The sequence below is a fragment of the Pseudoleptotrichia sp. genome (genome assembly GCF_057270515.1).
The window spans coordinates 115,343-173,013 of the sequence record NZ_DBHIXS010000001.1; the positions used below are offsets into that span (position 1 = coordinate 115,343).

Annotated in this window: 54 protein-coding genes and 1 tRNA gene (2 of these 55 running past the window's edge); 16 read left to right on the forward strand and 39 right to left on the reverse strand. The window is 30.8% G+C overall.

Annotated features, from left to right (window positions below):
* The 3 genes in view from aroE to ACO5J6_RS00515 are tightly spaced (at most 37 nt apart) and all read right to left on the reverse strand, a layout consistent with a single transcriptional unit that may run on beyond the window.
* On the reverse strand, positions 1-683 hold the 5' portion of the coding sequence (gene aroE, locus ACO5J6_RS00505) for a shikimate dehydrogenase (protein WP_485641376.1). It extends 133 nt beyond the left edge of the window; only the first 683 of its 816 coding nucleotides appear in the window; its start codon is at positions 681-683; its stop codon lies off the left edge, out of view.
* Between the two features lie 37 nt (positions 684-720).
* Positions 721-1,464 (reverse strand): pseudouridine synthase, encoded by a 744-nt coding sequence (locus tag ACO5J6_RS00510; RefSeq protein ID WP_485641378.1) that lies wholly within the window; start codon positions 1,462-1,464, stop codon positions 721-723.
* A gap of 19 nt (positions 1,465-1,483) precedes the next feature.
* The gene (locus tag ACO5J6_RS00515) at positions 1,484-1,891 is read right to left on the reverse strand and encodes a chorismate mutase (RefSeq protein ID WP_485641380.1); all 408 of its coding nucleotides are present in this window, start codon (positions 1,889-1,891) and stop codon (positions 1,484-1,486) included.
* A 143-nt stretch (positions 1,892-2,034) separates the two neighbouring features.
* Between ACO5J6_RS00515 and ACO5J6_RS00520 the strand changes: the two genes are divergently transcribed.
* On the forward strand, positions 2,035-2,781 hold the full coding sequence (locus tag ACO5J6_RS00520; RefSeq protein ID WP_485641381.1) for a gamma-glutamyl-gamma-aminobutyrate hydrolase family protein: 747 nt from the start codon (positions 2,035-2,037) through the stop codon (positions 2,779-2,781).
* A 112-nt stretch (positions 2,782-2,893) separates the two neighbouring features.
* Here the strand turns inward: ACO5J6_RS00520 and ACO5J6_RS00525 are convergent, their stop codons facing one another.
* From ACO5J6_RS00525 to ACO5J6_RS00535, 3 genes are all read right to left on the reverse strand, one after another.
* Entirely contained in the window at positions 2,894-3,475 is a 582-nt protein-coding gene (locus ACO5J6_RS00525; protein WP_485641383.1) for a cob(I)yrinic acid a,c-diamide adenosyltransferase, read from the reverse strand.
* A 43-nt stretch (positions 3,476-3,518) separates the two neighbouring features.
* Positions 3,519-5,348 carry a PAS domain-containing protein gene (locus ACO5J6_RS00530; RefSeq protein ID WP_485641385.1) on the reverse strand — a complete coding sequence of 610 codons (1,830 nt, stop codon included), beginning with the start codon at positions 5,346-5,348 and terminating at the stop codon, positions 3,519-3,521.
* Between the two features lie 299 nt (positions 5,349-5,647).
* Positions 5,648-5,971, reverse strand: coding sequence for a winged helix-turn-helix transcriptional regulator (locus ACO5J6_RS00535; protein WP_485641650.1), 324 nt, complete (start codon positions 5,969-5,971; stop codon positions 5,648-5,650).
* Between the two features lie 277 nt (positions 5,972-6,248).
* On the opposite strand from ACO5J6_RS00535, the gene ACO5J6_RS00540 reads away from it, so the two are divergent.
* The 3 genes from ACO5J6_RS00540 (at position 6,249) to ACO5J6_RS00550 (ending at position 9,001) form a co-directional block, all read left to right on the forward strand.
* Positions 6,249-6,878: an NAD(P)-dependent oxidoreductase gene (locus ACO5J6_RS00540; RefSeq protein WP_485641387.1), complete on the forward strand. Its 630-nt coding sequence runs from the start codon at positions 6,249-6,251 to the stop codon at positions 6,876-6,878.
* A gap of 124 nt (positions 6,879-7,002) precedes the next feature.
* Complete coding sequence (locus ACO5J6_RS00545; protein WP_485641389.1) at positions 7,003-7,521, forward strand: NAD(P)H-dependent oxidoreductase; 519 nt, start codon at positions 7,003-7,005, stop codon at positions 7,519-7,521.
* A gap of 595 nt (positions 7,522-8,116) precedes the next feature.
* Positions 8,117-9,001, forward strand: coding sequence for an HD domain-containing protein (locus ACO5J6_RS00550; RefSeq protein WP_485641391.1), 885 nt, complete (start codon positions 8,117-8,119; stop codon positions 8,999-9,001).
* A gap of 631 nt (positions 9,002-9,632) precedes the next feature.
* Here ACO5J6_RS00550 and ACO5J6_RS00555 read toward each other — a convergent pair.
* From ACO5J6_RS00555 to ACO5J6_RS00585, 7 genes are all read right to left on the reverse strand, one after another.
* Positions 9,633-9,707: transfer RNA gene (locus ACO5J6_RS00555), tRNA-Cys, on the reverse strand.
* A gap of 57 nt (positions 9,708-9,764) precedes the next feature.
* A complete protein-coding gene (locus tag ACO5J6_RS00560) occupies positions 9,765-10,892 on the reverse strand; it encodes a Sapep family Mn(2+)-dependent dipeptidase (protein ID WP_485641392.1) in 1,128 nt (375 codons plus the stop codon).
* A 7-nt stretch (positions 10,893-10,899) separates the two neighbouring features.
* A complete protein-coding gene (locus ACO5J6_RS00565) occupies positions 10,900-11,856 on the reverse strand; it encodes a glycosylasparaginase (RefSeq protein ID WP_485641394.1) in 957 nt (318 codons plus the stop codon).
* A 17-nt stretch (positions 11,857-11,873) separates the two neighbouring features.
* Positions 11,874-12,395 (reverse strand): GrdB-related putative oxidoreductase, encoded by a 522-nt coding sequence (locus ACO5J6_RS00570; protein ID WP_485641395.1) that lies wholly within the window; start codon positions 12,393-12,395, stop codon positions 11,874-11,876.
* A 145-nt stretch (positions 12,396-12,540) separates the two neighbouring features.
* Complete coding sequence (locus ACO5J6_RS00575; RefSeq protein ID WP_485641397.1) at positions 12,541-13,893, reverse strand: PTS sugar transporter subunit IIC; 1,353 nt, start codon at positions 13,891-13,893, stop codon at positions 12,541-12,543.
* A gap of 1 nt (position 13,894) precedes the next feature.
* Positions 13,895-14,221 carry a PTS sugar transporter subunit IIB gene (locus ACO5J6_RS00580; protein WP_485641399.1) on the reverse strand — a complete coding sequence of 109 codons (327 nt, stop codon included), beginning with the start codon at positions 14,219-14,221 and terminating at the stop codon, positions 13,895-13,897.
* Positions 14,222-14,400: 179 nt separating this feature from the next.
* A complete protein-coding gene (locus tag ACO5J6_RS00585) occupies positions 14,401-15,297 on the reverse strand; it encodes a DUF7916 family protein (protein ID WP_485641401.1) in 897 nt (298 codons plus the stop codon).
* Positions 15,298-15,590: 293 nt separating this feature from the next.
* Here ACO5J6_RS00585 and ACO5J6_RS00590 point away from each other — a divergent pair, with 293 nt between their 5' ends.
* Positions 15,591-16,808 (forward strand): replication initiation protein, encoded by a 1,218-nt coding sequence (locus tag ACO5J6_RS00590; RefSeq protein WP_485641402.1) that lies wholly within the window; start codon positions 15,591-15,593, stop codon positions 16,806-16,808.
* 227 nt (positions 16,809-17,035) lie between these two features.
* Here the strand turns inward: ACO5J6_RS00590 and ACO5J6_RS00595 are convergent, their stop codons facing one another.
* From ACO5J6_RS00595 to ACO5J6_RS00620, 6 genes are all read right to left on the reverse strand, one after another.
* Positions 17,036-17,392, reverse strand: a complete 357-nt coding sequence (locus ACO5J6_RS00595) for a hypothetical protein (RefSeq protein ID WP_485641404.1) — start codon at positions 17,390-17,392, stop codon at positions 17,036-17,038.
* Positions 17,393-17,406: 14 nt separating this feature from the next.
* Positions 17,407-18,240, reverse strand: coding sequence for a hypothetical protein (locus tag ACO5J6_RS00600; protein WP_485641405.1), 834 nt, complete (start codon positions 18,238-18,240; stop codon positions 17,407-17,409).
* A gap of 191 nt (positions 18,241-18,431) precedes the next feature.
* Entirely contained in the window at positions 18,432-20,159 is a 1,728-nt protein-coding gene (locus tag ACO5J6_RS00605) for a glycoside hydrolase family 13 protein (RefSeq protein WP_485641406.1), read from the reverse strand.
* A gap of 251 nt (positions 20,160-20,410) precedes the next feature.
* A complete protein-coding gene (locus tag ACO5J6_RS00610; protein ID WP_485641407.1) occupies positions 20,411-21,733 on the reverse strand; it encodes a 6-phospho-alpha-glucosidase in 1,323 nt (440 codons plus the stop codon).
* Between the two features lie 66 nt (positions 21,734-21,799).
* Positions 21,800-23,377, reverse strand: coding sequence for an alpha-glucoside-specific PTS transporter subunit IIBC (locus ACO5J6_RS00615; protein WP_485641408.1), 1,578 nt, complete (start codon positions 23,375-23,377; stop codon positions 21,800-21,802).
* A 126-nt stretch (positions 23,378-23,503) separates the two neighbouring features.
* Positions 23,504-24,295, reverse strand: a complete 792-nt coding sequence (locus ACO5J6_RS00620) for an endonuclease/exonuclease/phosphatase family protein (protein ID WP_485641409.1) — start codon at positions 24,293-24,295, stop codon at positions 23,504-23,506.
* A gap of 275 nt (positions 24,296-24,570) precedes the next feature.
* Between ACO5J6_RS00620 and malQ the strand changes: the two genes are divergently transcribed.
* Positions 24,571-26,082: a 4-alpha-glucanotransferase gene (malQ, locus tag ACO5J6_RS00625; RefSeq protein WP_485641651.1), complete on the forward strand. Its 1,512-nt coding sequence runs from the start codon at positions 24,571-24,573 to the stop codon at positions 26,080-26,082.
* A gap of 227 nt (positions 26,083-26,309) precedes the next feature.
* A complete protein-coding gene (locus tag ACO5J6_RS00630) occupies positions 26,310-27,017 on the forward strand; it encodes a GntR family transcriptional regulator (RefSeq protein ID WP_485641410.1) in 708 nt (235 codons plus the stop codon).
* A 123-nt stretch (positions 27,018-27,140) separates the two neighbouring features.
* Here the strand turns inward: ACO5J6_RS00630 and ACO5J6_RS00635 are convergent, their stop codons facing one another.
* Both ACO5J6_RS00635 and ACO5J6_RS00640 read right to left on the reverse strand, forming a co-directional pair.
* Complete coding sequence (locus tag ACO5J6_RS00635) at positions 27,141-28,463, reverse strand: 6-phospho-alpha-glucosidase (RefSeq protein ID WP_485641411.1); 1,323 nt, start codon at positions 28,461-28,463, stop codon at positions 27,141-27,143.
* Between the two features lie 152 nt (positions 28,464-28,615).
* Positions 28,616-30,187, reverse strand: coding sequence for an alpha-glucoside-specific PTS transporter subunit IIBC (locus ACO5J6_RS00640; protein WP_485641412.1), 1,572 nt, complete (start codon positions 30,185-30,187; stop codon positions 28,616-28,618).
* 290 nt (positions 30,188-30,477) lie between these two features.
* Between ACO5J6_RS00640 and ACO5J6_RS00645 the strand changes: the two genes are divergently transcribed.
* The 7 genes from ACO5J6_RS00645 (at position 30,478) to ACO5J6_RS00675 (ending at position 36,979) form a co-directional block, all read left to right on the forward strand.
* Positions 30,478-31,704, forward strand: a complete 1,227-nt coding sequence (locus tag ACO5J6_RS00645; RefSeq protein ID WP_485641413.1) for a replication initiation protein — start codon at positions 30,478-30,480, stop codon at positions 31,702-31,704.
* Positions 31,685-32,371, forward strand: coding sequence for a response regulator transcription factor (locus ACO5J6_RS00650; protein WP_485641414.1), 687 nt, complete (start codon positions 31,685-31,687; stop codon positions 32,369-32,371). Before ACO5J6_RS00645 ends, ACO5J6_RS00650 begins: the two co-directional genes overlap by 20 nt.
* The gene (locus tag ACO5J6_RS00655) at positions 32,364-33,713 is read left to right on the forward strand and encodes a sensor histidine kinase (protein ID WP_485641415.1); all 1,350 of its coding nucleotides are present in this window, start codon (positions 32,364-32,366) and stop codon (positions 33,711-33,713) included. Before ACO5J6_RS00650 ends, ACO5J6_RS00655 begins: the two co-directional genes overlap by 8 nt.
* 139 nt (positions 33,714-33,852) lie before the next feature.
* Positions 33,853-34,173, forward strand: coding sequence for a PepSY domain-containing protein (locus tag ACO5J6_RS00660; RefSeq protein WP_485641416.1), 321 nt, complete (start codon positions 33,853-33,855; stop codon positions 34,171-34,173).
* Positions 34,174-34,200: 27 nt separating this feature from the next.
* Complete coding sequence (locus ACO5J6_RS00665) at positions 34,201-34,794, forward strand: PepSY domain-containing protein (protein ID WP_485641417.1); 594 nt, start codon at positions 34,201-34,203, stop codon at positions 34,792-34,794.
* A 31-nt stretch (positions 34,795-34,825) separates the two neighbouring features.
* Positions 34,826-35,455, forward strand: a complete 630-nt coding sequence (locus ACO5J6_RS00670) for a PepSY domain-containing protein (protein ID WP_485641418.1) — start codon at positions 34,826-34,828, stop codon at positions 35,453-35,455.
* A gap of 369 nt (positions 35,456-35,824) precedes the next feature.
* The gene (locus ACO5J6_RS00675) at positions 35,825-36,979 is read left to right on the forward strand and encodes an ISL3 family transposase (RefSeq protein ID WP_485641419.1); all 1,155 of its coding nucleotides are present in this window, start codon (positions 35,825-35,827) and stop codon (positions 36,977-36,979) included.
* Between the two features lie 108 nt (positions 36,980-37,087).
* Here ACO5J6_RS00675 and ACO5J6_RS00680 read toward each other — a convergent pair whose 3' ends face one another.
* Both ACO5J6_RS00680 and ACO5J6_RS00685 read right to left on the reverse strand, forming a co-directional pair.
* Complete coding sequence (locus ACO5J6_RS00680) at positions 37,088-37,762, reverse strand: hypothetical protein (protein ID WP_485641420.1); 675 nt, start codon at positions 37,760-37,762, stop codon at positions 37,088-37,090.
* 20 nt (positions 37,763-37,782) lie between these two features.
* On the reverse strand, positions 37,783-38,391 hold the full coding sequence (locus tag ACO5J6_RS00685; RefSeq protein WP_485641421.1) for a hypothetical protein: 609 nt from the start codon (positions 38,389-38,391) through the stop codon (positions 37,783-37,785).
* A 284-nt stretch (positions 38,392-38,675) separates the two neighbouring features.
* Here ACO5J6_RS00685 and ACO5J6_RS00690 point away from each other — a divergent pair, with 284 nt between their 5' ends.
* Entirely contained in the window at positions 38,676-39,269 is a 594-nt protein-coding gene (locus tag ACO5J6_RS00690) for a hypothetical protein (protein WP_485641422.1), read from the forward strand.
* Between the two features lie 948 nt (positions 39,270-40,217).
* Here the strand turns inward: ACO5J6_RS00690 and ACO5J6_RS00695 are convergent.
* A complete protein-coding gene (locus ACO5J6_RS00695; RefSeq protein ID WP_485641423.1) occupies positions 40,218-40,835 on the reverse strand; it encodes a hypothetical protein in 618 nt (205 codons plus the stop codon).
* 154 nt (positions 40,836-40,989) lie between these two features.
* Positions 40,990-41,589: a CPBP family intramembrane glutamic endopeptidase gene (locus ACO5J6_RS00700; protein WP_485641424.1), complete on the reverse strand. Its 600-nt coding sequence runs from the start codon at positions 41,587-41,589 to the stop codon at positions 40,990-40,992.
* Between the two features lie 308 nt (positions 41,590-41,897).
* On the opposite strand from ACO5J6_RS00700, the gene ACO5J6_RS00705 reads away from it, so the two are divergent.
* Positions 41,898-42,188, forward strand: a complete 291-nt coding sequence (locus ACO5J6_RS00705) for a ubiquinol-cytochrome C reductase (RefSeq protein WP_485641425.1) — start codon at positions 41,898-41,900, stop codon at positions 42,186-42,188.
* Between the two features lie 644 nt (positions 42,189-42,832).
* On the opposite strand, the gene ACO5J6_RS00710 is transcribed toward ACO5J6_RS00705, so the two are convergent.
* The 14 genes from ACO5J6_RS00710 to ACO5J6_RS00775 form a co-directional block, all read right to left on the reverse strand.
* Positions 42,833-43,882 (reverse strand): SIMPL domain-containing protein, encoded by a 1,050-nt coding sequence (locus ACO5J6_RS00710; protein ID WP_485641426.1) that lies wholly within the window; start codon positions 43,880-43,882, stop codon positions 42,833-42,835.
* A gap of 23 nt (positions 43,883-43,905) precedes the next feature.
* Positions 43,906-45,036 (reverse strand): SIMPL domain-containing protein, encoded by a 1,131-nt coding sequence (locus tag ACO5J6_RS00715; RefSeq protein ID WP_485641427.1) that lies wholly within the window; start codon positions 45,034-45,036, stop codon positions 43,906-43,908.
* Positions 45,037-45,273: 237 nt separating this feature from the next.
* Positions 45,274-46,491 carry a phosphopentomutase gene (locus ACO5J6_RS00720; protein WP_485641428.1) on the reverse strand — a complete coding sequence of 406 codons (1,218 nt, stop codon included), beginning with the start codon at positions 46,489-46,491 and terminating at the stop codon, positions 45,274-45,276.
* Positions 46,492-46,673: 182 nt separating this feature from the next.
* Positions 46,674-47,837: a YhfX family PLP-dependent enzyme gene (locus ACO5J6_RS00725; RefSeq protein WP_485641429.1), complete on the reverse strand. Its 1,164-nt coding sequence runs from the start codon at positions 47,835-47,837 to the stop codon at positions 46,674-46,676.
* Positions 47,838-47,843: 6 nt separating this feature from the next.
* Entirely contained in the window at positions 47,844-48,965 is a 1,122-nt protein-coding gene (locus ACO5J6_RS00730) for an aminotransferase class V-fold PLP-dependent enzyme (RefSeq protein ID WP_485641430.1), read from the reverse strand.
* A 16-nt stretch (positions 48,966-48,981) separates the two neighbouring features.
* A complete protein-coding gene (locus ACO5J6_RS00735; protein WP_485641431.1) occupies positions 48,982-49,854 on the reverse strand; it encodes a phosphotriesterase family protein in 873 nt (290 codons plus the stop codon).
* A 68-nt stretch (positions 49,855-49,922) separates the two neighbouring features.
* Entirely contained in the window at positions 49,923-51,254 is a 1,332-nt protein-coding gene (locus tag ACO5J6_RS00740) for a YhfT family protein (protein WP_485641432.1), read from the reverse strand.
* A gap of 70 nt (positions 51,255-51,324) precedes the next feature.
* Positions 51,325-51,678: a DUF2620 domain-containing protein gene (locus tag ACO5J6_RS00745; protein WP_485641433.1), complete on the reverse strand. Its 354-nt coding sequence runs from the start codon at positions 51,676-51,678 to the stop codon at positions 51,325-51,327.
* A 16-nt stretch (positions 51,679-51,694) separates the two neighbouring features.
* Positions 51,695-52,057 (reverse strand): PRD domain-containing protein, encoded by a 363-nt coding sequence (locus tag ACO5J6_RS00750; RefSeq protein ID WP_485641434.1) that lies wholly within the window; start codon positions 52,055-52,057, stop codon positions 51,695-51,697.
* 97 nt (positions 52,058-52,154) lie between these two features.
* Entirely contained in the window at positions 52,155-53,096 is a 942-nt protein-coding gene (gene yhfZ, locus ACO5J6_RS00755) for a GntR family transcriptional regulator YhfZ (protein WP_485641435.1), read from the reverse strand.
* A 267-nt stretch (positions 53,097-53,363) separates the two neighbouring features.
* The gene (locus ACO5J6_RS00760; RefSeq protein WP_485641436.1) at positions 53,364-53,822 is read right to left on the reverse strand and encodes a NanQ anomerase/TabA/YiaL family protein; all 459 of its coding nucleotides are present in this window, start codon (positions 53,820-53,822) and stop codon (positions 53,364-53,366) included.
* Positions 53,819-55,432 (reverse strand): PTS transporter subunit EIIC, encoded by a 1,614-nt coding sequence (locus ACO5J6_RS00765; protein WP_485641652.1) that lies wholly within the window; start codon positions 55,430-55,432, stop codon positions 53,819-53,821. Before ACO5J6_RS00765 ends, ACO5J6_RS00760 begins: the two co-directional genes overlap by 4 nt.
* Positions 55,433-55,533: 101 nt before the next feature.
* Positions 55,534-56,898 carry an ABC transporter substrate-binding protein gene (locus ACO5J6_RS00770; RefSeq protein WP_485641437.1) on the reverse strand — a complete coding sequence of 455 codons (1,365 nt, stop codon included), beginning with the start codon at positions 56,896-56,898 and terminating at the stop codon, positions 55,534-55,536.
* A gap of 159 nt (positions 56,899-57,057) precedes the next feature.
* Positions 57,058-57,671 carry the 3' portion of a carbohydrate ABC transporter permease gene (locus ACO5J6_RS00775; RefSeq protein WP_485641438.1) on the reverse strand. Its footprint extends 232 nt past the window's final position, so 614 of the gene's 846 nt are visible here — the last part of the coding sequence; its start codon lies beyond the right edge, outside the window; it ends in the stop codon at positions 57,058-57,060.

Sequence of the window (57,671 nt, forward strand, 5' to 3'; positions counted from 1 at the left end):
ATTCCTTGTATTTTGTATTTTTTCATGAGTACCGTTTCCTGCGGATTATATATCAAATCTATCAGGTATTCGGTCTCAATGAAGTTTATATCTTCCAAAGGTGTCATATTTATTTCAGGGTACATTCCTACAGGTGTACAATTTACAATAAGGCTGATATTTCTTATATTTCTTATTTCGGAATAATTTAACAATCTGTCATACTTCCTTACTTTAAAAACATCATTTTCAAGAATTGTAGCAATATATATCTGCTCCGCTTTTTTATCAGCCAGTACATTGTATACCGCTCTAGCGGCTCCGCCTGTTCCTAAAATCAGTACTTTTTTTCCTTCAATTTCTATATTTTTCATTTCAAGAGTTTTTAAAAAACCGTAATAGTCGGTATTATCGCCTACCAGTCTACCGTCCTTAAATGTTACGGTATTTACTGCTCCAATTTCCTTTGCAATAGGAGTTATTTCATCCAGATATTGCATTATCTCAACTTTATAAGGAATTGTAACATTCAGTCCCTTATATTTTCCTGCTTTCATTTCTTCCAAAAACGAAGGTATTTCACTAAATTTTTTTTCTATCAAATCGTATTTGGCTTCTTTTCCGATAATCTTGAAAAAAGCTTCGTGTATTTCCTTTGAAAAGCTATGTCCCAACCTTTCCCCCAGCAATCCGAATTTTTCCATATTTCTCCTTTCAATGAGTAAATAATTTGGATTTTTATCAATTATTTTTGAGTATTTTTATTTCATTTTCAGTAAGCTCCCTATATTCTCCCGTTTTCAGCTTTTCATCCAGTTTCAATTTTCCCATTTGTATTCTTTTCAGATAGATTACTTTATTATCTAAAGCTTTAAACATTCTTTTCACCTGATGATATTTTCCCTCGGTAATTGTAATATATGCTTTGCTTACTGTTCTTTCTCCTGTTTTTTTATTAATAGGAATGTCGGCATTTTCTATTACTTCTATTTTTGCATCTTTTGTAATAAACCCATTTTCAAGCTCTATTCCTTTTTCCAATTTTTCAATATCAGACTGTGATACAGGATTTTTCAATTCCACATAATATTTTTTATTTACATGCTTATTGGGTGCAAGCAGGTTATGGGTCAACATTCCGTCATTGGTCAGTATAAGCAGCCCTTCAGTATCAATATCCAGTCTGCCTACAGGAAACATACTGTAAGTCCTGTAATCATTTCCTAAAAGCTCAATCACCGTTTTATGCTCCCTGTCCTCTGTTGCGGATATTACTCCGTCAGGTTTATTCATCATTACATAGATAAAAGGCTTATATGAAATTACTTTATCTTCATATTTTATAATATCTTTATTTTCATCAATATGAACACTTCCGTCAATTATTATACTATCATTTACTTTTATTTTTCTTTTTTTTAAAATTTCTTTTGTTTCTTTTCTCGTCCCCACTCCCGAATTTGCCAAAAATCTGTCCAATCTCATTTATCTTTTCCTTAAATTATTATTCATTTTCTATTTTTTTCTTCTGGTACAGTTTGCTTGTCTTCATAATATCTTTTAATATCATCTCTATATAGCTCTCGAGTTCTTTATTTATAACTTTTTTCAAATTTTTTTCTATTACTTCTTTTTCCCTTTTTTCATCAAAAATCTGAATATTGTTCCGTTTTTTATACAATGCCACATTTTCTACGATTTTCAGACGTTCTTCAATGAGTTTTACAAGTTTCCCGTCAATTTCATCAATTTTATTTCTTATTTCATCTATATTATTTAAATTCATATCACTAAAATCAGTATTATTTAAATCGCTGTCATAAAAATCAATCAAATTTGTCTTATCTGATTTATCTGAATTTATCTTTCCTAAATCCACTGTTTTTTCAGTTTTATCAGTCATTTCTTTCATAACAGGCTCCTTTTTGGATTACGATTATTTATTTTGTAGATTATATCATAAATTCAAATATTTATAAATAGCAATTGACTATGAACGAAAATTGTGGTTAAATACTATTACTGAAAAATTATGATAAACCAAAGGAGATAGAAATGGAGAGAAAGCCTATTATAGGAATATCAGGAAATATTTTAGTAACAGAAGGAGGAAAATTTAACGGCTATGAGAGAGCCTATGTAAATCACGCTTATATAGAAGCTGTCATAAAAACAGGAGGAATTCCTTTTATTATTCCATTTAATACAAATACCGAAGTTACAAAAGAACAGATAAATTTTGTTGACGGATTAATTCTATCAGGCGGACATGATGTTTTTCCTCAGCTTTTCGGAGAAGAACCTAAACAGAATATTGAAGAAACTTTCTTGGATAGAGATAATTTCGATATTCTGCTTTTAAAAACCGCTGTCGAACAGAAAAAACCCGTTTTAGGAATTTGCAGAGGACACCAGATTATAAATGTGGCTTTTGGAGGAACACTTTATCAGGATTTAGCTTATAACAGCGATTTTTATATAAAACATTCCCAAGCTTCAAAATGGGACAGACCTACTCATTCTATTGATATAAAGAAAGAAAGCTTTCTTGAGGACATATACGGAAACGACGCACTTGTAAACAGCTTTCATCATCAGATTGTAAACGAAGTTGCTGACGGCTTTAAAGTCATTGCGAGAAGCAAAGACAGTGCCGTAGAAGCTATTGAAAATATTTCGGATGACAGCTTTATTTTAGGTGTTCAGTGGCATCCTGAATCAATGATACATACAGATGAGAACTCTGTAAAACTGTTTGAAAAATTCGTCAATACCGTAAAAAATAGGATTGGGAAAATTTAAAATTATAAAAAACTAAGATATATTAAAATTTAAAAACAGCAGAATTACAAAAACTGCTGTTTTTTAATAGTTTACTTTTTATCTGAATTTATCCCAAGTCTATGAGATAATCTTATTTTTTATTTCCCAATTTAAATATTTTATCACTACGGACATAATCCACTTCTTTTATCCCCATTCTTACATTTATTAGACATGCAACTACAAAGAAATAGTCGGAAAGTCTGTTTATATAACGTAACCCTTCTTCGTTTACACTTTCTCCCGCTTCAATAACGGCTACCATTTTCCGTTCCAGACGTCTTGTTGCAGTTCTTAATATATGAAATTCTGCCGCAACTTTACTACCTCCGGGAATTATGAAGCATTGCAGTTGAGGTAGTGAGGGAAGATATTCGTCTATTCTTTTTTCCAGCCATTCCACATCTTTTTCTGTCTGTTTGTAGGGACGTAACTCTCTCGGAGTCGCCAAATCACTGCCACAGTCAAATAAATGATGCTGAATAGTTATACATTCTTCTCTGATATCTGATAATTCAGGATAATTTGCCATTTTAGCTACAGTTGACCCCAGTAATGAACATACTTCATCAGTTGTACCGTATGCCTCAACTCTTATATTAGTCTTGCTTACCCGATCTCCTCCATATAATCTTGTAAACCCTTTATCTCCGTATTTTGTATAAATTTTCATAATTATTCTCCTTTGGTTCTTTGGTTCAAATTTGGTTCAAAAACTATTTATTTTCCTCTTCTCTGATTTTAGCTTCCATTTTTTTAATCAGGTCATCAACTTCAAAACCTCCACGTGCTGCAATCATATCAAGGGTAGCCACTTTGGACATAATCATATATTGTACGGGATTGAGAAGTCTGTTGTATACAGGTGATAATGTCGGCATAAACTCTTTTATATATGGGTATTTATCTATTATATTTCCTATTATCGAGTCCTTTGTAAGACCATACTCACTTGCAATCTCAGTATCACCCGTTTTTCTTTCTTCTCTTTTTATTCTCTCTTCTATTTTGTTAATCAATTCAGGAACCGTAAACCCTCCTCTTTCGGCAATCATATCAAGAGTAGCTACTTTGGACATAATCATATACTGTACAGGGTCTAAAAGCTTTGTATATTCAGGAGCCAATGTCGGCATAAATTCTTTTATATACGGATATTTATCTATTATATCTCCAATTACGGAGTTTTTATCAAATCCGTATTCGCTTTTATCTTCTTCATTTTTTTGTTCGTAGCTTTCACTTTTTTTAGCGGGATTTTCCCACATCAAAAGTCTTCTCTGTCCTGTCAGGCTTCTGATTTTTGTAATATCCTGCATCATTTCGAGAACTCCTCTAAATTTACCGTTTTCATCTCTTACCGCCGTATAAGTGATATATACAAATCTACCGTTTGTTTCCAGCCAGAATTCCGCTTCTTCCTGCTCCCCTTTTCTGAAAGCGTCAAATATAGCCATAACCGTATCCACACTTTCTCTCGGATGACAGTTTTTCACATCTCTCCCTATTACTCCTGCACTTCTTGGAAATACTCTATGTTTCGTATCTGTATAAAATTTTACAATTTCATTTTCATCAACAAAAGAGAGGTCTACCGGCATATGTTGATAAATCAGGTTTATTTGTTCCAATGTAAGTTTCCCCTGTTTCACATTGAGAACATCATTTTCTTTTTTAGGCTCATTTCCCATATTATATTTGGAAAGCAGACTTGCCAAATCATTCATAAATCCTGCCTGATTTTGAGTTGCAGAATTTTCTGCAGAATTTTCCTTGGAAACTTTTTCTTCTTCTTTTGTTTCAGGATAAAAGCCCTCAGGTTTGTCAATAAGACAATATCCTATCTCATCGTCTCCCGGTCTCATTCCTCTGAATTCTTCTTCGGTAATCATTTTTAATGATGTAGGATAAAGGACTTCCTCTTCTTTGTTCATTATATCCAGTGTCAATTCCCATACAAGTTTTTGCTGCTCCATAAATTCATCTATCTTGTCCTCATTCAAAAGGTGCCTTGCTTTGCTTATGCTATCCCTTACCGCGTTATCAAAGCTCCACATTATTCTTGACGGTCTGTCAAAACCTTTTCTTTCAAGCATTGAAAAGAGCTGATGCTGTTTTCTTGAAAGATGTATGTTAAATTTGTAAAGTTTGTCGTATAATTCGAGCCATTTATTTTTTATAAATTTTTTGTCAGCTTCTTCTTTCATTTCCGCAATTAATTCTTTTATGACAAAATTTTCCATAAGATAAGTACTTATAGGATGTCCCTCGGGTAAATCAGGTGCTTCTCTCACGATAATATCGTCAAACAGTCCCAATACGTCGTTCATCTTGTCATGAACAGTGTTGTCATCAAAGCCCAAATCTTTTATTTTTTGTTCGGAATAAGCAAATTCTGCGGGAGTTATCTTTGTAAAATTCTGTTTTATAAGAGCTTTCGTAGTTTCATAATCTGTTTTCCCTTCAATGTAATCCCTTTTTATATTAGTCATCTTTTCAATCATTGCGACATCAATATTCAGATGTTCCTTCATATCTTTTTTCATTTAAACACACCACCTTTATTTATATATATCTTTCCTATCATTGCAATTTTTTATTTATTCATCAAATAATTTCATTAGTTAAATAATCTCAAATTAAATAATTTTTTTATAAATAAATTTTCTGTATACTATAGAACCGTATAGCAATAACAATAAAACTACTGAAAAGACAGAAAAAAATAAATATAAAACAAATAAAGTAATTTTAAAAATAAATTATTTGACTATAAAAGTATTTTGTTAAATTGTAACATATTTTTCTATAAAAAAGTGTAACTTTTGATACAGTTTTTAACTGATTATTTGATTTTTTCCTTGTATCCCGTTCCCCATTTATCCATTTCTTCTAAAATAGGACTTAGACTTTTTCCTATTTTTGTTAGCGTATATTCCACTCTCGGAGGCACTTCAGGATATATTTTCCTTGTCAGTAGCCCATTTTTTTCCATTTCCCTCAAATTAGATGTTAAAACTTTTTGGGAAATATTATTTATTGATTTTTTCAGTTCACTAAACCTTTTTGTGCCGTCAAACAAATCTCTTATAATAAGTATCTTCCATTTATTCGATATAAGCATTAACGTTGTTTCTACAGAACAGTCAGGTAATTCTTTTTTATTTATTTTCATATTGTTCAATCCTTTCTTTTTTTCCTTATAGTCTTATTTATCTTTACTTTCTTTTTTATACTAATTTCCATAAAACACACTTTCTTCTATTATACTACAATAAAAATATTTGTAAATAGGAAATCCCTTAAAATTTTTTATTCTGTTTATATATAGATTTTTCTCAAGAGTTTCCATTAAGTAACTATAATACAAAAAAGTGCTTACTTCACATCCGAAATTTTATACTGTATAATTTCATTATAAAAAGAGAATTTAGGAGGTAATTACAATGAAAATAGCAGTTATAGGAGCAAACGGTAAAGCGGGGAGACTAATCGTGAAAGAAGCGGTAGAAAGAGGATTTGATGTAACGGCAATAGTACGTAGCGAAAATAAAAATATAGCTAAAAATGTTATACAGAAGGATTTATTTAATCTGACAGCAGACGATTTGAAAGGATTTGACGCTGTAGTTACGGCATTTTCCGCATGGACTCCTGAAACATTGCCGCAACATACTACATCTTTGGAGCATTTAAGTGCTTTACTGGCAGGAAAAGAAACACGTTTACTCGTCGTAGGAGGAGCAGGAAGTCTGTATGTTGACAAAGAGCATAAAACTCAATTATCCCAAACACCTGATTTTCCTGAAGATTATAAGCCTGTAGCAAATGCAATGGCTAAAGGTCTTGCTGAACTTCGTAAAAAGAATAACGTTCGTTGGACATATATCAGCCCTGCGGCTGACTTTGACGAAAGTGGAGAAAAGACAGGACAATATATTCTTGCAGGAGAAAAATTTACAGTAAATGATAAAGGCGAAAGCAAAATAAGTTATGCTGATTACGTCGTTGCTATGGTTGATGAGATTGAAAAAGGAAATCATATAAAGGAAAGAATTTCCGTTTTGGAAAAATAATTTTCAGATATACCCTAATCTTGAGATTGTTTAACAATTCTGAATCTGAAAATATTAGATTTTAAAATACTTAATTTAAAAATATTGAATTAGAAAAAATCAAATTTGAAAGGAATGATGTATTATGAAAACACTTGTAATTTTAGCACATCCTAATATGCAAAATTCAAGAATTAACAAAAAATTGAAAGAAGAACTGGAAAAATATCCCGATGAGTTTGAAGTACACGAACTTTACAAAAAATATCCTGATTGGAATATTGACATAGAAAAAGAACAGAAATTAATGGAAAAATATGGACGAATTATTTTGGAATTTCCTATATATTCGTTTAGCTGTCCTCCATTGCTGAAAAAATGGTTTGATGACGTCTGGACTTTCGGTTGGGCGTATGGTGTTCCTGAAGGAGGAAAACTGAAAAATAAAGAAATAGGAGTTGCTGTTTCCGCAGGAGGTTTGGAAACAGAATACACTACTATATCTTTGAGTGAAATTTTATCTCCATTTCGTGCATGCACACTCTATGTAGAGGCAAAACCTTTACCTCATTTTGCAGTATTTGGAGCAGTTCAAGATATGAGCGATGAAAAAATGTCGGAAAATGCCAAAAAATATATTGAATATATAAGAAATCCAAGATAATAAGACAAATAAAAAAATTATTTTAAAAATCTGAAATTATTTCAAAATGTAAAACTGTTTCAAAAAGAAAGAAGTTTATAATAAATTATGTAAAAAATTATATTTATTTTCTTCTGATTTTGAGGCAGTTTTTTTATAGTTATTTTTTATATAGAGAATTTTTATATAAAAAAATTGCTCACAAATTCGAGCAATCTTTATGTCATAAAGTTATTTGTCAGCTATATTAGTATGTTGGCAATTATTAGTTTAAAATTTCAAAAAAATTTTTCTCTTTATATTTTTTTATATTGACAAATTTAAAAACATGAGGTATTTATTATTATATAATTTAATATATTTAGAAGAAGATATTTTGAGACAAGAAAACTTTTTTAAATTTAATAAATATCAATTTATTTCAAATTCGTCCATAAACAGGGTATTAATAAAAATATTTCAATATGGAAATTATCATTTGAAAACTATTTATTTGAAATAATAAATAGTCTTAACAATAAAGATTATATTTATAACGACCAAAGAAATATAAGTTTTGAAAAATTTCAAAAACAATTTATGCTATTAAAAAAATTAGAAAAAGAGGCAAAAGTTAATGAATAAAATTAATGATGAATTATATGGAGAATATTATATAGATGATGTTATTTATGAGATAATGGAAACTAAAGTTTTTAAAAGATTAAAAAATATATATCAATCGGGTGGAGGATACTTAGTTAATAAGTTATGGAATGTAACTAGGCAAGAACACTCAATAGGAACAATGATATTATCTTTAAAATTTAATGGAAGTCTTGAAGAGCAAATAAAAGCACTTTTACACGATATTTCACATACAGCTTTTTCACATGTTATAGATTATATTTTAAAAAATAAAGATGAAAGTTATCATGAAGAAATACAAAAAGAATTCTTAAATGATAAAGAACTACTAAATATCTTTGAAAAGTATAATTTAAATATAAAAAAAATAATGTCAAACAGTTACAAATTTTTGGATGCCAAATTGCCGGAATTATCATTTGATAGGATAGATTATACTTTAAGAGATCTATTTAGACAAAAAAGAGTTTCACTTAAAGAGATCGAAAAATTATTAACCCATTTGGTAATATATCAAAACAAATTGTGTATTAATTCTTTAGAAATTGGAAAATGGTTTCAGGAATTATATTTTAAAGAGGTTGTAGAATATTTTCAAGATCCCTTAAATAGATATATAAATACAATGCTATGTAATTTATTGATTTCTGCTTTAAATGAAAAGATCATTCAATTTAAGGATTTTAATTTCACAGATGAATACATATTAAAAAAAATCGAAAATTCTTCAAAAAAGAAAGAACTAAAAGATATAATCAACAAGAAAAAAATTAATGAATTTTCATTATTAGAAGAAAAAATAGAAATAAAACATAGGTATATAGACCCTTACATTCTTATTAATGGAGAAATTAAAAAAATGTCTGAAATTTAGCATAACACAGATCGTTGGAAGATTCTTTTAATGATATTTCTATGTTTAAATTAAATAACAATTGTTTAACCCTCAAAACAGCGGGCCTTTTTATTATAAAGCAAGTTAATTACATAGTCAATTAGTTAATGATGTAGAAGAGTGTATCATAAATATTTTAGAAAATAATGTTTAGCATAAAAAGTATATTTAAAATAAAGAAATTTCTATTTTACTTTTATTTTTTTATATTTAATAAAATATGAAACACTATCCAGTTACCATTAATTAATTCATTAGCCAAGATTTAATTCAAAATATTTTACATATAGCTTTTACTAATAATATTTTTAATTTGAATTCAACTTTCTCTCTGTTGATTAACTTAACAATATTTTTCTTATTTACCTTCATTTTTATATATAAAAAAGTTAAAATTATTATTTAGTAAATAATCAGACTTTTAAATTATACTGTAACCACTAAGTTGTGATATATTGTCAGTATGTTGCCAAATAAATTGAAACAATAATAAATTTAAGCAAATTATAACAAATAATAGTTATCTTCAAAATATCATAAATAAAATAAAAATGTGCAATTAAGTATAAATACTGTCTTGCACTATATATCCATTTTTTAGCTGATTTATTGGAGGCGACAACCAGATTCGAACTGGTGTACAAGGTTTTGCAGACCTCTGCCTAAGCCCCTCGACCATGTCGCCATTAACTTTATAAGTATATCACTAATATATATGTTTGTCAAATTATTTTTTGTTCAGTTACTTATTTTTGAGCTTACTTATCTCATATAATGCCAGTGCATATATTTCGGTAATCTTTTCCAAGTCTTTTAAATTTAGCCATTCATCGGGCAAATGAGCTATATCTTTTTGTTTCGGAAAACTTGGTCCATAAGCAATAATATTAGGAATGATTTTGGCATAAGTTCCACCTGTCGTTGTAACAGGAGTCGCATCAAATCCCGTTGCATTATTATAAACTTTTTGGAGTGTTTTTACATATTTGGAAGTTTTATCATACAATATAGGATCCCAGTTTGAAATTTCTTCCAATTTAAGACCTTTAGTCAGTTTCCGTTTTATTAGCTTTATTATCTGATTTTTCGTACAGCTTTTAGGATAACACATAGTCCATTCAAAATAGTTTATATCTCTATGAGTACCTAATTTATAACCTCTCATTATCATTTCTCCAAAATCTTCATCTTCAAAATCTATATTTAAATTTGCTCCATTGGACGGTGCAAATAAGACATATCCGTTTACAAAATCATAAAATTCCTTGCTGTATTCAATTTCCGCGTAGACTTTTACTCTCAGACGTCCTCTCTCTCCATAAACTACCGGCCATTTGCAATCAGGTGTCCAGCCGAAAATGGGAGGTTTTTCTTTCGTGAGGTAATGTTTTACACAGTTAAATCCTGTTTCTTCATTTGTTCCGAACACTATCCTGACAGGAACGTCAAAAGTTACATTACATTTTTTTAAGATATATAATGCAAACAAATTCGCCAAAATAGGTCCTTTATTGTCCAGAACTCCTCGTCCGTATATGCAGTTATTTTCGATTGTACCTTTTAGCGGGTCGTAATTCCAGCCTTCTCCTATGGGTACGACGTCTACGTGTCCAAAAATCCCTATATATCCGTCTTTTCCCTCTCCATATTGAGCATATCCTATTTTATTATCAATATTTTTAGTTTGAAATCCTAATTTTTCAGATATTTCAAGTGCTTTGCATAATGCTTTATAAGGACCCTCTCCAAAAGGCATATTTTCAAAAGAGCCTGTTTCCACACTGTATATTGAAACTAATTCCCTTATTGAGGTTATCAGATCATTCTGTATATTTTTCACCTCATTTATTATTTCCCGCTTCTTTTCCATATTCATCTTATTTCTCCTCTATAGGCTTCATTCTTTCATCTGTATACTGCTGTATCCATTCTTCTGTTGCAGGCTCATATTTCGTCTTATTTTTCACCCTCTTTGCCCGATAAATTTTTACTTCTGAAAGTTCATTTCCGACTACAAAGGAAAAATTTTCAATATTTGTTGCAACTCCCCATTCTCCCTTATTATTCATCGCAATAACTGAAATATCTCCTATTTTACCTCTTTTTTTCATCATTTTATTTTCAAATTTTACTACTGCTTTCTCACAGGCTTCCTGCGGACTTAGTCCTTCTTCCATTAATTTTACTATTTCATAGGAAATGATCCCTTTCATTATGTCCTCGCCTAATCCTGTGGCACTTGCTCCACCGATTTCGCTGTCGGCATAAAGTCCTGACCCTATAATGGGAGAATCCCCTATACGTCCTCTTTTTTTCATAAAAAGTCCGCTTGTAGATGTTCCTGAAACTATGTTTTTATATTTATCCAGACAGACCATTCCCACCGTATCATGACCCGAATAAGGTTTCAGTTCCGGTTCTTGAATGTCTTTTATTCTGTTTTTATAATGAATTTTAGCTCTTTCAGTAAGCATATTTTTTCTTTCAAATTCTTCTTTCTGAGCATATAATTCGGCTCCCGAACTGACAAGCATACTGTTTTCATTCAGTTTGCTCAACTTTTTTGCTACAGATATAGGATTGGCAAAATCCTTTATGGCGCATACCGCACCAAAGTCAAAATTTGTACCGTCCATATAAGCCGCATCAAGTTCCACCTGCATTTCCTCATTTGGGAGTCCTCCGTAACCTACCGACTTGTAATAAGGGAAATCTTCTACATTTTTTATCGCTTTTTCTATAGCATCTCCCGCTTTTCCGTCCTCTTTAAGTATTTTTACAGCTTTTTCGACACCTTCGTGTGCCATACACCATGTAGCAATTATTCCCCACATAATTTTCACTCCATTTCTTATTCATATATATAATTTTCCACTTTTTTCAACTCTTCCTTATTATACACTGTTTCAATAACTTTTGCCATATTTTTTAATGATTCTCTTAGACCTACACCGCCTTTCTTGGGCATTTTTATCATAACTATCCTGTCTTTAAATTTTTCAATGACATCACTGTTTTCTTCCGAACACACTACAACTGGTTTACATTCTGTATTTTTTTGAATATAATCTGCAAGAATGGCAGACATTTTGGCATAACCGTGATAGTTAAAACATGGTCCGCATAAAAGGATATCAGCTTTTACTTTATTTATAAGTCCTTCCATTTTTGTAAGAACTGTTTCCTCATTTTTTTCAAAATAGCTGTCGCTGCAATATGTTGTCGCAAGTACAGTCCCTCCTATTTCTTTTATATATTCTTCAAACATCATATATGACGCTACTCCACCTTTTTCCACTGCCAGTTCCACATATGAACCCTCTTTTCCCCCTGTTCCTGACTGTATCTGGTCAAAAAACAATATTATTCTCATTGTATATCCTGAATATCCTTTCTGTATTATCATTAATTTTTTTAAAGATATAGTTTCTTTAAAAATAAAGAATTGTCCTGAATTCAGTAGTTATAAATAAATACGTAAAATTATATTCAGGACAATTTTCCTAATAATCTTAATATTAATCAAAAGATATGTCATCAAGGGAAATATCATCCAAATCATCATTTCCCTGTTTTTCTATAGGTTTGCTTTCTTCTTTCAAATATTGGCTATCCAGTACTCTGAAGAACGGATAGTAAATTATACATCCTATTATTACCAGTATTATCTGGAAAAGTCCTGCAACTATACTTCCTGTGGATAACCAGCCGGAGAAGAATAAAGGTGTTGTCCAAGGTAGCAACACTCCTGTTGTACGAGGAATTATATGTAACAATGTTACGATTGTAGATAAAATTGTATTAACTAACGGTACTAATAAAAATGGAATTGCAATAATCGGATTCAGCACTACAGGAAGTCCAAAAATAACCATTTCATTTATACCGAAAATTCCCGGCACTATTGATAATTTTCCTAATTTTTTCATACGTTCGGATTTTCCTTTGAATATCATCAGTAATACAAGGGACAGTGTACTTCCTCCTCCTCCGAAGTTACAGAAAAAGTCTCCGAATGAACCTGTAAATATATTAGGTAATGGCTGATTTGCTTTAAATGCGGCAAGATTTTCAGCATTCATTGCAAGATGTAAAGGATTGAATATAGTATTTGTAACGGCAGGTCCGTTAATACCGAAGAACCAGAATAATGTTGACAGGAACTGATAAATAGGTTCAAATATCAGACTCTGTCCAAATCCCATTAAAGGTGCCTGCAATACTTTGTAGATAAAATCATGAGCATATCCGTCCTTAGTAAAGAAAATAAAGAACAATCTTACAATGAAAAACACAAGCATAACAAACATACTCGGTACTAACGCCGCAAATGAATTCATTACCGCAGGCGGTACACCGTCAGGCATTTTTATTGTCCAACCTTTATTTTTTACAGCGGTAAATATTGTTACTGAAATTAGTGCCGTAATCATTGCAAGAAATAACCCTTTTGTACCTAAGTTTCCAAATGCAAATCCTCCAAATGCACTTCCTTTTTCATTTACGAACAGAGGATGAGATTGGGGACTCAAAATAAGAAATGCTACTAATGATACTGCTGCTCCTGCTATTCCTTCTATTCCTTTTGCTTTACCGTAATAATATCCGATACCCAAAACTCCAAGTAATGCCAATATACCAAATGTGGAATTTATAACCGAGTCAAGATATGCTTCCCAACCTTCTCCAAAAAATCGGGCTATAAATTCTGAATATCCCGGAAGAGGAAAATTTCCGATAACTATAAATATCGATGCTACTATGATTAAAGGTGTACCTACTAAAAATCCATCACGAATTGCAATTAAAACTTTATTACTGCTTAATTTAGAAGCCAAAGGCCCTAATACTTTCTCCAATTTGTCAAACATATTATTTTACCGCCTTTTCTTTTAAGATTTTTATTGCTCTTTTTAAAATACGTTCTCCGTCTACTTTTCCATAATCTTCAAGGTCAATTACCGCTACAGGAATTCCTTTTGGTTCATATTTTGAAGCTGTTTCTTCAAATTTAAACTTCACCTGAGGTCCTAATAAGATTATATCCGGATGAAATTCCTCAACAATCATGTCTATTTTATTATCAGGAAATGCTTTCACTTCAACAGGTAAATTATGCTTATCTCCCACCTCCTGCATTCTCTTTGCAACTAAACTTGTCGACATTCCTGCTGAACAGAACAAGTATATTTTTTTCATAAAATCCTCCCTTGTAAAATAATCTTCTGATTTTCTTTATAACTTTAATTTCATAACTTCTTTAATTTTATAACTTCTTTAATTTCATAACTTCTTTAATTTCATATTCTTTTATTCTTATAACTTCTTTTTACTTTTATAACTTCCCTATTTTTCCCTATTTTCACATTCCCATTATACTATCTGTCATTGGATGCTGCTATCATTCTTATTGTATGTCTTACTCCTCTTATAGCTATGGAAAGTTCCATTATATTTTCAAAATTAGCTACTCCTGAATATCCTGCATCTCCTATGTGCTGAATATCTACTCCTGCGATTTTATTCATAATAGCTATTTCCCTTATAGTTTCCCTTGTTGAGCTTTCCTGACTTGTACCTATCGCAGACATGGAAAGGGCACCTTTTTCCTTAATATATCTCACGGCTTCTATCATTTCATTTTGAGTAAATCCGGGTACAGTTCCTACAGCAGGCATCATTATGACGTCTGCACCGCTTTCTATAAACTGTTTCACAACATCCAAATTTACGACAGGTTCATTTACTCCGGCAGCGTGCATTTTCCCTGCTATTACCATTCCATTAAAATGTTTTTTAGCCTGTTTTATTCCCTCGACAATTTGTCTGTTTGATACTCCCGTTCCCGGATTTCCTGTAAGACAAACAAAATCAAATCCCATTTCAGATATTTTTTTCAGTGTTGCTTCGGAACATATTCTACCTTCCGGAATGATTTCTATGTCTTCCATCATTTCAGCATTCAGGTCTACAGGTTCCAAATTAAGTCCTACAGGTCTCCCTGTCAATTTTTTTAATAATTTTATCGGCTCATCAGTTTCAGGCAGAGCAGCTATATCAGGATTGTATACATCCAATCCATTGAGTAATATAAGGTCTGCTCCAAAGGCTCTTGCCAGCTCACTGTTTGTAACATCTCCTGTAACTGTTCTTCTATTTACTACATTTTCAGATAAAACTGTTCTTCCTTCACTCGCTTTAATGGCATTTTTCAAGTCCTGCCCCGACATTTTTCTAAAATCACTTGTAAAACAGTTAAGTAATCTTTTTGACATTATTCTCTCCTTTCGTATGTGTACACTGTTATTTTAATGTACTCCATTTTCATATTACTTTTATACCTCACGTTTTTTATTTTGTCAAAAATTATTTTTTTAATCATTAATTTATTTTTTTATAATTAATAATTTTTTATCCCTTGATTTTTTTTAATATTTACAGTATAATTATAAATAAACGAAAGAAATTATATTTTTTTCGTGTATATTTTTTTAGTTAATATATCTTAAAATTATATATAAAAATTTAACGAAACGTATAAATATTTTTTCGCTATATGGGAGGAGATATGAAAAATATATATTTTTCCGAAAAATTCACTGATATAAATAAAAAAAATATTAAACTGATATTTTCAAAAAAAATAACTAAAAATGAAAAAATATTTCTAAAATTACTCTTTTTTAAAATTATTTCAAATTCATCTTTTTTGGATAATGCTGAAATAAGACTCGATGAAATTAACACTACTCCTGAATTTTCTTCTATTACCGACTATGCTTCATTTTTTAAAAATCTGACTGAAAAACGGATATTTTTCACCGTTTCTCTTTCAGATAATGAATATTCAGGTTCTTTTGGGCTGATATCTTCGTTTCTTCTGACTTCGGATTACTGTAAAATCTTTTTTGCCGAAGAATTTAAATATTGTTTTTCAAATGAGAAAAATTTTTTCTCTCTTTTAGAAATCGATAAGTTTATTTTTATGGGCGACTCATTTTCTTTCAATCTTTACAATAATATTATAAAAATTGCAAAAGATAAAAAAGAAATCAGTCTCCCAGTTTCGTCATTAAAAATATATTTAAATTCTGATGATAAGTATAAAAGATTTTTTGATTTTGAAAAGCATATTTTAAAAAAAGCCGTTTTAGATATAAATACATTTACGGAATTTAATATAGAATACAAGAAAATAAAAGACGGAGCAAGACTTACGAATAAAATCACGGAAATAACTTTTTTAGTGAAAAAATCCGAAAAAATATACACTCCTTATGATGATACTATCTACAAAACTGTCGAACTTATTAAAGAATATGTTGAAAAACCTGAAGAAATTTACCGTCTGCTTGTTATGTATGTCGCCAAAAGAGGATATAAATATGTTCAGGATAATATTGATTATCTGAAAAATTATTCTTTCGGAAATTTCGAGAGAAATTTAAAAAAAGCTTTATTACTTGACTGGGCTTACAATAATTTAAAATTATATATCGATATAAATAGGACTGTCAAATCGCCAATAGTATTATTTTATACTCTTACAAGAAAAATTAATGAGATTAAAAGACACTATCCTGAAATAGAATCGCTTCTTCAGGATTTTGAACTGAAAAACATTCATTCTATCAGTTATTTTAACGATAGTGATTACTTTGAATTTATAAATGGAGAAATCGGAATTTATGTGAAATACTATTCAGATAAAAAATCTATAATTAGAATATACTTACCCGAGAATATAATTGAAAAAATAAACAGCTCCAAACAGGAAACTGATTAATTTACAGCTTCTTTATATTTTTGAAGAATTATTGACAAATTTAAAAAGGGGATGTCTCATAAAGTAAATAAAATTACTAAATCATAAATTTTATATATTTTAATATATTTATAAAATCAATAAAAATAATATCTGTTAATTTTTAAAAATATATAACATTTATGTTAGTAAAATTATTTTTGACTTATGAGACATCCTCTTTTTATCAAATTTGTTAATTTTGATTTTTATTCATCATCTTCCAGTTCTTTTCTTTCCTTATCCATTTGATACAGCCTTTTACTATCATCCAATAATATAATTGATACCAAGAAATAAAATGTTGTCAAAGTCCATTCTATTTCTTTGATGATGATTTTGCCTCCTGTAAATAATTCCAGCAGCACAAATAAACCAATAGCAGCTAATTCAGTAAAAATAACTTTTTTATAATCAATTCTATATATAGCATATAAAGAAGATATTAAAAATAAAATTTCATTGATAATTTTTAGATCAATATCCTTGCCGATCTGTTGAGCTTTTAAAATTGTTCCTAATGATAAAACTGTGAAGAGATTTCTTATAAATATTACTGCATTCATTTTTACCTGCTTTCTTAACGGCTATGACCATTGTTTTGTTGTTTATTCATACTATTGCTATATGGACGTTCCGATTTTGTAAATGGTTTTAAATAATAGTTTGTTCTTGCTATCCAATTTGGATTTTTATAATTATCTCTAAAATTAAGAAATCTACTTAATCTTTCTCTGGCAATTTTTATATCTCCATTAGGATATTTTTTTCTAAATTTTTCTTCGTCTATACATACATAATCGCCTTTACACATATTATTTGTATGTTCTGAAGATAGTCCTATCAAATGTTTAGTTGTTATAGGTAATAAAAAATCTTCATCTTTATCAGCTAATTTACCAGCCGCCAAATATCTGTCAACTTCTCTGGCAGCTATTGCCGGATAAAGTCTTTCTTTTTCATAGTAATCTATTTGTTTTTTTATTTCATTTGTTTCTTCGTGTGTTGCCATCATTATATCACTGGGACTGATCCTTGTTTCCTCTGTCACCATTTTTTTAGCTTTATTATTTAACTTTTTCATAATAAAGTCTGTTATTTGTTTTGTAGTAATTCTTATACCTTTTGCAATAAAAATATCAGATGCGAGCTTTGCTAAATTTTTTATAGGAATTTTCATATTACTTTTTGAAACAAAGTAAGTCAAGGCTAAATCAATTGCTAAATCTGTCGCCTTGATACTTAAAACATATTTTGTTGCATTACTTTCTATCTCTTTATCTGAAAGATTATAAGCTTTTTTTAGTTCATCATAAGAATAACTTTCAAAAGTTCTTCTTGTTTCCTGAATTACAGCTGTAAATAAATCAACTATTTTTTTACCTGTAGTTTCATTTGATAACTTACTTGTCATAAATCCTCCTTATATTTTATATTATTTCATATTAAAAAAATAAATATTTTATATAAAAATTATATAACAAAAAAATTTTTTTGTCAAATTAAGACAGTTAAATTGAACTATTGAGTGAATTATTTTTTATAATTATCTTTACTGTTTTTGAAATAGTTTTATACAGACAAATATATTTTCAAATAAATTTTCTATAATTTTTCAATTTTTGCGACAAACGACTGATAAGGTTTTAAATTTATTCTGTTTTCATTTATTTGAATATCTTCAATATTTACAAGCAATATTTCTTTTACTGAAAATTTATCTTTTAAATCTCCTTTTAAATCTATCTCCTGACTTTTTGAAGAGAAATTATTTATACAGATTAATTCATAATTATTATCTTTTCTTGAATAAGCAATAATCTCATCATTTTTTAAATCTAACGGCACAAATTCTCCATAAATTAAGCAATCTGAATATTTACTTTTCTGTCTTAATTCTATCATCTTTTTATAATGGGACAGGACTGAATTTTTGTCCTCTGTTTCCATTTCGACATTGACTTTTTTATAACTTTCATTCATTTTTATCCACGGAACTGCCCTGGAAAATCCGCCGTTTTCGGAACTGTCCCAATGAAAAGGAGTTCTCGTATTGTCCCGACTTCTTCTATTTACATAATATAGTGCTTCTTCACTGCTAAATCCCTCTTTTAAAGCACGATAATACTGGTCTTTACTCGCAATATCATCAAAATCTTCTATTGACGTCCTTTTGAAATTATTTATCCCAAGCTCCTGTCCCTGATAGATAAAAGGTGTTCCCTGTAAAAAGAAAAACAGGTTTCCAAGTAATTTGGAAATTATTACGGCATCTTCATCATTAATATTATCACCGAAATATTTATCAATACTTCTCGGACTGTCGTGATTTTCAAGAAAAGGTGCTCCCCAACCGTATTTTTGAATTATGAGCTGACTATCAAATATTTTTTCCCTTAGCTCCTTCACTGTAAAATCATTTCTATTAAAATAAGCTCCGTCATCTTTCATATCTATTTCGGCATAGTTAAAATCAAAAATCATTGAAAAAAATCCATTTTCTCCTATAAATTTATCATATCTCTCATATTCCAACAGAGGAGTTTCGGCAACAGTAACGCAGTCATATTTCTTAAAAGTTTCATTTCTCAGTTCATCCAGAAATTCTTCAATTCCCGGCTGATTAAGTGTATATTTTATATTAAAAGCCAGTCCATCTTCTCCGTCTACAGGTAAGTCTAAATATCTCTGATCTTTTTTTATAGAATTGATAGCATCTACCCTAAATCCTGCTATTCCTTTTTTTAACCAAAAGTTGACTATTTTATAAAGCTCTTTTCTGACTTCGGGATTTTCCCAGTTTAAATCAGGCTGCTTTTTACTGAATAAATGCAAATAGTACATTTCATTACCGTCTTTATCTCTCTCTCCTTCCACTTTTTCCCAGACGGAGCCACCGAAATGACCTCTCCAATTAGTCGGAGGGACGTCTTTTTTCCCTCTTTTGAAAATATAATAATCTCTGTACTTGCTTTCAGGATTTTTCAGTGCTTTCTGAAACCATTCATGCTCGTCCGAAGTGTGGTTTATTACCAAATCAAGAATTATTTTTATATTTTTCTTTTTAGCTTCGTTTATTAGATTGTCCAAATCTTCCAATGTTCCAAATTCAGGAGCAATATCATAATAATCTGAAATATCGTAACCGTTATCATCCATAGGCGATTTGAAAATAGGACATATCCATAACAATGTTACTCCCAAATCACTCAGATAGTCCAATTTATGAGTAATCCCGTTTATATCTCCTATGCCGTCATTATTACTGTCATAAAAACTCTTCGGATATATCTGATAAGCCACTTCTCTTTTCCACCATTTATCTCTACTCATTATTCTTCCTTTCGTTATCCGATTTTATTTTTCTTTTATCTTTTATTATCCATTTAATTTTTATTATTCACTTAATTCTATCTCAAAATCTATTCTGAAAAAACTTTATGATAGAAAAATAAAGTAAAAAATTATATTTATAAATTTTTGACAAATTTGACAAACAGATAAATATATTTTTTACTTTATTATACAACATTATACAAACATCTTTATTTTACAGGATATTATTTTATATTTTACAAATCTCTTTATTTTAATTCAGGCCAGTATCCTTTGTTAGCTACTATCAAATCATCAAGTATCGCTTTGGCAACCGTTGCACTTGGTACTGTTCTTGATAACGTTATAGCCTGCCATAATTTCTGATATGAACCCTCTATCCATGCTTCTACAGTCAGTTTTTCTACTGAAACCTGCTGTTCCATAAGTCCTTTTTGAAATTGCGGTATTTTTCCCTGACAAATTCTTTCAGGACCGTTAGAACCTACTATACATGGTACTTCAACCATAGCTGTCGGGTCAAAGTTTGATACTGCTCCGTCATTTTCCACAATAAGCAGCATTCTCTCGTGTGTATTATATGCTATTGCCCTTGCCAAATCAACTATATATGAGGCATGGTCATCCACATGAAGCTTTGTTCCTTCAGAACTTCCTTTTTCAGCTATAGTTCTGCATTCTCCAAATACAAATTTTTCTCTTCCTTCCATAACTTCATTTGCTCTTGTATGTTCAGGATTTGAATGGGCAACCACATAATCAGGGAAATAATAGTATTTCAGATACGTATTTGGCATTGTGGCAGGGTCTAAGGCATATACATCTTTAGCTTTTGTAAATGTTTCACTCCAGCTTGCTTCTACATTTTCTCCTTCTATCTCTACATTATACCCCACTCTTGCAACTTTTTCCCTTAGTACAGGCATCAAATCGTTTCCTTCTTTATCCCTTATATCTGTCCACCAGCCGAAATGGTTTAATCCGAAATATCTTATTACCATATCTTTTCTTGATTTTAATCCAAGCATTTCAGCCATTCTTAATTCGATTCCTATAGGCATATCGCATATATTCAGTATCTTTGAATCAGGTCTGAGCCTTCTTGTTGCTTCGGCTACTATCGCTGCAGGATTGGAATAATTCAACATCCAAGCGTTAGGAGAATATTTTTCCATATAGTCGACTATTTCGAGTACCCCTCCTATGGATCTCATTCCATAGGAAATACCTCCCGGACCGCAAGTTTCCTGTCCTAATACTCCATGTTTCAAAGGTATTTTTTCGTCTTTTTCTCTCATGGCATATTTTCCTACTCTTATATGTGCCATTACAAAATCTATATCTGTAAAAGCTTCTTCAGGATTTACAGTATAGACAAATTTAATATCAGGAGCCTTTTCTTTTATAAGTATTTCACACGCTTTAGCTATAATTTCCTGTCTTTCCTCATCATTATCATAAAACTTAATCTGTCTTATAGGAAATTTTTCAAGATTTTCCAATAACATCAGCACTATACCCGGAGTAAATGTACTTCCTCCGCCTGCTACTACAATTGAAAATTTTTTCATTTTTTGCCTCCTGTTTTAAAAAATTATATTTCTAATTTTATTCCTTTTTCCTTAGTTTTATATTAATTATCTCATTAATTCTTCTATTTTATTTCTTACTTGTGCAACGGACAGACCTATAATTACCTGTACAGCTTTTCCTTTTCTCAATACCCCGTGAGCTCCAGCCTGTTTGAATACTGAATCCGGAGCAAGAACATTTTCATCTTTTACACTGACTCTCAATCTTGTAGCACAGTTATTCAGGTCTTCAATATTGTCTTTTCCTCCTAAAGCTTCAAGTATAATCAAAGCCTGATCTGAATACTGGTCATTTTTTGTGCCTGTAGAAGTATCTCCTTCTCCTTTTTTAGCTTTATAGTCAGCTTTTGTGTATAATTTAGCTTCCTCATCTTCTTCTCCTCTACCCGGAGTAGCTAAATTCATTTTTTCAATTAATAATTTGAATACGATAAAATATATACCAGTAAAGATAAATCCGACTACAATTTGCGTGATAATCGTTCCTGAATGATTTTTAGCCATAGGAAGCCAGTTCAGGAATATAAAGTCGAGTAAGCCTCCTCCCATATTTCCGACTACTCCGAAAATATACATTGTTGTAGCCATTGTAGCTGCAAGGAATGCGTGTACTGCAAATAATACAGGTGCAATAAACAGGAAAGTAAATTCCAATGGTTCAGTTATTCCTGAAATAACTGCCGTAAATACAACCGGTATAAGTAATCCTGCCACTTTTTTCTTGTTTGCAGGTTTTGCTGTAGCATACATTGCAAGGGCTATCCCTATTGCTCCGAATATTTTGGAGTTACCATGCAGGGCAAATCCTCCTTGAGGAAATAATGCTTTCAACGGTTCCGCACTTACAGCAAATTCTTTTATATGCTGAACCCAGTATGTCTGTATTCCTCCTTCAACGACTGCCGGTCCGAATATGAAAGGAGTATAAACAAAATGATGTAACCCTGTAGGAATAAGTATTCTTTCAAGGAATGTATAAATCCATACTCCAAAGGCTCCCGAAGCAACCAATACTCCCTGTAAAGCATTTATACCCAACTGAACTTTAGGCCATATAAGAACTGTTGCCAAAGCACAAGGTATCATAGCAAAAAATCCTACTATATATACAAATACCGACCCTTGGAATACTCCCAGAAAATCAGGCAATTTTTTCTCGAAAAATTTATCATGTAAATATACAGCTATTCCTGCAATAATTATTGCTCCAAATAAATTTGTATCAAGTGTCTTGATCCCTGCAATCATGGAAAGTCCACTTGTTCCCCCTGCATCCAGAGACATATCCACTCCAAAATTCCATAATGTCAGAAATGCAGCAACAAAATAATTGAAAGTACAATAAAGTACGAATGCTTCCATACAAGCTCTTGCATTTGCTTTTTTTGCCAACCCTATAGGCAAGCTTATAGCAAACAGTAAAGGCATTTGTCTGAATACAGTCCAACCTCCTTCTTCTATTACCTGCCAGAATTTATACCAGTTTGTCGTAGGTTCTGCAATACTTCCTACAATCTGTTCATTTTTCAGTACAGACGTTATACCTACTACTAACCCTGTAAATGCAAATAATAGTACAGGAGTCATCATTGCTCCTCCAAAACGTTGAATTTTTTTCAACATAAAAATACCTCCTAAGATTTATTTAATATATTTATACCACAATTTTTCAAATTGTCAACACATTTACGAAAATCTTTTTAAAAATTTTTATTCATTTACATATTTCTTATTTATTATATTTCTTTATTATATTTCAATAACAGTTTCAACTCCATAATGGTCGGATACTACAGGAAAATTAATCCCGTTAAATATGACTTTACTACTTAAAACTTTTATTTTCTTATTGCTGAATATATAGTCTATCCTTTTTTCCTGCTTATTCGTATCCCAACCGTCTATATTCCCGCCTACAGTAACTCCGTTATCTTTTTCGACGGCTAAAGTATAAGTATCGTACAAACCTTGAGCTAAAATATTCTCATAGTTTTTTGGACTGTTTATAGCATCAGTATTAAAATCTCCCATTAATATTTTCAAATTTTCCGTCCTACTTCTTCCAAGGATTGTCTGAATATTGTCAGACATTTTTTCTTCTTCACATTCAGGCAAATTCATATGGCAAGTATAAAACTCCATTAACTGCCCTTTATACTCTATCGTCGCACTATTAATTCTTCTTGAAATAATGGTATTTACACTTTGTGCCCTTGTGCAGTAAAATTCGTCAACATCCAAAAGTCTGTGTTTTGTTATTATTGCAAGACCCTCATCATATTTGTCGTATCCGATATGGGAATTGCTCCAATGATAATAATAAGTCCTGTCAGTGTATTTGCTTATTTTTTCCAAAAGTACCCAACCATAGTTATCCTGTCTTATCGCTTTAAATAAAACTGGGCTGTTCATTGACTGGTTCACTTCCTGCATAGCTATCACGTCATAATCTTTTTCTGCAATTACTTTTGCTAATGTTTCCATTTTCTCATCCTGATTTTCTTCAATCCATGCGTGTACGTTTATTGTAAGCAATTTCATATTATTATTCCTTTCAAAATTTTAGTTTTTTTATATTATCTGTATTTATATTATTTATATTTAATATCATTTATTTTAATCATTTATTTTATATCTCAATATTAGCATATTTAATATTTTTATGCCATATATTATTTTGAAAATTATAGCTCTTATCTCTAAATTTGTCAATACATTTACGTAAATGTTTTTTATTTTTTTAATATTTTTATGAAAACGTTGACTTTTTGATAAAAATAGGATATAGTTAAAATATAAATTAATTTCAGGAGGAAATATATATGTTTGAAAGAAGTTCAGGTATTCTGTTTCATCCTACTTCACTTCCGGGAAAATACGGTATAGGAAGTTTAGGAAAAGAAGCCTTTGATTTTGTTAATTTTTTGAAAAAATCCAAGCAGAAATTATGGCAAATATTCCCCTTAGGTCCTACAGGATATGGAGATTCTCCGTATCAGTCCTTTTCATCTTTTGCGGGAAACCCTTATCTTATTGATTTTGATTTGCTCATTGAAGCCCATTTATTATCGGAAGATGATTTGAACGGAGTATTTTTCGGTGATAATGAAGAATATATAGACTACGGAGCTATTTATAATCAAAAATATCCATTGTTAAGAAAGGCATTTGAAAATTTCAGAAACAATTATTCCAATGATATGTCTGAAAATTCATTAAATAATTTATTCAATAAATTTAAGCATGAACAGCAGGAATGGCTGGAAAATTACACTTTATTCATTGCTCTGAAAGGACATTTTAACGGTCTGCCTTGGAATGAATGGGAACATGACATAAAATTTAGACATGAAGATGCCATGAATAGATACAGAGATATTCTTAAAGACGAAATAGAATATCAAAAATTTGTACAATTCCTATTTTTCAAACAATGGGGAGATGTAAAAAGATATGCCAATGAAAACGGTATAAAAATAATAGGAGATATACCTATATTTGTGGCTGCTGACAGTGCAGATGTGTGGGCAAACCTTGATATTTTTCAGTTTGACCATGATTTAAAACCTGTAAAAGTGGCAGGTGTTCCGCCTGATTATTTTAGTGCTACAGGACAACTTTGGGGAAATCCTCTTTATAACTGGGACAGATTGAGAGAAACAAATTATAAATGGTGGATTGACAGGGTAAGAGTAAATCTTGGGATTTGCGACATCATAAGAATAGACCATTTTAGAGGATTTGAATCTTACTGGGCAGTACCTTTCGGTCACGAAACAGCAGAACACGGTCAATGGGAAAAAGGACCGGGAATTGATTTATTCAATGCAATCAGAAATGAACTCGGAAATTTACCTATAATTGCTGAAGATCTGGGAAATCTTACACAGGAAGTCATTGATTTAAGAGAAAATACCGGCTTCCCGGGAATGAAAATCTTAGGCTTTGCTTTTGATTCGGGAGAGGAAAATGACTATTTGCCTCATACTTATCCTAAAAACTGTGTAGTTTATACAGGAACACACGATAATGATACTATTATGGGCTGGTTTGAAAAAGCTAATGAAAGAGACAGAAGATTTGCAATGGATTATCTGAACTCAAGAGATACGGCTGAATTTAACTGGGACGCCATAAGAGGAGCATGGAGTTCCGTCGCAGTCATTGCTATTGCTCCTGTTCAGGATTTTCTTGCTCTTGGAAGTAATGCCAGAATAAATACTCCGGGAGTAGCTTCAGGAAACTGGCAATGGCGTCTGAAAAAAGGTGAACTTACTGACGAACTGGCTGAAAAAATTGCAAAATTTACTGAAATATATTCAAGATAATATTTAAAATAGTCTGTTTCAGAAATGGAAAATTTTTAGAATAAGAATTTCTATTTCCGAAACAGTCTTTTTGAAAACAATCATTTTTTGTAATTTTTTTATACTGTATTTTTTAATACCGTATACTGTTATTTTTACTTGGTTCCAATACATAATTTATGTATGATATAGCTGCCATTATATAACTATATTAAGCCATTATTACATTATGAAAGGAAATACATAATATGAGTAAGTATAAGGAAGTTTATAATGATATCAAAAATAAAATAAAAGAAGGGATTTTAAAACCGGGAGAATTTCTTGAAAGCGAATTTGAACTGGCAAAAGAATATTCCTATTCCAAAGATACGATAAGAAAGGCTCTTTCTATTCTTGAACTGGAAGGCTATATTCAGAAAATAAAAGGGAAAAATTCATTAATTCTTGAAAGGGGATATTTAAAAAATATATCTCTTTCTTCCATACAGACTTCTCAAGAATTGAATAAAGCTGAAAATCTGAATATAAAAATTAATTTGATTAGCTTGTATATAGTTCAGGAAGACGAAAAATTGATGAATATTTTTCAGGCTTCCAAAAATGACGATTTTTATAAAATAGTTCGTACTCGTTCTTTAGACGGAGAAAATCTGGAATATGACGTTTCATATTTTGATAGAAGAATTGTTCCCTTTTTAAGTAAAGAAATAGCTCAAAAGTCCATTTATGAACATCTGGAAAAAGAACTAAACCTGAAAATATCCCATTCCCGCAGAGAAATCAAATTCAGATATGCAAATCCTGAAGAAAAAAAATATATGGATTTAAAGGATTTTGATATGGTTGTAGAGATTGAGACTTATGCTTATTTATCTAACGGACATCTTTTCCAGTACGGAACCATTTCCTATCGCCCCGACAAGTTTACTTTTTCTATCGTTGCTAAAAGATAAATTTTTTAATAAAAAAAGTGTAAAAATAATATTCGTGAAATTTTTCAAAATTTTATTTTTTACACTTTTTTAAACTTTATGCGTATATAATAAAATGTCAAAAACAATATATTTATCTGTCTTTTAATTCAATTCAGGCCAGTATCCTTTGTTAGCCACTATCAAATCGTCAAGTATCGCTTTGGCAACCGTTGCACTCGGCACTGTTCTCGACAGTGTTATAGCCTGCCATAATTTCTGATATGAACCCTCTATCCATGCTTCTACGGTCAGTTTTTCCACTGAAACCTGCTGTTCCATAAGCCCTTTTTGGAACTGCGGTATTTTTCCCTGACAAATTCTTTCAGGACCGTTAGAACCTACTATACATGGTACTTCAACCATAGCTGTCGGGTCAAAGTTGGATACTGCTCCGTTATTTTCTACAATAAGCAGCATTCTCTCATGTGTATTATACGCTATTGCCCTTGCCAAATCTATTATATAAGTAGCATGTGCTCCTGCTTGGAGGCTTACCCCGTCAGAAGTTCCTTTTTCTATAATTTCTCTGCATGCACCGAATACAATTTTCTCTCTTCCTTCCATAACTTCATTTGCTCTTGTATGTTCGGGATTTGAATGAGCAACTACATAATCAGGGAAATAATAATATTTCAGATACGTGTTAGGCAATGTAGCAGGATCTAATAGACATATATCTTTAGCTTTTGTGTATGTGCTGCTCCAACTTGCTTCAACTGTTTTTCCTTTGATTGGAACATTATAACCTATTTCTTCCACTTTTTTTCTCAATTCAGGCATTAAATCGTTCCCTTCTTTATCCCTTATATCTGTCCACCAGCCGAAATGGTTTAATCCGAAATATCTTATTACCATATCTTTTCTTGATTTTAATCCAAGCATTTCAGCCATTCTGTTTTCTATCCCTACGGGCATATCACATATATTCAGTATTTTTGAGTGGGGTTTAAGCCTTCTTGTAGCTTCGGCTACTATCGCCGCAGGATTAGAATAATTCAACATCCAAGCGTCAGGAGAATATTTTTCCATGTAATCTACTATTTCGAGTACCCCTCCTATAGATCTCATTCCATAAGCTATACCTCCCGGACCGCAAGTTTCCTGTCCTAACACTCCATGTTTCAAAGGTATTTTTTCATCTTTTTCCCTCATGGCATATTTTCCTACTCTTATATGTGCCATTACAAAATCTATATCAGTAAAAGCTTCTTCAGGATTTACAGTATAGACGAACTTTATATCGGGAGCTTTTTCCCTTATCATTATTTCACATGCTTTAGCTATAATTTCCTGTCTTTCTTTATCGTTATCATAAAACTTAATCTGTCTTATAGGGAATTTTTCAAGATTATTCAATAACATCAACACTATACCCGGAGTAAACGTACTTCCTCCCCCTGCTATTACGATTGAAAATTTTTTCATAATATTTTTCCTCCTATTTTTTATTTTCCATTTTTTATTTTTTGCTTGTTTAATTTCTTTTTTAATTTCTTTATTTAACTTTATTTTTTGATTTCTTTTAACTTCCTTATTCAACTCCAACTTTCTCCAACTTTGTCATTCAACTTCATTATTTAACTTTTTTCCATAATTTCTTCAATTTCTTCCCTGACTTGTGGAACTGATAACCCTATAATTACTTGTATTGCAGTTCCTTTTCTTACTACTCCGTGAGCCCCGACTTTTTTAAACACATCGTCTGCCGCTACCGCTTTTTCATCTTTAACACTTACTCTAAGCCTTGTGGCACAGTTATTTAATTCTTCGATATTGCTTTTCCCTCCGAGTGCTTCCAGTATTTTAATGGACTGCTCTGAATACAGACTGTTTCCAAATTCTTTTCTTTCCTTTTTCGCTTTATAATCCGCTTTCGTAAATAATTTTGTTTCTTCTTCATCGTCTTCCCTGCCGGGAGTTTTCAAATTCATCTTTTCAATTAAAAACTTAAACAGAAAATAATAAACTGCAGTAAATATAAGCCCTATAAATATCTGCGTAAACATTACTTCTTTATGATTTTTAAACATAGGTATCCAGTTCAGCAAAGAAAAGTTTATTAGCCCTCCTCCAAAATAACCGACTACGCCTAATATATACATTATCGCTGACATTGTTGCCGACAGCAATGAATGGATAACAAACAACAGAGGAGCTACAAACAGGAAAGTAAATTCAAGAGGTTCAGTTATTCCTGAAACTACCGCTGTCAATACCGCTGATATTAAAAGTCCTGCAACTATTTTTTTCTTATGCGGTTTAGCAGTAGCGTATATTGCAAGGGCAATCCCCGGAGAACCGAAAACTTTGGCATTACCGTGGATTGAAAATCCCCCTTGAGGAAATAATGCTTTTAAAGGCTCCGTACTCGCTGCAAAAGCATTCATATGCTCCGCCCAGTAAGTTCTCAAACCTCCCTCTACGACTGCAGGACCGTATATAAAAGGTCCATATATAAAATGATGCAGTCCTGTAGGTATGAGTATTCTCTCAAGAAATGTATAAATCCACACCCCTACGACTCCCGAAGCAACTAACAGACCTTGCAGCTGAAATATTCCCAGCTGTACTTTCGGCCACACTAAAACTGTAACCAAAGCACACGGTATCATCACAAAGAAGCCTACTATGTATACAAATACCGAACCTTGAAATACTCCGAGAAAATCAGGAAGTTTAGTGTCAAAAAATTTCTCGTGAAGATAAACAGCTATTCCTGCTATTATTATTGAACCTATAATACTTGTATCTAAAGTTTTTATACCTGCTATCTCCGCTAATCCGCTTGTTACACCTATTTCCTGTTTAATATCCACACCGAACCCCCACAGTGTTAACAGAGCATTTACAAAATAATTAAAAGTACAGTAAAGTACAAATGTTTCCAGACATGCCCTTGATTTTGCCTTTTTTGCCAGTCCGATAGGCAATCCTATGGCAAATAACAGAGGCATTTGTTTGAACACCGTCCAACCTCCATCTTCGATAAATTTCCAGAATTTAAACCAGCTCGAACCTTTTTTAGCCATTTCTCCCATTATTTGAGAATTTTTCATTATTGATGCTATAGCCACTACTATTCCTGCAAAAGCAAAAAACAATACGGGCGTAAACATTGCCCCGCCAAAACGTTGAATTTTTTTCAGCATAAATGACCTCCTAAAACTTTTTATTTAATTTTTTCTTTGGATACCTCTTGTATACCTCACATTTTTCTGTTTGTCAAAAGCAATTTTTTTAATACTCTTTTTTATTTTTTTTATTAAAATATTATTTATCCTCTTGATTTTTTTATTTATTTACAATATAATTTTAAAAAGACGGAAAACTATATATTTTTTTTCGTTTGTGCTTTGATAATTAAATAATATTAAATTTTCATATAATTTTATAACGGAAACAATATAAATTTTTTTCGTTTTTTAGGAGGTATTATAACTTGAAAAATATATATTTCTCACAAAATATTGTAAACAATGTAAAAAGCGATATAAATTTGAAATTTTCCAAAATAACTACAAAAAAAGAAAGACTGTTTTTGAAATTACTTTTCTTCAAGATTATTTCCTACCCTGAATCACTGAATAAACTGGAAATTGAATTGAATGAAATAATTACTACGTTAAATTTAGACAGTGTAAAGGATTTCAACATTTTTCTAAAGAAACTTATGGAAAAACAGATATTTTTTGAAATACCTGTCAAATCAGGAAAATATTCAGGCTCTTTTGCTCTTATTTCATCTTTTATAATTAACGCAAATTTCTGCCAGATTTTTTTTACTGATGAATTTAAATACTGTTTTTCCAATCAGAAAAATATATTTTCCTTATTGGAAATTGAAAAATTTATATTTATGGAAGAGCAAATTTCATTTAGCCTTTACAACAATATTATAAAAACGGCTCAAAACAAGAAAGAATTTGCTATTCCACTGAGTTCCTTAAAAGAATATCTGAATTCTACTGACAAATATCCAAGATTTTTTGATTTTGAAAGATATGTCCTGAAAAAAGCTATTTCAGATATTAATACTTTTACAGATTTCAATGTTGAATATAAAAAAGTCAAATCAGGATTAAAAGGGAGTAATAAAATTACCGCGATTAATTTTACAATAAATAAATCAAGACAAATTCCCGTACTTTATGACCAAGCTATATACAAAATGCTGGAACTGGTCAAAGACAGGATTACTAATCCTGAAAAAATATATAATCTTTTTCTTATGTATTCCGCTAAAAAAGGACATAAATATGTATATGACAATATAGAATGCCTGAAAAATTATTCTTCCGATGATTTCGAAAAAAAATTGAAAAAGGCTCTTTTGCTTGATTTGGCAGCCAACAAATTAAAACTGTATATAAATATAAATGAGGTTGTTAAATCTCCTGTTATCCTATATAATATACTTATGCAGAATATTAATATAATCAAAACTTACTATCCTAAAATAGATATGTTACAATATACTACAGGAGTTATAAATTTAAAAAATATTCGTTTTTTTAAAGATCAGGATATATTTGAATTTTCCAATGAAGAAATAGAAATTTATGTAAAATATTGTTTAAACAAAAAATCTATTATCAGGGTCTATTTACCTGATAAAATCATTAAAAAATTAGGAAAGAGAGGTAAAAATGAGAATACTGGTAGTTGAAGATGAAAAAAATCTGAATGACATAATTGTCAAAAAACTTAAACTGGAAAAATATGGAGTAGACAGCTGCTTTGACGGGAAAGAAGCCCTTGATTATATATTTTCCACTGACTATGATGCCGTCATTCTGGATATTATGTTACCGAAACTGGACGGATTTGAAGTATTGAAAAAAATACGTTCTCAGGATATAAAAACTCCCGTACTGCTCCTGACCGCGAGAGACGGTATTGATGACAGAGTAAAAGGACTTGATTATGGAGCGGATGACTATCTTGTAAAGCCTTTCGCTTTTGACGAACTTCTCGCCAGAATACGTGTTATGCTGAGAAGAACTTCAAACAATGTAAACAATGTATTTACAATAGCAGATTTAATAGTGGACTGTGATTCCCAGACGGTAACAAGAAACAACAATACTATAAAACTTTCCGCTCGTGAATTTACCATACTTGAATATATGATTAGAAACAAAGAAAAAGTTCTCACAAGGGATAAAATCGAGCAGCATATATGGAACTATGACTATGAGGGAGGAACGAACGTGATTGATGTCTATGTGAGATATCTAAGAAAAAAAATAGATGATGACTATACTCCTAAACTCATACATACAATAAGAGGTGTAGGTTATGTTCTGAAAGTGGAGAAGGTCGAAAATGAGTAAACTTTCTATCAAATCAAAAATTACATTTTGGTATATAGGTCTTATGATAGCCCTTATAATAACTTTTTTAGGACTTATTTTCTATATAAGTGAAAACATTATAAGAAATGCTGTTTATAAAAATCTCAAAAATACCGTTACAGGAACTTTTCAGGAGATTGATTTTTATGAAAATGAACTTGATATAGATAGCGACCTCATTACTTTAAATAACAATGTCCATATATCTATTTATGATGAAAACGGATTTATTTACGGCGATTATCCTCTGCTTATGAAAGACGACTTGCATTTGACGGACGGTGAGATAAAAACTGTCAAAAATAATAAGAAAAAATGGTATATTTATCAGGCAAAAAAAACTTATGGAGAATACGGAGATATAAAAGTGAGAGGAGTTATTTCGGCTTCGGAATCTGAAAATGCCCTTGAAACTATATTTTATATTTCTTTAATAATATTTCCGTTTTTTCTTATATTTACAGCCATTAACGGTTATATCATAGCAAATAATTCTTTCAAGCCTATTGAAAAAATAAGAAGTATTGCCGAAAAAATCAATGAAGGAAATGATTTATCCAGAAGAATAAATTTGGGTAAAGGAAATGACGAGCTTTCTACTTTAGCAAACACCTTTGATACGATGTTTGACAGATTACAGAGTTCTTTTGAGAATGAAGCCCGATTTACTTCCGACGTATCTCACGAACTTAGAACACCTGTATCCGTTATTATTTCCCAATGTGAATATGGAATAGAAAATTCCCAATCCCTTGAAGAAGCAAAAGATACTTTGAAAATTGTTCTTCAGGAGTCCAAAAAAGTTTCCCGCCTTATTTCTCAGCTATTGACTCTGGCAAGGATAGACAGAGGACATCAGAAACTCAATATAGAAGTTCTGAATATAAGTGAACTTGCAGAAATTGTAATCGACTCCCAGAAAAGCAGTGCCGATAAAAAAAATATTACAATTAATGAAAATATCACTCCTAATATACATACAAAAGGTGATGAAATAATGATTATGAGACTTTTTATAAATCTTATTTCCAACGCTATTACTTATGGTAAGGAAAATGGAAATATCCTTGTGGAAGTATTCAAAAATAATAATAAAATCATTGGAAAAATTTCTGATAACGGAATAGGGATTTCAGAAGAAAATATAGAAAAAATCTGGAAACGGTTTTTCCAGGCGGATCCGTCCAGAACAGGAGAAAATGCAGGTCTTGGACTATCTATGGTCAAATGGATTGTAGAGGCTCATAAAGGAACTATTTCAGTGGAAAGTGAACTTGGAAAAGGAAGTATTTTTACTTTTGAACTGCCTTATAATCTTTAACCTGTTAATTTTAAAGTATATTGTTAGGAAATCTTTTCCGAAACAAACAAAAAATTTATACCTCTCATTTTTCTTTAATATTTTTATGATATAATGATTATACATAAAAAATAACTATTAAAGATTACGGGAGGAAATTATGAAAAATAAAATCTTAAAAATAACATTATTAGGAATAACTATATTAGGACTGTCATCTTTTGCAGCAGGTAAAAAGATTTCATATTCAAATTATGCAACTAAAAGTCAGAAAGGCTACATTGGAGAAAGTAGAGCAAGAGCTATTGCCCTTTCAAGGATTCCCGGAGCGAAAAATCGTCATGTAGTAAAGTTAAAACTCGACCGTGAGGACGGAAGAATGGTTTATGAGGGAAAAGTTCTTTATAACGGTTTTGAGTATGAATTTGATATTGACGCTGTTACAGGAAGAGTCGTAAGCTGGGATGTTGACAGAGACTAATCAACATAAATTTTAAAGGAGAATTTGATGAAAAATAAAATTATAATGATAATACTTTTTGGTATTATTTTATCAGGAACTACGCTCATAGCGGCTAATACAAGAAAAAAAAGTAATAAAAAGAGAAGAGAACCCCAAGCTACAAAAATAAAATATAAAGAGGTAGTCGATGCAAAACCAATGATTACCTTTGTTAAAGCTGAAGAGATTGCTCTTGCTCATGCAGGATTGACTAAAGATGATGCCAACGTTAGTAAAATTCTTATGGAACAGAAAGATAAGGAACTTACTTACAAAATCGTCCTTAATTCCGATACTAATGATTACAATTACATTGTAGGTTCAAATGAAGGAAAAATTTTGAATTATTCCTTAAGAAGCAGAGATTATCTTGGCTCAAATGCAAATTATATAGGAAATGACAAAGTCAAGGAAATTATTCTCAATAAAATGCCTGAAGTTACGGAAGAAGAAATATACGAAATAAAAATAGATAAAGAAAATAATCTTCCTGTATACAAAGTCAGAGTTATTTCCAAAGGAAAAGACTATAAATTTACCCTCAATGCTTTTAAAGGGGATATTACCAAATCTGAAGAGACAGATTTTACTTCTTTTTAAGTTAAAGCAGAGATAAGAAAGGAGAATTACTATGAAAAATAGATTTTTAGCTGCAAGTCTGGGACTGTTGGCATTATTTATACTGGTAACTGCCTTTTTTACTAACAGTTATGCAAGTAAAAATGAACCCAGAAAAATAAAAATTTCCAATGCAGATATAAAGATTTCCATTGAAAAAGCTAAAGAATTGGCTATTTCTCATTCAAAAGTTCCTAAAAAAGAAGCAAAAATTTCTAAAATAAAATTAGACAAAGAAAACAGAAAATTTATTTATGAAATTGAATTTTATACTCAAAAGAAAAGATATCAGTATGACATCGATGCAAACACAGGAGAAATAATAAGTTACAACCAGAAAGATTTAGGCGTAAATATAAGCACTCTTCCTGATACAAATACAGGAAAAACTACTGTTACTAACGGTTCAACCGATAAAACAAAAGTAGATAAAACTAACTACATCGGAGAGGAAAAAGCCAAAGAAATAGCTATATCGAGAGTTTCAGGAGCTAAAAGAAGCGATGTTGTCAGAATTAAACTGGATAAGGAAAACGGCAGAGTTGTCTACGAAGGAAAAATTCTCTACAATTACACTGAATATAAATTCGATATAGATGCTCTGACAGGAGAAATATTGAGTTGGGAAGTAAATAAAGACTAACATATTGTTTAGAGCTGTTAAAGCTAACTTAGAGCTAATTAAAACTGACATAATAAATAGAATGTAGTAAATAACTAATTATATTTTTAAAAATATTATATAAATAAAAAATCGGTATTGAAACAATATTTTCTGTAGATATTTTTATTATTCATCTGATAAAATAAATAGTTCCTTAATCTTCTTATATATAATATCAGTATGAAAAATAAAAATAGAAAACAGTCAATACAGTTAAAATATACTGATTTTTTATTTCAGGCTCTATAATATATATGGGGGTGGAAAAAGAAATAAAAAAATAGCATAAATAACAAATTCATAGTATTATGTTTTTGCCAAAATAACATAAGAAAGAAATTTGTATTTATGCAAAATAATTTTACCACATTCAGACCTGAAATAAAAGATGTAAAAATAAAAAAAGTGGAACTTATCTGTGACACCTACCATGTATATGGAATAAGAGCTGATATAAGGCAGAACTGCTGTGGCAGAAAAATGAATATACATGACTACAGGACTGTTACAATAAGAAGCCTCAGTTACGGAAACAGGAAAGTCATACTTCATATAGAAAAACAGAGGTATGTCTGTCCTGTATGCAATAAAAGAACAACTTCCTCAATAGATATTGTAGACAGAAACTGCAGCATCTCAAACGAAATCAAGGATGAAATAAGAAGAAAACTTTCAGAGATGAAGTCATTCACTCAAATAGGAAGGGAAGAAAATACTAGCATATCAACTGTCATGAGGATATTTCATGACATTGAAGTTCCTCATCAGGAATTGGACTATGAAACTGTATACCTTGATGAATTTAAGGGGAATGCAGATAAAGAAAAGTATCAGCTGGCAATATATGATACAAACCATATCCTGATAGATATTTTAAAGGACAGGAAATCATCAACCATAAGGGAATTCCTTCTCTGTCATAAAGACAGTATAAAAAAGGTTGGAATGGACATGTTTATGCAGTTCAGGAATACAGTGTATTCCTGTCTTCCACATGCTGATATTGTAGCAGACAAATATCATGTCATAAGGCAAGCAAACTGGATGATAAGGGATGTGAGGATAAGATTATTCAATTCAGACATAAAGTACAGGGAATACAAGAAATACTGGAAGCTGATAGCAAAGAATCCAAACAGTACATTCAGTCCTTCACAGAAGAAGAGACTAAAGAAACTGAAGAACCTTTCAGAGATATTTTCAAGGGCTTATGATCTTAGGACAAAATTTTTCAGTATATTTGAAATAAAGGATGTTACTATATTCAGTTATGAACTGAAGAACCTGATAGGAGAACTAAGGGAGTCAGGAATAAAGGAATGCATTAAGTTAGGGGAAACATTATCAAACTGGGAAAAAGAAATAAATAATATACAAAAATATAATATAAATAATGGATTTGTTGAAGGTAAAAATAACAAGATAAAAGTAATAAAGAGGCTATCTTACGGGATAAAAAAATTCGACAACCTTAAAAAGCTTATTCAGCTTAGAATCTCTTAAGATTATCGAACTTTTTCCACCCCCACTCTTGACAAAGAGCCTTTTTTCATATTTTTTATTTTTTCACTTTTTATTCCTTAATTTTAAAAATAAAAGAGATTGTTTTTATTATATTTGAGATCTTTCAGGTGTCCACGATTTATTTACCATTTCTATAAGACTTTTTATATTATCTTTTCTTCCGTCTATACTGATAGAATAAATTCTTCCTCGAAAATCAAGATAATGTATTACCATAGCATTATTTGAAATATAATCTTTTTTTACAACTACCTGATAGGCACGATAACCATTTATGGTTGTTTCGGTAATTACTCCCTCATTTTCATCAGACATCTGTTTTAGTGAAGTATATAGCTGTTTTGCCATTGAATAGGCATTAGGATAATTATCTGTGGAATATGAGCTTAATGTTATATAATTAGTGTTGCCCTCTTCTTCCTGAAAATAAGCTTCTGCAAAAATTTTTCCATTATTTCCCGAAGTACCATCCTCAATATTGCTCCCCTCTCCGCCGACTACATTCCAGCCGGCGGGGAGAGTAATATATCCTATTTTAGCATTTCCAAAAATTTTCTGTCCAGAATTTTCTGAAGTTTGAGGAGTATCGTTCAATTCAAATTTATGCCATCCTTCTTGAGTATTTTGTATATTCTGATTTTGATTACTATTTGTAGTTATATCGATGTCATTATTCTCCTCAGTTTTTTTCTGATTATTTCCTTTATTTCCACATGATACGGACAATATTCCCAATAACAACATAATAATATATTTTTTCATAATTTTCTCCTCAAATATATCTATTTTTCGGGATTCCAGCTTTTATCAACGATATCCAATGTGTTCATCACCTCTTCAGAGGCTCCCTCTACTGCTACATAGTATACTTTTCCATTATAATCTACAAACATCATCATCAGTACTTTACCGTCAGGAGCTATAGCTTTAAGCATAAGAGCATCGTATCCGTTTACTTTTCCGTTCAATAGTTCCGCATTATTATTTGTTATAAAACCTACTTTTACAAGCCCGTTATACATATTGCTTATCGCTTCTTTGGCGTTGTTCCCGCCCGCAGGATTTTGGTCCAGTGTTATTATATCCACGCCGTTTTTTGAGAGCTGCATAGCAGTAGGTGTAGCTTGAGGATCTTTAAAATAACTCCAGCCGTTAGGCTGATCTATAAATCCTACTGTGGCATTACCGAATCTGCTGCTTGTAGAAACCGTCTGCTGCTGACTCTGGATATTGGATTGCTGTCCCTGTATATTATTATTCTGAAAGTTTTGTCCTTGCTGGGTAGTTTGCTGGCTTACCGTATTATTTAATTCATTTGCTTCACCCTGTTTTTGTCCGCACGATAATACCGCTATTCCTAAAATTAATACTAAAAACAATTTTCTTTTCATAATATATACCTCTTTTCTATCTTTTATATAATTTATTTTACATTATAAACATTAAAAGAAAATGAGAACTTGTAAAATCTGATTTTTTGAATTTTGATAACCTGATTTATTAACAAATTATTTATTTTTTTGTTTTTTTTATTTACTCTTCTATAATTTATTTTCTTTATAATTTAGTTATAATATATTATGATTATAACATATTTTTACAGTTTATTTTTCTCATTTTTCTTTAATGTTTATCTGATAAACTATAAAAAATCAATTAAGGAGATGATTTAAGTATGAAAAAATTATTATGTATGGTGTTTCTGGCATTATCGCTGGCTACTACCGCCGCTGAAAGTACAAAAGCATCATCGGCACATATTTCAAATCAGGAAATGAGACAGAACACGGCAGAAATTGAAAGGGAAGTAAAATCTTCATTTAAAAAAAGTTTTGAAACTCAGATCGAACAGGCAATTGCAACTACATTAAACAATAATCAGCTGGACGCTGCTCAAGCCTATATGGTTGCAATAATGGTAAAACGTATTATGAATTATATGGACATCGATGTGACAAAAGTCCATTATATATCCGATTATGAAGCTGATGTTACTCTAAGAGCGAAATTTCCTGATATTGGAAATGGAGACTACAGCAATAAAATCGAAGAGAAATTCAGAAGAAAGGCAGGAGTATCTATAGAGGGCCTTTCATCAAGAAATCTTTCTGACAAGGAAGCTGAAAAATATTTGGGTATTCTTGCTGAAGCGATAAATGAATCTATTGATGATATTTTATCAAATGCAAAAAGATACCAGTATACTACAGATGTCTACAGATTTGTAAAAGTAGGAAATAACTGGCAGACTAATATGGTTGCCAAATAAGAAATAAGAACTGTAAATAAAAAATGAGAATTAAAAAATAATATTTATACTATTTTTCAAAATTTTATTTATTAAAAATATTATTTTTTATTTCTTGTTTTTATTTTTTACAGTTTTTTTTATTTATTTTTTTGGAAGCTATATGGTGAGATACAATAAAATTATCAAGGAGCTGATTTGATATAAGAAAATTGTTACTTCTACTATTTTCTATGCTTTCTCTCTGTATTGCTGCTGTTGAAATTACAAAAATACCGTCAGCGCGTATTTCTGAACAGAAAATGATAGAATACAAAGCAGATCAGAAAACTTGTAAAAACATCATTTAATGAACAGATTAAAAATTATAGAACAGAAGCAATCATCTATAAATTCATCAAAACAGGCAATATATGGAAAACAGACAAATTTATTTTATCACATCTAAAAATAAATTTTACACAAAAATAGACAATATATGGAAAACAAATATAACTCCTGTTAATAAAAAGAATTAGAATTTTAAAATTACTGAAATAATATAAAAAATAATATCTATAAATTCATTCAAAATTTTATAATCGAAAAATATAATGGGCAGCTGAAAAATTAAACTGTCTAAACTGTTAATGTATAAGCGAATTTATATTTTTTCAGAAGCAGACAACTTTTTGATAATTAAAATTTTGTGGAATAATAAATATTATTTTTTATTCTTTATTGATAAAACTTTTTTCTATATTATTTTTTATATTATATCATTTTTTTGAAATTTACTCTCTTTAACCTCTCCTTTTTTTATTCTAACATACAATCTTCCAATATCTTTCAATTTTGCAATCATCAAAAAATACATAATCATTATAAAGAATGCAGTATAAAAAATCTATTTTATGTCTTTCAGTTTTGCAGTCATCAGAGAATATATATAAGAATGCAATATAAAAATCTGCCTTATATATTCCAATTTTACAATCCTAAAGACAATATTGTAGCAAATTCCGCATTATCATCGGACATAACCCAGCTTCCGCCATTCTTTTCATATTTGACATTTATTGTCTTTTCCATATATTGAACATTTCCCGCATTTAGTTTCTCTGCTACATATTGCATCATTGCACTTGTAACTATTTTTTGTACTTCTTCTTCACTTTTTCCGGAACTGTTTATATTCATATTTGACAATTCCTGTCTAAAATTCTGTACTATCTGCTGTATATTGGGATATTTCATTGAAACATTTATAATGGCAATATTACCATTTACCTGAGTATTATTGATATTATATGTTATTTTTTTATATCCTTCTGACAGCATAATGACATTTTGAGAAGTCCCCTCGGGAAATATTTTGGATGTATCTCCTGCCTGTATAGCATTCATCAATGCGTTAAACATCTGGTCAGGAGAATTGGCAATATTATTATTTTGTAAGCCATTATTGCTATTTGAATTATTAACCGTACCATTCTGAGTATTATTTTGAAGAGTATTCTGCTGATTATTATTTTGTCCTCCTCCTTGCCCTCCGCAACTGATTGTTAGTAACATTAATCCTAATAAAATTATTGTTTGTTTTTTCATATTATTTTCCTCCTGAATTTATCATTTTTTTCTTTATTTATTTTTTCTTTATATTTTTCAGTTAGCAAAATTCCGAAAACTATAGATATTGTATGTTGAAAAATTTATATAATAATTATATATTTATATCTTTATATGATATTATTGAATATATTTATTTTTTTGCTGTTTCAGGAATATATTTTTCCTTTACCATTTTATACATTCCTTTTCCTAACATTTTTAAAGTAATAAAAAACATTATAGACGGAATAATAATTGAAGCAAGAACTACCATTCCTTTCGTATTTTCAGATATCGAAGGATTTTCCGCCAATGATTTCAGTATCATAGGAAAAAATATCCCTGTTATATTGAAAACCATATGCATTAATATTGATATTTTTACTTTTCCTGTACGATCTTTTATATTTCCGAGCAGAATTCCTAATAAAAAAGTATAGATGAACTGTAAAGGATTTCCATGAGCCAGCCCAAAAAGTATAGCCTGTATTAAATTATAATATTTTGTTCTTTTTCTTAAAAAGTTGAATAACAGCTTTCTGAAAATAAATTCTTCTATAGGAGGTGCGACTAAGATTGCTATTAATATAAGAAATATTTCATTATACTGCATTTTTTGATTGTATTCATTTATCAATGATTTAAAAATACCTATTGATGAAATTATTGTCAAAAACATCATTCCGAGAATACAAAAACACATAGTATGGGTACTCAGAATAATCAAATTGTTATTTTCTTTTTTATTCATTTTTTTCTCCTTTCAAAAACTGATTTTTATTTCTATTTTTTTATAACTCGTAATTTAAAACCACTCCTCATTTCAATCTTACAAGATAAATATATCATTCAAACATTAAAAGAAAATGAGAGCTTTTTTATTTTGATTTTTTTCATTTTGATATAAAATATTTTCTGAATAATTTTCTTAAATTTTTTCTAAAAAACAAAAGTTCTCATTTTATTTTAATTTTTAAATGGTATTATAAATATGATAATAAAAATAGTTATCTATTTTCTACAACCTATATATCAATTCAGAAAGAGAGGTGTATTTTTATGAAAAAACTGATTATTGGTTTACTGTTGCTTTTCAGTGTCTTTACATTTGCTGAAAAATCAGGAAAATTGAGAATTATCAATGAATGTGAAATTGTCTCAAAAGGAAAAACAAAATCAGGTAAATACTATATGACATGTAAAAGCTTGAAAACAAATAAAATTTTTCATTTTATCGATTTAGTTGAGCAAAGTTATTATAAATTCGATAAAGGAATAGTTTTTGAAATAGAATTTTACGGTAAAGGCAACAAAAATCTAACTATAGAAACTTTTAATTATGTACGTTAATAAAAACTATAATACAGTAAGTAATAGTAATAGAAAAAAATATATTTATAAATTTTTCAAAATTTTATAATTTGAAATAGAAAATAAATATTGGAAAAAAGTATCTTTCTGAACTTTCAAATGATTTTTGCTTTTTTCTTAGTAAATAATTGTTTCAATTTAGCATAATTTTGAGAAGTAAATAAATATATTTTTTTGTGAATTATTATATTCCTATTTTTGGGATTATTAAATATATAATATATATCAAAATAATAATTTAGATAAAAAATTTATATCAAAAAATTAGAAACTCTCATTTTTTTTTAATGTTTATGGGGTATAATTAATGTAAACTAACAACCTAATATATTTTACAAAGGAGGGATTATATGGAAAAATTGATACAAGGGAGATTTTCAGGTTTCGGGTTTTCCGGGAAACTTTATGGTCCCAGTTAATAAGTTTCTCTCTAATCTTTTTAAATAAGGCTATCTCAAAATCAAAATTTTAAGATAGCCTTATTTATTTTCCATATAAAAAATAATATAATAATTTCATAATTTTAGTCTTTCAGAAAATTATTCATTTTACATATAAAAAACATAATTCTAAAATCATTTAATTTTTATTATTGATTTTTTAGAATTATGTTTTATAGATTGTCAATTCATTTCAAATTCTATATATACTGTCTTTGAGAAAGAAGATTTCTGCGGATTGATAATTATTGCATTCTGTTGTGATTTCTCTATAAGTTTTGCGTCAGTTTCCTTTAACAAATCAAGATTTGAATTTCCGTTATAATTTGCATTATAGTAAGAATAAAAAGCTCTTATTACACCGTTGGAATTATCAGTTATTGTTACAGGTTTTTTTAGCTTCAAATCTGTTTTATTTAATATATTTTGAGCTTTTTTCAAGGCTTCCTTGTAAGCTTCTTCATAAAGCTGATCTTCTATTTTCTGTTTGTTGTCAATATCATATTCTATAACGCCTGTAGAATTTATTTCAAGAGAATGGGCAAGATTAATTATATTTCCGAGTTTCTGCATATCTCTTGTTTTTACTTCGATAGAATGAACGACGGTAAACAGCTCCTTTTTTAAAGCTTTATTAGTTTCAAGGTTTATTTCTTCGTTATCATATCCGGCTATTTTGACAGTTTCAGTGCTAAAACCGTTTGCTGTAAGTTTTTTTTGAATATCGTTAAAATCATTCATTGCTTTCTGATAAGACGCTTTATTATCAGAATCTCTCGCTACTACAGTAAAAGAATAATTTCCATTTTTTATTCTTTTCACATCATAGATATTTTTCTGAATTAAAACAGACATAAAATTTTTCAGTAAATTAAGGTTAAAAGGAGCAACTTCCACTGTCAGTACAGTTTTAAACTCTTTTTTCCCCTTATTTACCGTTGTGCTTTCCCAATTATAATTCTTATAGGTATTATAGTCTATTGATTGTATTTTTTCATATTTTGTATTTGTTTTACTTAATAAATTTTTATATTTTGCCAATATGTCGGCATTTTTCTTACTTGCTTTTTCAAGATTTTCATCTTGAGTAGTAATCTGCAAATATATTTTTGCAGAATTTGGAGCAATTTCTTTTGTTGCAGTTCCCCTGACTTGTATTCTCTTTTCTGATGCGTTATCTGAAAAAGAAAAAACTGAACAGAGCATAAATAGTAAAGTTATAATTTTTTTCATTGATTTCAACCTCTTTCATAAAATTATTTTATTTCATATAAAACCGATATATTCTGGGAAAGTTTAATAGGTTTTGGGATATAGTCTATTCTTCTGTCTCTACCTTTTTTGGCTATTGCCATCCCTGACTGAGAACCGGACTTCATAGCGACAGGTTCTGCTGCGTATTCAGCCGCTACTCCCCATTCACTGTCAATACGGTCTATCATCTTTTGTTGAAATGCTATATCTTCGCTCACTACAAGAGGCGAACTCAACGTCATATTACTTGATTTTAAAATACTCACAGCTTTGGATTTTGCCTGATTGAAAGCTTCATTATACATCTCCGAAGCAATTTTATCCTTATCTGAAATATCAAAATATATCGAACCGCTTATATTTATTGAATTGTCATCAGCAAGGGAAATAATATCATTTAAATTTTTCAGATTTTTTGTAGTAACTGTGAAACTTTCAGTAACTACAAACACATCTTTTGGATTTCCATTCTGTACACTTTGATTTTCAATCACTTTATAATCATCGAAAATAATATTATTTTCAGAAATTCCCGATGAATTCAGTTTTGATTTTATGGAACTGAATTTATTTAATGTTTTATTTAGAGCGTTATTTAATGATACATCACTGTCATTCAGAACAAAATAGTAAGAATTATTTTCAGTTTCGGATTTTTTTAAGTTTTTCAGACTATCGTTTCCTGCAAAATCTATTAATTTGGAAAGTTTTCCAAAATCAGTATTTTTAATAGTAACTCTCATTTGTACTGTGTATGATGCAGGTTTTTTCTTTGTTTCAGATTTATCAATTTTCTTTTTACCTTTAAAGTCCTCGTAAACAAGCTGTTCATCTTCTATGTAACTATTTTCATAATCTTTCTGTTTATTACTGTAAAATGAAATTGTTTCAAAATTTGTCAGCTCGATTTTTTTAGATTTCAGTCCCGACTTAAATTTTTCTATTTTCTCTTTCAGTTCTTTTGTAGCATTGTTTAAATTCTGATTTTTCACTTGAATTTGAAAAGAAATCTTTGCAGTATCAGGGGCTACTTCCCTTTCAGAATTTCCTGTAACACTTATTTTTCTTATGACATTTTCTGAAAATGAAAATACTGATAAAATAAGAAACAGCCCTGTTAAAAATTTTTTCATATTTACTTCCTCCATATATTTTTATTTTATAACAATATATTATCAGATAAATATTAAAGTAAACTGAAAAATTTTAATTTTTTATCAGTAGCTGTTTTTTTAGTTTTATCTTTTCGTTTCTTGAGTTTGTTTTTCAAATCTGTTTGTCAAATTTATTTCTCAAGTCCATTTTTTAAATCTTTTTGTCAAACTTATAAAATTTCTTCTAATTTTCTATTTTTTTATTTTTCTATTCTTCTATTTTTCTAAATTTTCTAAAAAACTTTTTCCGTTTTCGGGCATTTTCGTCTTAAAATAATCTGCAACTGTTGCCCCTATATCGGACATTGTTTCCCGATGACCGATATTGACGGACTCCAAACCTTTTTTATAAACCAGTATCGGTACATTTTCCCTCGTATGTTGGGAATGTCCTATTGTCGGGTCATTTCCATGGTCTGCGGTAATTATGAGAATATCTTTTTCATTCAGTTTTTCCATTATTTTGCCTATATATTTATCGCTCAATTTGAGTATCTGTGCATATCTTTCAGCATTTTCAGCATGTCCTGCAAGGTCTGTTTCCTGAATATTTACAGCGATAAAACCTTTTTCAATTTTATCAAGTTCCGAAAGGGTAATATCAAATATTTTTGAAGTATCTACAAGGTTCAGGAAACTTTTTCCCTTTTCATTAAGAACTATATCAGCCACTTTTCCTACAAGTATTACAGGAATGTTTTCCTTTCCAAGTATTGTCGGAACTTGAGTTTCAGGATTTATCCCGTATCCCAGATGTCTTACCATATAGCCTTTTTCATAGACTTTCGATTTGGGGGCATTTATACCGACATACTTTTCTTCTCTTTCTTCTTTTGCAGCCTTTATGCTTTCTATAGTTGCTTCAGTTCCACCAAATACTATCACTCTTTCCACTTCAACTATTTTTCTGACAATTTCCCCAATTTTCAGCTCATCTTCAAAAGAAATTTTCTGAAAAGTAGTAGTTACATTGTATACCTGTCCCAAATCCGTTTCCAGATTATCTCCCACTGCAACACAGTCATTTACCCATAAATATTGAATTTTATCTCCTATTTTTTCTACTTTATATCCCTCTTTTATTAGAGCATCATAAACTTTATCAATATAATAACTAAAAGGAGCTATCAGAGGCTTTACAGGACGGGTTCCCATTATTTCCTGATGTCCCAAAAATGTATCTCCTCCATGATGCATAAGCTTTGATTTTCCGAATACAGCTTTAGGATTTATTTTCATTTTCCCATAATCTTCTCCTAAAGCATTCATTAATCCTAATTTTTCTAAGTTTTCAAGTCTTAATTCAGGAATTTTATCTATTATATGTTTACACGTATTGGCTCCGAAATCTCTCGGTCTGACTTCCAAAACATCATCCATATAGCCTACTCCGTAACTATCCAGTACAATAACTATAAATCTTCCCTGTTCCATTTTATTACCTCTATTTCTTTCTCTTTTTAAATTTTACTCTTAATTTTATTTTATACTTTCGTTTTGAGCTTTTTTCTAACTTCTTTGTAATACGCTATTTTTAGATTATTTTATATACCTGTCATTTCTGCCGCTTTCATACCGACTTTTACTTTTAAATATTTTATTAGTATAAAATTATTCTATAAATTTTCCGTTTTTTCTCCCGATGAAGTATATTTTCCTATAATTTCAGGTTTTCCTTTCTGTATTCCTCTAACTAAAATTATTGTTGACCTTGTTACAAACATCTGGGCTCTAAAACAACCTAAAACCGTATCTCCTATATTTCTTTCTTTTTCTATTTCCAGATAATAGTCAATATTATCAGGGTTTATTTTATTTACTTTTATCTCTGAATTTTTTTCACTGTTTCCTACTATGACTTTTTTTATATTGGAACGTCGGTAATATCCGCCGCCATAAAAATAACTTTTTCCTCTGAAATTATGGGAAATTTCCGAAATATAAATATAAGCGGGTATTTCATCTATTTCAATTTTTTCTGCCATAGGTGTCGTTCCTGTAAGTGAATGCCCGGGTTCTCCATAAGTTCCACCTAAATCTTTAATAAGTTTCAGATTTTCCACCGATGTTGCTGACGGTAAATTAATCTGTGCAATTTCTATATTAAATTTTTCTTTCAGAATTTTTTTTACTTTTATTATTGCATTTATATTTTCAGTAGGCTTTATACATTTCTCATCTTTATTGTATAAAAAGCACGGAAAAGAAGTAAGCCCATTTATATTGACTCCTTTTAATGAAAGGATTTTTTTTATATCTTCTTCTATATTTTCAGTTTCAAATCCCGATTCCTGTCCGGGATAAATTTCAGAGCCGCTATCATTTACTTTTAACATAATATCCTGAATTTTCCCAAGCTCTAAAGCAGCTTTTGAGATTTCTTCAGCTTTTTCATAAGAATAGACCGTTATAATTTCAGGATTACTTCTGACAACTTTTTTTATCATATTTTTCGGTATTTGTACTATATGACCTACATTACCTATTTTCAGACCGTTATTTATAAAGAGTTCAGCTTCCTTAAAATCCACTGCAACTACTCCTGAATATCCTATTTTTTCCAGTTCCTTTGCTAAATAAGGATTTCTTCCTACCTGTTTTGTCATACAATAAAGTTTAATATTATATTCTTTAGCCTTTTTTAAAATTTTTGCGGCATTATCCAAAAAAGTATCCACATCAATTATATAACTGTCCGGCATAACAAGTCCCTTTTGATGAAGTTCAAATGCCGTTTTTATAAGATTTGGATTTCTATGTTTTAATGTTTCAAGAAACAAGTTATATCACTCCTTTATCCACTTTTTTGTCGTTTTTGCCTTTTCGTATGCTTTTTTCAATATTTCCGTTACTGTTTCAGCTCCGCTTCTGTTTGGATTTATTCTTATCATCCTGTACTTGAGGGACGGGTCGTTTTTCAAAAATGTACCCGAAACTTTATAAAATAGAGGCGGTATTTCATATTTTGATTCGGCTCCCACAGGATTTGGTAAAGCTCCCAGAGTTTCTGCTATTTCTATTATCTCTTCAGCTATATTTTCTTCAAATTCCACTAATAAAACTTTGGATTGGGCATTTGCCAAAAATACTTTTTTTATATAAGGATATTCTTCCTTATTTTCCAATTTTTTTACGAGTTTTTCATTTTCCTGTGCCTGTATGGCAAGGCTTACAGGGGCATAGACAAGTCCTCTCAACACTTCCATAGCTTCGTATCCCTGAACCTGTCCTCCACCTGAATAGTTCATTTTTCTTGCTTTGTCAATAATATTTTTTTTCCCGATTAAACAGCCTATTCCTACAGGTCCTAATAATTTAAATGATGAAAAAGCTGAAAGGTCGGCTCCCAACTCACAGCCTATCTTATCGACTTTCATCACCGCATAATTATCATCTGTCAATATCGTCATATCTTTTCTTATTTCTCTTATTTTTTTTATGACTTCATCTAAGTCATACTTATCGTCGGGTTTTTGTCTTGTATGTTGAAGGAGGCAGAATTTTAGTTCATTATCTTTTAAAATTTCGGAAATTTTATTTAAATCGTTGAAATCATATTCTATGATTTCCAAATTCATACTTTTTATATTTATTTCCGTTGTAGGATAAATAGGTGCATTATGGACTAAAATTTTATCTCCCGCTTTGACTGCTGCTAAAATCCCCCATCTTATAGCCTGTGTTCCTGCTCCTCTCGTCAGTATACAATCTTCAGCATTGAAAAATTGTGCTATGATTTTTTCGATTTTTTCAGTTCTCAACGGTCTATTTATTCCTTTTCTGACGCCTAAATCTCCTAATTCCAAAAATTCACTCCCTGACATATTCTTTGTAATAATATCCACTAATTTAAACTGTTTTTCCTGTGCTTCGACAATTGAAAGGGAATTTAGAGGATATGTATTCATATTTTCACCGCCTGTCCTATCCATAAAAATTTTGCGGATTAATTTTCAGCATTTTTTCAATCGAGTTTTCTTTTATTCCCGCTTCTTTCAGTTTAGGTATAAAGACATTAAATATGTAATTATAGCCTATTCCGCCTTTATATTCCATATTTGATTTTCTCGTAATATCCATTGATAAGAACACTCTGTCAATCAATTCTCTTTTTTCTATTTCTTTCAGCATTTCTATACGTATATCGTCAGCGAGATAATTATTTTTACCGATTGTATCAAATTCCACATATACGCCGTTATATAACATTTCCAGTATATATTCGACATTCCCGCTTAAATCCACATGTCCTATTACGATTTTATCCGTATTTACTTTATATTCCTTAAACAGTCTGACCTGTTCATGTCCCATTGTTCCCAAAGATGTATGGGTAGTTATGGGAACTCCTGTTTCCAAATGAGTAATAATAGCAGATTTAAACACTTTCAATTCAGTTTCCGTTATTATATCTTTACTTGAACCTATTTCTCCTATTATTCCCGCTTTTATATCTGTTCCGTCTATACCTTTCAAAATATCATTTTTCATTATTTCGGAAAGCTCTTTTTCATTTTTTTCATAGACAAATTCAGGATAAAAAGGTTCTTTATAAAATCCTGTTGCACAAATGACATTTATACCCGACTTTTCGGAAACTTCCTTTATATAGTTTACATCTCTTCCCATTCCGATATTAGTAACTTCCGTTATATTTCTTACACCATTTTCATAAAGTTTCTTAAACTCCTCTATTGTTTCATTTTTGCAGTCAAGTCTACAGTCATCCAACTTTTTTATTCCTGACAAATCTATAAAAATATGCTCGTGCATTAAAGTATAACCGTCTTTCAGCATTATCTTTCTCCTTTTTCAGATTATCCTTATTCAATATTCAAAATTTCCAAAAAATATAAATTGCTATATTATTTTACAACAGGTACGTACAAGTGAAGAATAAACAATATATTCAATATTATTCCGAAAGATATTGTGGCAACAGGTCCTATCGCCATATCTACCAGAGGTTTTTTAGAAGTTTTATTTAACAGGTAAAATCCGCCGACAAATAAAAATCCGAGTCCATTTGAACCTGCCATTTCATCTGCGGCAATCATTCCTCCCACTAACAATGAAATCTCAAGAACTTTTGTCATGGCAGTTCTTATCTGATCTCCACATGCTTTGACCCCGGGAAACCTGTCAAGGCTTTTAGCTATCAGCTCAAGCAGTAATATTTCAAGAGCCAAAATTACAGTTCCCGCTATAAAGGAAATAATCGGATTTTTTATAAATATACCTATCACAAATATGAATGTCATTCCCGCAGGCCCGTATACTCCTGTTGTTATTGCTGTAGTTGCTACTAACGGAACAAATCCTACACTTCTTGCCAATGCAACCAGTCCCGCTTCAAAGACTTTCGAATCTCCTCCCGTTGTATCTTTTAATGTTGAAGCAAGTAATTTCAATGATATAGGGTCTCCTGCCACAATTCTCAGACTGCATGCCGCCGCTATAAGTCCACCCATAATAGACAGAGGAATTATATTTTTCTTAACTCTTGCAACTCTTGCCGAAAATATTCCTACAAGCATTTCGTTGGAATTTGTCTTTTCCGTTTTTTTATCACTTATAGCAAAAATGAGCATTATAACAACACTTACAAGTAAAGCCATACCGTCAGGATTTAAAGTGATTTTGGCATTTTCCGTAATAGTTATTTTTCCAAATATTGAAACTATTTGTCTTACAAACAGCGTAATGAGTAAAGTAATTGCACCGTTTCTTGTACCGTACTGATATCCTACGACTAATGCCGGGAACACCGAAAATCCTACAATTACAGGAGCTCCGACTTTGGCAAGACTGGGCAGAAAATCAATAGGCATTTTGCTGAATAATTCTACAATCTTCTCAAGACCGAACACAAGACCGATACCGTATAACGCTCCTATTATTCCTGCAAGTATAAGTCCGTTATTATTTCTTGGAGTAGATGTTCCTATTATATCCGTTCCGAGCAGTATACTGTGTATAAGTATAATGGTCGAACCTATTGAAAGTGGTATACCGAAACCTATTACAAGACCAAATGATAAAGCAAAACTCGTTGCAGCGAGAGCTTTTCTGTCCATTCTCCCTTCTAAAAATTCAGGAACCATAGGTCTCAATCCGTCATTGAATACCGCAACTCCAAGATTTGCCAATATTGAAGCGAAACCGCTCAACAATGCACTTACTAAAAATTTCTCCATTTTTTTCCTCCTTGTTTTTTTATATAATTATTGTATTTTCAATTTAAAGATGTCTAAAAAATAACTACTTTTAAAAATTTATATTTTCAGCAACTATTTTTATTACTTGCTCTGAAGCCTGTGGAGTAAATCCGAATGCGATTTTTCCTGTATTTACTTCTTCCCTTATTTTTTCTTCATTCAGTATATTTCCCGGCATTGCAAGGGTTGCACATTTATCAGCTCCCAGTATGGCGATAGCCATTGCTAATGCTCCGCCACCGCCTGTATTACAAGCTCCAAAATAATAATCCGCATTTCCTGATTTTATATCCATTGCCGCATCAATATCACTTTTTATAGTTATTACAGCATTTGGGATATATTTTTTTACTATTTCGGCAACATTTTCCTTATCTATCTGTCCGCCTATCACTATTTTCATCTTTGAACCTCCTTTTTTATTTATTTTCTTTCAGCAGCAACAAATTTATCAGAATAAATTTTTTTTCTTCTTCGGGTAACTTTTCATTAAAAACATTTTTTTCAATATCTTCATAAATTTTCTGAACTTCCTCTATATTATCGGATTGAAGTATTTCCTGAAAAACACCTTCGTCAATACTTTTCACACTTTGATTTTCTTTTATTCTTTTCAGTGCCATTGACAGATGTGTTATAAACATTGCTCCATTTTCCTCTGTTAACCTGATATCCCACTGTTTATCCAAATGAGAAACGAGGGACATTATTTTATTGTAAATTTGCTCGTCAATCACATCCGAATTTTTTAACAATTCAATTCTAAATTTAAGTTTTTCCACACTCTAACTCCTTTTTTCCAATTACTGTATTATAACCGTAAAACTTTCAAAAAAATGAATATTTTGTGTAATAAATATCCAGCTTATTAAATAAAATTTAATAAGCCGGAATGATTTCATTTTTTAATACTTTTTTCTGTATATCTCTTATGTAATCAATCTCTATAATTTTCTGAGCCAATTTTTTCAAATTTTGATTTTTGGAACTCACTACAAGGACAGCTTCACTCGCTTTGTTTATGATTTCACTTTCAGGCAGTTTATCATAGTCGATTTTTATCTGTTTTTCTTCAATTTCATCGTAATTCCATACAATGGCATCTACGATTTTATTTTTCAGTAACTTCAATGTTTCGTTATAGTCAATCTCCACATATTCGGGATTAGTAAAATTCAGACATTCTTTTGTCATATATTTTTGATCTTCGGAATTTCTGTCTACTCCTATTTTATTGACTTTCTTTACTCCCTCTGCTTTCAACAGTACATGTTTTGAAACATAACTTTTTTCTCCAAATTCAAATACAGCTTCAATATCATTGTATTTTTTCTTAGCCAGTTCATAAGCTAATTTGGAAACTACGGCAAAATCATAGGTACCTTTTCTAAGCAGATTTAATCTGACTTCCGAACCGCTCATATATGCAAAATAATAATCCAGCTTGCATTTTTCGAAATTGTTTTTTATTCCTGTTGCGAGTCCTTCATATCTTTTGGAATAAGGTAAAGGCATTACCCCTACTAAAGAGCCGAAATCACTCTTTTCCAAAAGAATTTCATTGTTAATACTTTTTACAAATGACCCCAACACGCCTCTTTTTTCAAATGACACAGCATTTTCATTTTGTAAAAAGACAATTGCTTTTTGAATCAATCCTACGGAAATATCATATCTTTCGGAATATTCAACTACCGAAGGAATTCTTTCACCGATTTTTGAAAAAACAATTTCTCTGGCAATATATAATATTGCTCTGTCCCTTTTACTCATCTTTTTCATTTCTTTCTTACTCATTTTTTTTATTTCTTTCTTTTTCATCTTTCCCACCTTCCTACGTTTTTTAATTTTCAACTATTTGAAAATTTTCTTTAATGAATTATACCTCAAAATTTCAAAAAGTCAAGCCTTTTTTTATAAAAAATTATGAGGGTAGTAATAATCCCTCATAATTATTTCTTAAAATTAGATTTTTTAAATTTAAATTTGGGCTGCTTTAAGAGAAAAAATTTACAATGAAATAATACAGAAAGCACATTTATAGATTTTTTACTATATTTTTTCATATATTTTTAAAACAGACCTGACTTAAATTTTGTCAACATCTATTTTAAAAACAACTTTTTCTACCGGTATACTTTCATCGACTTTCATACCCGGCATATGAATATCTTCAGGATAAAGAATAAGTACATCTCCATTTTCTATCAGTACTCTGAATAGCTCATCCCCTTCATATCCTATGAAATCATTTTCTTTTTCTATCTTAATCTGTTTTAGATTGCGGATATTATTAAAAGCTATATATTCTTTCCCATTGAGCATAATCTGTACATCGATATATTTCAGATGACTTTCCCAGAAACATTCATTTTCAGGTTTTGTATTATATTTTCCTATATTGAATTTAATATCCGTCCCGGGAATTTCATAACTCCCGGGGTTGTACTCTTTCAGATTGTTTTCTTTGGTGAACTTTATACATTCCTGTATTTTTTGGGAAAGACTTCTATTTTGTAAATTATCATTCAAGTTTGTAAAAATCATATTTTATATTTCTCCCTTATTTTATTTTTATATATTTCAGCTTGAGTGCCGTATACTATTTGAATTCCTTTTCCTGAACGAATTATTCCTTTTGCCTGTAATTCTTTCCATCTTGCATCGTCAGAAACTACCGAAGGGTCTTTTACAGTTACTCTAAGTCTTGTAATACATGCATCTATATTTTCTATATTTTCCGCTCCTCCCAGTGATACTACAATATCATCTATGAGTTCTTTTTTCCCTTTGGCTTCATTATAGTCTTTTCTTGTATAGAGCTTATTTTCAGAATCTCCTCTGCCGGGAGTAGGAATATTGAATTTTAAAATCAATATTTTAAACAGGAAATAATAAACTATCGCATACACAGGACCTAATATTAGTATCCAGTAATAAGAAGTTTTCGCATTTCCCTGTAAAAGTCCAAAGAACGTAAAGTCTATTATTCCTCTCGAAAAAGTAATACCTACTGCCACATTCAACACATACATAAGCATATATGCCAGTCCTTCAAGTATTGCATGAATTACATACAATACAGGAGCTACAAATAAAAATGTGAATTCTATCGGTTCAGTTATCCCTGTAAGGAATGATGTCAATGCAGCTGATAGTAATATACCTTTTACCGCGGCTTTATTTTTATTGTCGGCTGTTCTGTACATTGCAAGAGCTGCCGCAGGAAGTCCGAACATCATAGGAAGAAATCCTCCTGTCATTGTTTTCGTAGCCGCTGCGCTGAAATGTTTCACGGACGGGTCTGCAAGCTGGGCAAAGAATATATTCTGTCCTCCCGCAATCATTTTACCTGCCACTTCCTGATAACCTCCAAGTTGAGTATACCAGAACAGAGGATATATTGCATGGTGCAGTCCGAATACGTTCAACAGTCTCATTGTAAAACCATAGAAGAATGTTCCTACCGCTCCTGTCGCTGCAAACATTTGTCCAGCTTTTACTATTCCCATAAAAACTGTAGGCCAGATAAATGGAAATACTGCGGCTACAGGTATAAATAAAATAATTGTCATTACAGGGACAAATCTGTTTCCGCTAAAGAATGCCAGATAATCGGGTAATACCTTGTCAGAAAATTTATTTGTAATTGCTGACGCGACTATACCGCATACAATTCCACCAAAAACTCCTGTCTGTAACGTAAATATTCCAAGCTCTTTCGTATATAATGCCGCTACTCCTCTCGCTGTAGCTTCGCTCATTCCTCCGGCAATAAGAGTGTCATAAGTTACAGAATCAGGTGTTACTCCTATAATGCTTAAAATTGTTCCTATTATTGTATGAAAAAGTAAAAATCCAAGAACCGCTGATAATGCCGCCGTTTCCTTATTTTTATTTGCAAGACCTATGGCAACACCCACTGCAAATAATAGAGGCAGATTGGCAAAAACAAAAAGTCCCACATTGGAAAACAGCTGTAAAATATAATTTAAAGGTGTTCCCGCTTCTAAAAAAGTCAGGTTATATGTTTTTATTAAAACAGGATTTGTAAATGAACCTCCCACCCCTAACAAGATACCTGCCATAGGCAAGACTGCTATAGGGAGCATAAATGCCCTACCTATCTTTTGTAATATTGCAAAAATATTTTTCATAATACTTAAATATTGGAATTGTCCCAAAAACAGAAATTTTTCCGATAAAAAGCCTGCATTTGAGACAGTTCCAATAAACTCCTTTCATTTATATTCTTTCTTTATTTTTTCAGTGCAAGGGAATTTTTCTGTTCTTTTTCTATTACTCTGTTTCCCTGTTCCACATAAGAATCTAAAGCCTGTTTAGGATTTTTTGCTCCTGTAAATACTGCCTGTAATTCAGGGAACAGAAGGTTTCTCAGTTCTGCATATCCCGGTGTATTGTTTGAGAAATTGAATATATATTTTGAATTTTCCTGATAAGCTTTCAGGAAAGGCAGTTCCACTTCAACTTCTTTGGCAACTGAATTTCTCACAGGAATAACATTTTTAGAAGCTTTTACAAGTTCTTTATGTGTACTGAAGAATTTTACGAATTTCTTAGCGGCTTCCATTTTGGCTTTATTTCCTGTATTAAACACCATTCCTCCAACTATATATGTAACAGCTAAAGGTCCTTTTTCTCCTGGGATATTTGCAAGTCTTAAATCAAATTTCCCGACTTTTCCAGACTCCATGTCAGCTTTTATATTTGTCATAAGATTATTATTTGCAAAACTGATTGCAAGTTTCTGATTTTGGAACATTCCCAACACATCATTTGAAGATAAACTTTCAGGTCCGCTGTTTGTATATCCTGCTTTTCTCCACTCATCAAGTTTTGTCAATGCTTTTACTCCTGCCTCATCATTTACGACAAGTTTTCCGTCCTGTCCGAAATACGGACTTCCGTACATTCTCAGATAAGCTACATTCCATGTGTCGGCCTGATTATTTTTAGCAAAAAGTCCCATAGGAGCCACATCCTGAGGTAATTTTTCTCTCAACGTTTTTAATATTTCTTCGTATTCTTCCAATGTCCATGTTGCTATCTCATATTCGCCTTTTATATACTTATCAAGTCCTGCTTTTCTGAACATATCGGCATTATACATTAATGTTCCCGGATTGTTCCCGAAAGGATAAAAATACACTTTTCCGCCTATCTGAACATTATCCCATATTGCCTGTGGGATGTCCTTTTTTGTTTCCTCATCAATTATATCATCAATCGGTGCCAATACACCCATATGTGCATATTGAGTCATGGCAAAAATTGATTCAAAAAATGCATCAGGCAACGTCTTTGTCTGAATAGCGACACTTAACTTGTCTGAACGCTGGTCTCCCGGTATTACCTGAACATTGACTGTAATATTGGGATTTTCTTTCTTAAACTCTTCGGCAGCTTTTTTAAGGAAACTGTCATAATCGGCTCCTGCTTCTTTGGAATCATATACACCTTTCCATTGAGGAGTAAGCCATATGTCTATAGTTACAGGTCCATTGGCTGCCGTTTCCCCTCCACCGTCTTTTTTGTTTCCGCAGCTTACAACAAATAATAAAGTCAATACTACTAATAATAAACTTGAAAATCTTTTTAACATCTTTTACCTCCTGATTTTTATTTGAATTTTTTATTATTATTTTATTTTTCTATAATATCATTCTATTTTACAATATATTTACATATTATCTTGAAATAATTTCCTGTAAATATTTTCTCATGTCATCTACTCTATTTCTTTATGCTCTATTCCTTTATTTTATTCCTTAACCGCTCCTGAAGATATTCCTCTTGTAAAATATTGCTGGAATAATACGAATATTATTATCATAGGCAAGGAAGCTACTGCGGCTCCTGCCACTTTCAGTCCAAAATTTGGATTTAGATCCTGCATAAGTCCCGCTACTCCTACAGTCAATGTACTTATATCTTTATTTACAGACATCAATAATTGCCAAAGATAATCGTTCCACACGGTAACAAAGTTCAGTATAAACAAAGCTCCTATTCCCGGTTTTGCTATAGGAAGCATTATTCTGTAAAATACTTGCCACTCGGTTGCCCCTTCGATTTTTGCGGATTCTCTTATCGAGTCGGGTATCTGTTCAAAAAATCCTTTCAGTAAAAATACTCCAAAACATGCCGCTAAATTCGGTACTATAAACGCCTGATAAGTATTCATCCAGTTAAATGTAGTAACTATCTTGAACAGAGGTATTATAAATGTTTCCTTAGGTATCATAAGTGAACCTATAAACATATAGTATATAAAATTACTTCCTTTAAATTTCAGTTTTGCAAACGCATAAGCAGCTAAGGACGATATAATCACTGTCAGTACAGTAGTCATAAATGATACAAAAAAACTATTGA

What these genes read in the sequence shown, in the direction of transcription:
- ACO5J6_RS00510 (WP_485641378.1), bottom strand. Translation starts at nt 1,464, where the DNA reads ATGAGATTGGACAGATTTTTGGCAAATTCGGGAGTGGGGACGAGAAAA.
- ACO5J6_RS00515 (WP_485641380.1), bottom strand. Translation starts at nt 1,891, where the DNA reads ATGAAAGAAATGACTGATAAAACTGAAAAAACAGTGGATTTAGGAAAG.
- ACO5J6_RS00520 (WP_485641381.1), top strand. Translation starts at nt 2,035, where the DNA reads ATGGAGAGAAAGCCTATTATAGGAATATCAGGAAATATTTTAGTAACA.
- ACO5J6_RS00525 (WP_485641383.1), bottom strand. Translation starts at nt 3,475, where the DNA reads ATGAAAATTTATACAAAATACGGAGATAAAGGGTTTACAAGATTATAT.
- ACO5J6_RS00530 (WP_485641385.1), bottom strand. Translation starts at nt 5,348, where the DNA reads ATGAAAAAAGATATGAAGGAACATCTGAATATTGATGTCGCAATGATT.
- ACO5J6_RS00540 (WP_485641387.1), top strand. Translation starts at nt 6,249, where the DNA reads ATGAAAATAGCAGTTATAGGAGCAAACGGTAAAGCGGGGAGACTAATC.
- ACO5J6_RS00545 (WP_485641389.1), top strand. Translation starts at nt 7,003, where the DNA reads ATGAAAACACTTGTAATTTTAGCACATCCTAATATGCAAAATTCAAGA.
- ACO5J6_RS00550 (WP_485641391.1), top strand. Translation starts at nt 8,117, where the DNA reads ATGAATAAAATTAATGATGAATTATATGGAGAATATTATATAGATGAT.
- ACO5J6_RS00560 (WP_485641392.1), bottom strand. Translation starts at nt 10,892, where the DNA reads ATGGAAAAGAAGCGGGAAATAATAAATGAGGTGAAAAATATACAGAAT.
- ACO5J6_RS00565 (WP_485641394.1), bottom strand. Translation starts at nt 11,856, where the DNA reads ATGTGGGGAATAATTGCTACATGGTGTATGGCACACGAAGGTGTCGAA.
- ACO5J6_RS00570 (WP_485641395.1), bottom strand. Translation starts at nt 12,395, where the DNA reads ATGAGAATAATATTGTTTTTTGACCAGATACAGTCAGGAACAGGGGGA.
- ACO5J6_RS00575 (WP_485641397.1), bottom strand. Translation starts at nt 13,893, where the DNA reads ATGTTTGACAAATTGGAGAAAGTATTAGGGCCTTTGGCTTCTAAATTA.
- ACO5J6_RS00580 (WP_485641399.1), bottom strand. Translation starts at nt 14,221, where the DNA reads ATGAAAAAAATATACTTGTTCTGTTCAGCAGGAATGTCGACAAGTTTA.
- ACO5J6_RS00585 (WP_485641401.1), bottom strand. Translation starts at nt 15,297, where the DNA reads ATGTCAAAAAGATTACTTAACTGTTTTACAAGTGATTTTAGAAAAATG.
- ACO5J6_RS00590 (WP_485641402.1), top strand. Translation starts at nt 15,591, where the DNA reads ATGAAAAATATATATTTTTCCGAAAAATTCACTGATATAAATAAAAAA.
- ACO5J6_RS00595 (WP_485641404.1), bottom strand. Translation starts at nt 17,392, where the DNA reads ATGAATGCAGTAATATTTATAAGAAATCTCTTCACAGTTTTATCATTA.
- ACO5J6_RS00600 (WP_485641405.1), bottom strand. Translation starts at nt 18,240, where the DNA reads ATGACAAGTAAGTTATCAAATGAAACTACAGGTAAAAAAATAGTTGAT.
- ACO5J6_RS00605 (WP_485641406.1), bottom strand. Translation starts at nt 20,159, where the DNA reads ATGAGTAGAGATAAATGGTGGAAAAGAGAAGTGGCTTATCAGATATAT.
- ACO5J6_RS00610 (WP_485641407.1), bottom strand. Translation starts at nt 21,733, where the DNA reads ATGAAAAAATTTTCAATTGTAGTAGCAGGCGGAGGAAGTACATTTACT.
- ACO5J6_RS00615 (WP_485641408.1), bottom strand. Translation starts at nt 23,377, where the DNA reads ATGTTGAAAAAAATTCAACGTTTTGGAGGAGCAATGATGACTCCTGTA.
- ACO5J6_RS00620 (WP_485641409.1), bottom strand. Translation starts at nt 24,295, where the DNA reads ATGAAATTGCTTACAATAAACGTACACGCATGGATTGAAGAAAATCAG.
- ACO5J6_RS00630 (WP_485641410.1), top strand. Translation starts at nt 26,310, where the DNA reads ATGAGTAAGTATAAGGAAGTTTATAATGATATCAAAAATAAAATAAAA.
- ACO5J6_RS00635 (WP_485641411.1), bottom strand. Translation starts at nt 28,463, where the DNA reads ATGAAAAAATTTTCAATCGTAATAGCAGGGGGAGGAAGTACGTTTACT.
- ACO5J6_RS00640 (WP_485641412.1), bottom strand. Translation starts at nt 30,187, where the DNA reads ATGCTGAAAAAAATTCAACGTTTTGGCGGGGCAATGTTTACGCCCGTA.
- ACO5J6_RS00650 (WP_485641414.1), top strand. Translation starts at nt 31,685, where the DNA reads ATGAGAATACTGGTAGTTGAAGATGAAAAAAATCTGAATGACATAATT.
- ACO5J6_RS00655 (WP_485641415.1), top strand. Translation starts at nt 32,364, where the DNA reads ATGAGTAAACTTTCTATCAAATCAAAAATTACATTTTGGTATATAGGT.
- ACO5J6_RS00660 (WP_485641416.1), top strand. Translation starts at nt 33,853, where the DNA reads ATGAAAAATAAAATCTTAAAAATAACATTATTAGGAATAACTATATTA.
- ACO5J6_RS00665 (WP_485641417.1), top strand. Translation starts at nt 34,201, where the DNA reads ATGAAAAATAAAATTATAATGATAATACTTTTTGGTATTATTTTATCA.
- ACO5J6_RS00670 (WP_485641418.1), top strand. Translation starts at nt 34,826, where the DNA reads ATGAAAAATAGATTTTTAGCTGCAAGTCTGGGACTGTTGGCATTATTT.
- ACO5J6_RS00675 (WP_485641419.1), top strand. Translation starts at nt 35,825, where the DNA reads ATGCAAAATAATTTTACCACATTCAGACCTGAAATAAAAGATGTAAAA.
- ACO5J6_RS00680 (WP_485641420.1), bottom strand. Translation starts at nt 37,762, where the DNA reads ATGAAAAAATATATTATTATGTTGTTATTGGGAATATTGTCCGTATCA.
- ACO5J6_RS00685 (WP_485641421.1), bottom strand. Translation starts at nt 38,391, where the DNA reads ATGAAAAGAAAATTGTTTTTAGTATTAATTTTAGGAATAGCGGTATTA.
- ACO5J6_RS00690 (WP_485641422.1), top strand. Translation starts at nt 38,676, where the DNA reads ATGAAAAAATTATTATGTATGGTGTTTCTGGCATTATCGCTGGCTACT.
- ACO5J6_RS00695 (WP_485641423.1), bottom strand. Translation starts at nt 40,835, where the DNA reads ATGAAAAAACAAACAATAATTTTATTAGGATTAATGTTACTAACAATC.
- ACO5J6_RS00700 (WP_485641424.1), bottom strand. Translation starts at nt 41,589, where the DNA reads ATGAATAAAAAAGAAAATAACAATTTGATTATTCTGAGTACCCATACT.
- ACO5J6_RS00705 (WP_485641425.1), top strand. Translation starts at nt 41,898, where the DNA reads ATGAAAAAACTGATTATTGGTTTACTGTTGCTTTTCAGTGTCTTTACA.
- ACO5J6_RS00710 (WP_485641426.1), bottom strand. Translation starts at nt 43,882, where the DNA reads ATGAAAAAAATTATAACTTTACTATTTATGCTCTGTTCAGTTTTTTCT.
- ACO5J6_RS00715 (WP_485641427.1), bottom strand. Translation starts at nt 45,036, where the DNA reads ATGAAAAAATTTTTAACAGGGCTGTTTCTTATTTTATCAGTATTTTCA.
- ACO5J6_RS00720 (WP_485641428.1), bottom strand. Translation starts at nt 46,491, where the DNA reads ATGGAACAGGGAAGATTTATAGTTATTGTACTGGATAGTTACGGAGTA.
- ACO5J6_RS00730 (WP_485641430.1), bottom strand. Translation starts at nt 48,965, where the DNA reads ATGAATACATATCCTCTAAATTCCCTTTCAATTGTCGAAGCACAGGAA.
- ACO5J6_RS00735 (WP_485641431.1), bottom strand. Translation starts at nt 49,854, where the DNA reads ATGCTGAAAGACGGTTATACTTTAATGCACGAGCATATTTTTATAGAT.
- ACO5J6_RS00740 (WP_485641432.1), bottom strand. Translation starts at nt 51,254, where the DNA reads ATGGAGAAATTTTTAGTAAGTGCATTGTTGAGCGGTTTCGCTTCAATA.
- ACO5J6_RS00745 (WP_485641433.1), bottom strand. Translation starts at nt 51,678, where the DNA reads ATGAAAATAGTGATAGGCGGACAGATAGATAAGGAAAATGTTGCCGAA.
- yhfZ (WP_485641435.1), bottom strand. Translation starts at nt 53,096, where the DNA reads ATGAAAAAGAAAGAAATAAAAAAAATGAGTAAGAAAGAAATGAAAAAG.
- ACO5J6_RS00760 (WP_485641436.1), bottom strand. Translation starts at nt 53,822, where the DNA reads ATGATTTTTACAAACTTGAATGATAATTTACAAAATAGAAGTCTTTCC.
- ACO5J6_RS00765 (WP_485641652.1), bottom strand. Translation starts at nt 55,432, where the DNA reads ATGAAAAATATTTTTGCAATATTACAAAAGATAGGTAGGGCATTTATG.
- ACO5J6_RS00770 (WP_485641437.1), bottom strand. Translation starts at nt 56,898, where the DNA reads ATGTTAAAAAGATTTTCAAGTTTATTATTAGTAGTATTGACTTTATTA.